Here is a 56,020-nt window from a genome sequence, read left to right as displayed (position 1 = left end):
GAATTTCCTTGCGAAGGAAGGCTTCGATCCGCAATACGGAGCGCGTCCGCTGCGTAGAGCGATTCAGAAGCATATCGAGGACCGGTTGTCCGAAGATCTGCTGATGGGTAAAATTAGCAAAGGCGACACGCTCGTCATTGACGAGAAGAATGGCGAATTGACCGTTACGCATAAGGAACCCTTGACGGGCGAAGTCGCCGAGGGAGAGCCTGCAACGAAATACCGAGCCTAATTTCCAGCATACAAGGTGCCCCCGATCGGGGGCACCTTGTTGTGTTGTTGCCAGGTTGACCGGCTCCTATTTGTTTCTGCTCCGAAGGATTGATAAACTAGAAGAGACAAGTTAAGCAGGGAGGGATATCTGTGATCATCGTTATGAATACGATTAAAGTGAAGAAGGGCCACGGGGAAGAGGTCGCGATGCGGTTTCAGCGTTCGAAGGGCGTGGATCAGCAGCCGGGTTTCGTGCGTATGGAGGTATTGTTTACGGAAGGCCTGGAAGAGTACGACGAGCTGAAGGTAAGCACGACTTGGGAGAACAAGGCCGCTTTCGAAGGCTGGGTGAACAGCGATAATTTCAAGCAGGCGCATGCATCCCGGTCAGGGGCTGGAGGTCAGTCAGGAGCGCCGCAGGGCGAAAGCGTGATGCTGGGTTCGAAGATGACGACGCACCGTGTGCTTGTATCCCGCCTTGCTGGAGCAGATGCATAACGACAAATTGTTCTCGTACATCCACTAAAGTTCCTTCTGCGTCTACGACGAAGAAGGGACTTTTTTGGCGTTTATCCCGGGTTACCGGTCTTGATTGTTAAAGATTATATTAAATTTTAGATGGATCATTCATTATCATGGCAAGAAACGAACGTTTATTCCTATTTTTCAAGCTAGAGGCTTTAACCGGACTTGAATAAATGGTAAACTTTGAAGGTAGCATTAATCGTAAAAGGAGCCGTCGATGGCAAAACTTAAAACAAAATTCGCGTGTACCGACTGCGGCACGGAGTCTCCGAAATGGCTGGGTAAATGCCCGGGCTGCGGTGCATGGAACACCATGGTGGAAGAGAAAGAAACGGTCGTTAAGACGCAGGGACAGGGCTCTTCGCTCATTCAGACGAAAGAAAAGCCGCTTTCCATCATACACATAGATAGTGGTCAGGAACCGCGTATTGAAACCGCCTTACAGGAATTGAACCGGGTGCTGGGCGGGGGTGTGGTTCCAGGGTCGCTTATACTGGTGGGCGGCGACCCCGGGATCGGCAAATCGACGCTCCTCTTGCAGACATCGCATGCGCTGGCTGTAAAAGGTTTAACCGTCTTATATATTTCCGGCGAGGAATCGGTCAAGCAGACAAGGCTCCGGGCGGACCGGCTCGGTGCATTGACCGATACGCTGTATGTATTATGTGAGACGAATATGGAGCAAATTAATGAGGCCATTGAATCGGTCCAGCCTGATTTTCTCGTTATCGATTCCATACAGACGGTGTATGAGCCCAGCGTATCGTCCGCACCCGGAAGCGTCTCTCAAGTAAGGGAATGCACGGCTCACTTCATGCGGGTCGCCAAAGTACGGGGCATTGCGACGGTGCTGGTCGGGCACGTGACGAAGGAAGGGGCGATCGCAGGCCCGCGGCTGCTCGAGCATATGGTGGATTGCGTGCTCTACTTCGAGGGAGAACGGCATCACTCCTACCGGCTGCTTCGTGCCGTGAAGAATCGTTTCGGCTCCACGAACGAAATCGGGATCTTCGAGATGGGGGAGGCAGGTCTCCGGGAAGTAAGCAACCCGTCCGAGCTGTTCCTGTCCGAGAGGCCGCTCGGCGTGTCGGGGTCAACCGTCGTGGCAAGCATGGAAGGGACACGTCCCGTGCTCGTGGAGCTGCAGGCGCTTGTCGCTACAACGAATTTCCCGTCACCGCGCCGGATGTCGACGGGCATCGATCATAACCGGCTGTCGCTTATTATTGCGGTACTGGAGAAACGGATGGGGATGTTTCTTCAGACGCAGGACGCTTACTTGAACGTAGCCGGCGGTGTCAAACTGGATGAACCGGCCGTCGATTTGGCGGTGGCGGTCTGTATCGCTTCGAGCTTTCGGGACGCGCCGACCAGACCGTTCGACGTTGTATTCGGCGAGATCGGCTTGACTGGCGAAGTGCGTGCCGTGTCGCGTGCGGAGCAGCGGGTGAAGGAAGCCCAGAAGCTTGGTTTCAAGCGTATCATTATGCCAGAGAAGAGCTTGAAGGGCTGGAGTCCGCCCACCGGCATTGAAATTATAGGCGTAGAGACGGTTGCGCAGGCGCTTGCGGCAGCACTCGGATAAGGGGGCAGATGATGAAAGAGCCTAATCAACTAGAAATTATGAACCAGCTATTACAGATGGTCGCGCCCGGAACCGCGTTTCGAGACGGACTTGAGAACGTCCTGCGGGCAAAGACAGGTGCGCTGATCGTGGTGGGATACAGCCCGGAAGTGATGGAAGTTGTCGATGGCGGCTTTTCCATCAATTGCGACTTTTCCCCCAACTATCTATACGAGCTTGCAAAAATGGACGGCGCCATCATTCTGAGCGAAGATCGCAGGCGCATTCTGTATGCGAATACCCAGCTGATCCCGGACAGCTCCATCGCATCCAGCGAGACGGGGATCCGTCACCGGACAGCGGAGCGGGTAGCCAAACAGACAGGGAAGCTGGTCGTGTCCATTTCCCAGCGGCGCAATATTATTACCTTATACCAGGGGCAGCTGCGGTACTCTCTGAAGGATATGGCCGTCATTCTGACCAAGGCGAATCAAGCGATTCAAACGCTGGAGAAATATAAAGCGGTGCTGGGCCAGTCGTTCACCAATCTATCCGCGTCGGAATTTGAAGAGCTTGTAACGCTTCAAGAGGTTGTACATGTCATTAAACGGGTAGAAATGGTTATACGGGTGAAGATGGAAATCAAACGCTACGTCAACGAGCTGGGCACGGAAGGCCGCCTCATCAGCATGCAAATGGAAGAGCTGGTCGGAGGCGTGGAGGAAGAGCTGTGGTTCCTTCTCAAGGATTACGCCAAGGATGCGAGCGAGGAGCGCATCCGGGAAATCCGGGCCGCCATACGGAAATTAACGTCTGATGAGCTGCTCGATTCGCCGCCGATTATCAAGCTGCTCGGTTACGCCGGTGTCGGCTCCGCGGCAGAAGAGACGGTTGCTCCCCGGGGATATAGACTCCTTAGCAAGATCCCGCGTCTGCCGGCAACGATCATGCATAATCTGGTGGAACAGTTCGATCACCTGCCGCATATTCTTATGGCTACGATCGAAGAACTGGATGCGGTGGACGGAATTGGGGAAGTCAGGGCCCGTGCGATCAAGGATGGGCTTAAGCGGATTCAAGAACAGATGTTCATTGACAGACAAATCTAAATCCCATACAATGTTAGAATGCGGACAGGTGCTGGTTGCAATTGACAATTACTTTCCGCTTCTGAAAATGCTTTTGGGGTATAGTAAAGATGAGGTGGAGCATAATGTTTACGAAATCGATACCGAGTCTTTTCACAGTGGCGAACTTATTTTTGGGTATCGTCGCCATCATTCTCGTTTTCCCGGAAAATGCGAAGCCCGAAATAGCGGCCATGATGGTGATCATTGCCATGCTGATGGACGGCGTAGACGGCCGGGTAGCCCGCGCGCTGAATGCGCAAAGCGAATTTGGGAAAGAGCTTGATTCACTATCTGATGTCATTTCGTTCGGCGTAGCGCCGGCTTTTATTATGTATAGCGTTGCATTCCAGCAATTAAATCCGGCACCGGCTTGGATTATTACGGCGCTGTTTCCGATATGCGGCGCGCTCCGTCTAGCCCGGTTCAACGTGGTGTCGGGCATGCCCGGATATTTTATCGGCCTGCCGATCCCGGCGGCCGGCGGCGTACTCGCTACGCTTGCCCTGTTCCATAAGGAAATTCCAATCTCCGTGCTGCTTACAAGCACGCTTGTGCTATCGCTGCTTATGGTTAGTACCATTAAATATCCCAACTTCAAAAAAATCGGAATTCCGAAGAATGCGATCTGGGTCGTACCGATCATCGTTGTCATTTCCGTCGTGCTCGGCATTGTATTCCCGAATCACTTATCCAAAATTCTGTTCATTCCGCTCGTTCTATACGCGCTGTATGGCTTAAAAAAAAACGTTGAACGCCGTCTCCCCGGCAGGAAGAAGCGGAAGCGGCGTAAAGAGCTTCAAGAAGAAGGCGTCCATTCGGAGCATAGCGCTTAGCGCATGAAGGATGCCAAAACAAAGAACCGCCTTACTCATCACTTGGATGGGTAAGGCGGTTTTTTTATTGGGATATGGAATGGTTCCGGTATGCGAATCTCTACGTAAGGTTGAATAAACCGAGCGTCGAGCATTTGCCCGATTCTTGAGCGACGACATCGTTCAATTGAATATCGAGTAAATTGCACATCGCGGAAATATAGAACAAATTGCGGCCGAGCTCATTCTTAATGGCATCCCGGCAATGCTCGCATAATTCGCCGTTAATGTGATGGTGAAGTTTCGTCTTGGCCTGCTCCAGGTTAGCGTCGTCCGGATATTCCTGCTTGCGCGCATTCAGTTCAATACATCCGCATTCCGTTACGGACTTGGCAACGGCACGGTTAACGGACGCGCCGGACTGGCTGTATTTCGATAAAACATCCAGCAAGCTGCGGTGTCTTAGCAGCAGTTCCGATACTTGCTGCTGAAATTGCTCCAGTGTCGGGGTGCTCATCAATTCCACCTCATTTCAGGATTAGCAGTGCTACCTTCTATTATAAGCGCCCTTGCCGGCCATTACAAAATACTTTTCTGATGCATTCCTCATGAAAATTGGTTTCCCCTACGGTTAACTGTGACGAGATTGGCACATAATTGTAATGGAGGTGGATTTATGTGATGAAACGAATCATTCAAACCGTCGGATTATTGTTTGGAGCCACGGCGGGCGCACAGTTGTACGACTGGATGAACGTCGGTGCGCTCTGGACGGATTCGACTTACAGAACGTTGCAGCTATCAAGCGGATATTACATGAATGTTGGTATTGGTGCGCTATCCGGCGTGGTGCTGGCTTCAGTGCTGGCGGGCCCCATTATGCGCGGACTGGAACAAGGAGCGCAGCGCGTATCGGCGCTTCCGACGAGTGAAATGCTGTCAGGTTTGGGGGGACTGCTCGGAGGCCTTGCGCTTTCGGCCCTGCTTTATCCGGCTGTATCGGGCTTGACCGGTGCGGGTCTTTTTATACCGGTATGCATGACGCTATTTTTCGGGTATTTCGGACTTAGAATCGGGCTTAGCAAACGGGAAGAGCTTACAGAACAGTTCGCCAGCCTGATGCAGCAGCGGACAAGACCGGTTGCAGTGGAGGAAGGGAGCAGCTACGAGGAGCATAAGATTCTCGATACGAGCGTTATTATCGACGGACGGATCGCCGACATTTGCAAAACGGGGTTTATCGAAGGCACGCTGGTTATCCCTGAGTTCGTTCTGGAGGAGCTGCAGCATATCGCGGACTCGTCGGATCTGCTCAAGCGCAACCGCGGCCGGCGCGGACTGGATATTCTGAACAAGATCCAGAAAGAGCTCGACGTGAAGGTGCTTATTTACGAGGGAGACATGGAGGACGGCGAAGTCGACAGCAAGCTCGTTAAGCTGGCCAAGGTGCTCAAGGGAAAAGTGGTTACGAATGATTTCAACCTGAATAAGGTTTGTGAGCTGCAGGGCGTCTCGGTGCTGAACATTAATGATCTGGCCAATGCCGTAAAGCCGGTCGTGCTCCCGGGTGAAGAAATCGTCGTACAGGTGATCAAGGACGGCAAGGAGCATGGGCAAGGCGTTGCTTACTTGGACGATGGCACGATGATCGTCGTTGAAGGCGGCCGGGATTATATCGGCACGACCATGGAAGTGCTCGTAACGAGCGTTCTGCAAACTTCTGCGGGACGAATGATTTTTGCCAAGCCGAAGCTGTTGGAAAAAGCGCTGTAACACGGTATGATAGTAATCGTGTGATATCTCCTGGCGGGATGTCGAGTTTACGGCGAGGCGGTTGAAGGGCAATGGCAGGGATGAAGGCTGAATGGGGCGTCGTCGTCGTGGCGGCTGGGCGCGGAACGCGAATGGGCAGTGCAGAGAGCAAACAATACTTGCTGCTTCGGGACAAGCCCATCGTGGTTCACACGCTTGAGCGCTTTGAGTCGATGGACGAGGTCGCCGAAATCGTGGTTGTTGTCGGTGCGCATGATGTCGAGCGCGTCGACGCGCTTGTGAACGAATACGGACTAAGCAAGGTTAAGGCGGTCGTATCCGGCGGCAGCGAAAGGCAGCATTCCGTAAGCCGGGGCCTTCTGGCGATGAATAGCGAATGGGTGATGGTCCATGACGGCGTTCGTCCGCTCGTAACGGGCGATGCGGTGCGCGCTTGCATGACGGAAGCGAAGCGTTCGCAAGCCGCGGTATTGGCGGTGCCTGTGAAAGATACGATCAAACAAGTAGATGAGAACGGCGTCATCGTGGCAACACCGGACCGGCGAAGCTTGTGGGCGATACAAACGCCGCAGGCTTTTCGTCGTTCCCTGCTGCTTGAGGCGCATGAACGGGCCGAGGCGGAAGGCTTCCTGGGGACGGATGACGCCGTCGTCGTCGAACGCTTCGGCGGCGTGCCGGTGACCGTCGCGGAGGGCGAGTATACGAATATAAAAATTACAACGCCGGATGATCTGCCTTATGCGGAATTTTTACTTGCACAGCGGGAGGAGTAATCCGGGTTGCGCTTTAATCTCACTTGCGTAGAGGTGACGACAGACGGGTAATCATGAAGGGAGAGTGCGAGAATGATTCGCGTAGGACAAGGATTTGATGTGCACCAGTTAGTAGAAGGACGGCCATGTATTATCGGCGGGGTCACGATCCCGTATGAGAAAGGGCTGCTCGGACACTCCGATGCGGACGTCCTGCTTCATGCGGTGACCGATGCGATATTGGGGGCGCTGGGACTTGGGGATATCGGCAAGCATTTTCCCGATACGGACCCTCAGCATAAGGATGCGGACAGCTTGAAGCTGCTTCTTCAAGTATGGGAGTTGGCCAAGGAGCGGGGCTACAAGCTCGGCAACATCGATTCGACCATTATCGCGCAGCGTCCGAAGATGGCTCCGTATATTCCGCAGATGGCGGAAGTAATTGCGCGTGCGCTGGAGGCGGATGAGCTGTCCCAGGTGAATGTAAAAGCGACGACGACGGAGCAGCTCGGATTTACCGGCCGGGGCGAAGGAATTGCGGCACAATCGGTTGTCTGTCTCGTAAAAGCTGTGCTATGATCGTTGGATAAATGAAGGAACACAGAGGAGCTTGAGGAATATGTCAGATCAAATTCGGGTCCGGTATGCCCCTTCCCCAACGGGTCATCTACATATCGGCAATGCAAGGACGGCGTTATTCAATTATTTGTTTGCCCGCAGCCGCGGCGGCAAATTTATTATACGGATTGAAGATACCGATGTGAAGCGGAACATCGCAGGCGGCGAAGAAAGCCAGCTTACTTACTTGAAATGGCTGGGCATCGATTGGGATGAAAGTGTCGATATCGGCGGGGGATACGGTCCATACCGCCAAATGGAGCGGCTTGATCTGTACCGCAGCTATTGGCAGGATCTGCTCGACCGCGGACTGGCCTATAAGTGCTATTGTACGGAGCAGGAGCTCGAGCAGGAGCGGGAGGAGCAAACGGCGCGCGGCGAGATGCCGCAGTATTCCGGTAAGCACCGCAATCTGACGATCGAACAGCAGCAAGCGTTCGAGGCCGAAGGACGCATACCGAGCATACGCTTCCGCGTTCCGGACGGTAAGACCTATACGTTCAATGATATGGTGAAAGGGTCGATCAGCTTCGAGTCCGAAGGCTTCGGCGACTTTGTCATCGTGAAGAAGGACGGCATTCCAACATATAATTTTGCCGTGGCGGTAGACGATCATTTGATGGCGATCAGCCACGTGCTGCGCGGCGAGGATCATATTTCGAACACGCCTCGCCAGCTTATGATCTATGAAGCGTTCGGATGGGAGCCGCCTCAGTTCGGCCATATGACGCTGATCGTGAATGAGAACCGCAAGAAGCTCAGCAAACGGGACGAATCGATCATTCAATTTATCGAACAATACGATGCGCTAGGGTACTTGCCTGAGGCGATGTTTAATTTCATTACGCTGCTCGGCTGGTCGCCTGAGGGCGAACAGGAAATCTTCACGCGCGAAGAGCTGATTCAAGTATTCGATCCGGGACGCTTGAGCAAGAGCCCGGCCGTCTTCGATGCGAGCAAGCTAAGTTGGATGAACAACGAGTATATGAAGAAGCTGGAGCTGCCGCGCTTGCTCGATCTTTGTTTGCCGCATCTGCAGAAGGCCGGCCGGCTGCCTGAGGAGTTGGATGAGAGCGGCCGTGCATGGGCAGGCGCACTCGCAGCGTTGTACCAGGACAAGCTGCGCGCTGCCTCGGACATCGTGCCGTTGACGGAGCTCTTCTTCCAAGCTGAAGTAACCGAGGTGGAGGAGGAAGCGAAGCTTGTGCTTGCGGAGGAGCAGGTACCGGCTGTTCTCGGCGCCTTCGCGGATCTTGTGAAAGCGATGGAGAGCTTCGAGGTTGAAGGCATCAAGTCGGCAGTCAAGGCCGTTCAACAGGCTACGGGCTGCAAAGGGAAACAGCTGTTCATGCCCATTCGGGCGGCTCTGACCGGGCAAACGCACGGTCCGGATCTTAACCAGACGATCGCGCTTCTGGGCAAGGAGAAAGTTCTTGAGCGTCTGCAGGCGTTAATAGGCTAAAGGTAACGACGGCAGCCGATTCGCAAGACTGTTAACGCCTGCGCGGCGAATCTGCGTGTTATTGCGTAATCTTGGGCTTCTGAGGCACTTGTCAGTAATGCGGGCGTCCGCTATACTTGATGTACGTTACATGAATCGGTCTAAAGGCTTAGAACAGGAACGTTCATTTCAACACGGGAATTGACAGAGAGGGCGACCTTTCGAAGCGGAGCCGCTGCAAACCACGCATGAGGGAGTTGCTGCGATTTCGTATTCGGATGGGTGGGAGTCGCCTATTCCTTGAGATGCAACATTGCGCCTGGGAGCCGCGCTTTCCGATCCGACCGAGCAGCAGTATCTATCCCGGCGGGATAGAGGATATGCTGCAAAGGGCGGGGTAGGGGGTGCCGATCGTCCGCGTTAAGGACACGTTGAGAAGGGCGGATGCCAGGCATTCGATTCCCGAACAAGCAGAGTGGAACCGCGTACCAACGCCTCTGCAGCCATAGGGCTGTAGAGGCGTTTTTTTTTTATAAATTGAAGCAGTATCGGCTGTCGCGGTTATTGCTTATATCTGGCCTCCACTCCACAGAACAGTGTCTGCCGTTTCTTCTTGATTCGAATGCTATCTTGAATTGTTCACCGCCAATCAGCCGATGCTGAACCTATTGGCAGTCCCAACGTTGGAAGGAGTCTTGACCATGTTTGGCCATATGAAGTCCGATATCGAGACCGTGTTCGACAATGATCCCGCGGCCAGAAGCAAATTTGAAGTTGTATTTACTTACTCGGGTCTTCATGCGATCTGGGCTCATCGCGTCGCACATGGGTTCTACAAGCGGCGATGGTTCACGGTCGCACGAGTGATCTCCCAGATCAGCCGGTTTTTCACGGGCATTGAAATTCATCCCGGCGCCAGGATCGGCCAGCGGCTGTTCATCGATCACGGGATGGGGGTCGTCATCGGCGAAACATGCGAAATCGGCAATAATGTTGTCATTTATCAAGGGGTAACGCTGGGCGGAACGGGTAAAGAAAAGGGTAAGCGCCATCCGACGATCGGCGATAATGTGGTCATCGGCTCAGGCTCCAAGGTGCTTGGATCCTTCACGGTGGGGGATAATGTAAATATTGGCTCGAACGCGGTTGTCCTTCGCGAAGTGCCTTCGAACAGCACGGTTGTCGGCAACCCCGGACGGGTGGTCAAACGGAACGGCGAGCGCGTGAACGACCGGCTGGACCATACGCAGCTGCCTGACCCCGTTATCGACCTGCTGCGGGATATGCAGCAGCAGCTCGACGATCTGAAGAAGGAATTGAAAAGAGAACGTAACAAAGAACCTATTGCTGGGGGAGAACCGAGAATATGACCTTGCACATTTATAATACGATGTCCCGGGAGAAGGAAGCGTTTGTCCCGCTTGAGCCGGGGAAAGTCAAGATGTATGTCTGCGGACCGACGGTTTACGACTATATTCATATCGGGAATGCGCGGCCGGTCATCTTCTTCGATGTCGTTCGCCGTTATCTGGAATCGACAGGCTACGACGTGAATTATATTGTCAATTTCACGGATGTCGACGATAAGCTGATTCGCAAGGCGGAGCAGCTCGGTACGACCGTCCCTGAGGTTGCGGATCGATTCATTACGGCGTTTAACGAGAATATCGAAGGGCTTGGCGTGCGTAAGGCGACATTGAATCCGCGGGTAACCGACCATATACCGGAGATTATTGCGTTTATCGAAGCGCTGGTGGCGAAGGATTATGCCTACGCCAGCGGCGGCGACGTCTACTTCCGTACCAACAAGTTCGAAGATTACGGCAAGCTGTCCCATCAGAACATGGATGAGCTGCAGCTTGGGATCCGGATTGAAGTGGATGAACGCAAGGAGAATGGCCAGGATTTCGTCCTATGGAAGGCGGCGAAGCCAGGCGAGATTTATTGGGATAGCCCATGGGGAGCGGGACGCCCGGGCTGGCATATCGAGTGCTCGGCAATGGCGCGCAAATATTTGGGCAATACGCTGGATATCCATGGCGGGGGCCATGACCTTCAATTTCCGCATCATGAGTGCGAAGTGGCGCAATCCGAATCGCTGAGCGGCGAGCCGCTTGCGCGTTATTGGATGCATAATGGGTATATTCATATTAACAATGAAAAAATGTCCAAATCGCTCGGCAATGGAATTACCGTTAACGAGCTGTTGAAACGCGCAAAGCCGGCTGCAATCCGCTATTTCATGCTGTCGTCGCATTATCGCAGTCCTCTGAATTTCAATGAAGATACCATTGCGCAGTCGGAAAGCAGCGTAATGCGAATGGCGAACTGCCTGGGCAATCTGAAGCATCGCCTATCATCGGCCGGTAACGCGGCTGACGAGGACTTACAGGCTATGCAGAAGCGTATGGACGAAATCAAGGCGCAATTCAATGCCAAGATGGATGACGACTTCAATACGCCGGATGCGATTACCGCGCTATTCGAGCTGATTAGCGAAGCGAATCAATATTTGCAGAAGCCCGTCGTTACGAAGCAGGGGCTTCAAAGCTTTATCGATGCGCTGGAATCGATCGATGCCGTCCTTGGCCTGCTGCCGGTGCACGCGTCGCAAGAAGCGGGGCTGCCGGACGCGGAGATCGAGGCGCTCATTGTCGAGAGAGTTGAAGCGCGCAAAGCGAAAAATTGGGCGAGGGCGGATGAAATCCGGGATCTCCTCTCCGAGCAAGGAATCGTGCTTGAGGATACGCCTCAAGGGCTTCGTTGGAAACGCAAATGATGATAAAGCCAACCGATCAGACGAAGCAAATCAACGGTGGTGGAGAAACGATTCAAGGCGATATGGACGGATCTGTGGAAGAAATGGCTGCCGGCCTCTTGTTTCATGCGCCGGCAAAGCCGCCGAATTTATTAAATCCGGTCGTCCTTGCTTATATCGGCGATGCGGTATTCGAGCTGATGGTGAGACAGTATTTGGTCTCGCTGCCGAATCATAAATCCCACCATCTGCATAAAGAAGCGACGTTATTCGTATCCGCCAAAGCCCAGAAGAGCCTGCTCGATAAATGGCAGCCGCTGCTCTCTGAGGAAGAGGCGGATATCGTAAGGCGGGGGCGAAATACGAAGTCGGGGACCCCGCCGAAGAATGCCGATCCCGGGGATTATCGCCATGCTACGGCACTGGAATGCCTGGTCGGCTATTTGTACTATACGAAACAGAACGCGAGGCTGCGGCAATTAATGGCGGTTGCCTTCGAGAATCGGATCTAACCCAGGACATAGCGGCAGCAATGAGGAGGACAAGGGAATGACTGAGCGGGACGAGCAAGAATGGATTGCGGGCAAACACCCTGTCATGGAAGCACTTCGCTCCGGACGGGAAATCAACAAAATATGGATCGCCGAGCAGGCACAGAAAGGTCTGGTGCCCATCCTTGCGGAAGCCAAGAAAGCCGGCATTATCGTGCAGGTTGTCGATAAACGGAAGCTCGACCAGATGGTCGACGGCGGGGCGGCTCACCAGGGGATCGTGGCGCAAGCGGCGGCATACCGGTATTTTGAGGTGGACGAGCTGTTGGACCGGGCGCGTGAAAGCGGAGAAATGCCGTTCCTGATTCTGCTGGACGAAATCGAAGATCCGCATAACTTGGGGTCGATTCTTCGTACGGCCGAGTGTACGGGGGTGCACGGAGTGATCATTCCGAAGCGCAGGTCTGCTTCTCTGACGGCAACCGTATCGAAGACATCGGCTGGCGCGGTGGAATATGTGCCGGTGGCGCGCGTCACGAATTTGGCGCAGACGATAGACCGGCTGAAGGAAGAAGGCATCTGGATCGCGGGTGCCGATGTCGGAGCGAAGCAGGACGTCTATGAATCGTCGACCAACCTGGATATGCCGCTGGCGGTTGTGATCGGGAACGAGAGCAAGGGAATAGGCCGGCTTATTCGCGAGAAGTGCGATTTCTTGGTGAAGCTGCCTATGCACGGCCAATTGAATTCGCTCAATGCGTCTGTCGCGGCAGGCGTCTTAATGTACGAAGTGGTGCGGCAGCGGCGGAGTCGTTAAAGATGCGCCGTCGTGAAGACGCGCTGCTGGTAGACGGATACAACATGATCGGTGCTTGGCCAGAATTAGCGCGGCTAAAAGAGAAGAGTCTGGAGGAGGCGCGGGACAGGCTGCTTGAGATGTTGGCCGATTATCAAGGCTTCTCCGGCATGCAAATCGTCGTGGTCTTCGATGCTCACCAAGTGCCGGGAGTGGGGTCCAGCTTCAAACAGTACCGGGTCAGCGTCGTGTTTACGAAGGAGAAGGAGACGGCGGATGCCTGCATCGAACGGCTGGCGTCCGAAATGGCCATGAGGAGCCGCAATTTGTACGTGGCTACCTCCGACCAGGTCGAGCAGCGGGTAGCGTTCGGCAAGGGAGCGCTCCGGATATCAGCCCGCGAGCTGCTCATAGACATCGGCCAGAATCGGAAGGAAATCGAGAAGGTGCTGGAGCGTCCGAAGAACAAACGCAATGAGCTCGATAACAATTTGAGTTTGGATGTGAGAATGAAGCTGGAGCGGTGGCGAAGGGGCCAAAATTAAAGCGATATGACGCAAATGAGTTAGCTATTCTGACAAAATGGCGCATATTAATCCCTGCAGGCTTCCAATTTTTCTAGATTATAAGGAACATTCGACATGATCGTCGTTGACGATGGGAGGTTACATAATGTATACTGGGTCTATGTCTTTATGGACAGGAACCAGGGAGCGGTGCGCTCCGCCTCAAAATACAAAAGCGATTAAACGGCTGCACTCACTTGGTGTGATGGAGAACGTTTGCGCTCGGAAACACTTTAGAAGTGCACGCCTTTCGAGCCGGAGGGATTGTTCGTGAGCATCGACCTCAAAGAATGGAAAATGCTGGACTATGACTGCAGAACGGACGAAGACATAGTTGAAGCGGTTCGCGAGGGTGACGGCGAAGCGCTGGAGTATTTAATTAATAAGTATAAGAACTTTGTCCGTGCTAAAGCTCGTTCCTATTTCCTGATCGGGGCCGATCGCGAAGATATTGTGCAGGAAGGCATGATAGGCCTGTACAAGTCGATACGGGATTTTAAAGGAGACAAGCTTGCTTCGTTCAAAGCATTCGCTGAGCTGTGCATAACCCGTCAGATCATAACGGCCATCAAGACGGCGACGCGGCAGAAGCACATTCCCCTGAATTCATACGTATCTTTGGACAAGCCCATTTACGATGAGGATTCCGATCGCACCCTGTTGGACGTTATTTGCGGTACGCGGGTATCGGACCCCGAAGAATTGATTATTAATCAAGAAGAATTTGTCGGTCTGGAAGACAAGATGTCGGAGATATTGAGCGACTTGGAACGCAAGGTGCTCATGCTCTATTTGGACGGCCGTTCTTATCAAGAGATCGCTGTTGATCTGGATCGTCATGTGAAATCGATTGATAACGCACTGCAGCGGGTGAAGCGTAAGCTGGAACGTTATTTGGAAGTGCGCAATATAACCGGCTGACCGATATTGGGTTGCCGTCAAGTAAGGGAATGAAAGACTGAGAGCCTCGCAGATGCGGCTCTTTTTTTGTGAAGGTGCTTAGATGACGCGGGGTTTGTAATGGTAGAATTTGGTCGATACTGTTTGATGCCAAGATGGAGAACCTTGATTGTACAAGAAACGCCAGGGGTGGCGGGGGATTGCGGGAAGTGACGGGTACGCATTTGGAGGTAAGGCTGCAAAGCGTGACGGCTAGTTTTTCGTTGACACTGGACTATTGCGTGTGATAAAGTGTTTTGGTAGCCCTAAATAGGTTTTTTTTATTGTGGGTACTGAATCACGCTGCTTAAACATACAACGGTTCACGCTTTTTTTATTTGTTAGCCCGGGAGGTGTACGGCAATGCGGGTTATTATTACGTTGGCTTGCACGAATTGCAAACAAAGAAACTACGCAAGCAGCAAGAACAAACGCAATCACCCCGACCGCATCGAGATGAAGAAGTTTTGCAAGTTTTGTAACGAGCATACTCCTCATCGCGAGACGAGATAGGACTTGGAGGTGTGGACGTGGCATTTCTAGCTAAGGTGAAGCAAAGCTTCGGATCGACGTTTTCCTTTTTCTCCGAGAGCTTCGCGGAATTGAAGAAAGTCCGCTGGCCAAGCCGTAAAGAGTTGACAAGCTACACGCTCGTCGTTCTGTTCACGATCGTGCTTGTGACTGTTTACTTTTGGGTTCTTGACATCGGGATCTCCAGTTTGGTCGAACTGATCGTTTAAGAAGGGTCCAAGGGTGGCTTGTTATGGAAAAAAGATGGTACGTTGTGCATACTTACTCTGGCTATGAGAACAAGGTGAAAGCCAACCTCGAGAAGCGGGTTGAATCCATGGGCATGGAAGATAAGATCTTTCGCGTTCTCGTTCCGATGGAAGAAGAAGTGGTAAACAAAGACGGCAAGAAAAAAACCGTCATGCGTAAAGTTTACCCCGGCTACGTCCTGGTGGAGATGGTTCAAACCGATGATTCCTGGTATGTCGTTCGTAATACGCCAGGCGTGACTGGATTCGTAGGATCGACCGGATCCGGCTCGAAACCGACTGCGCTATTGCCCGATGAAGTGGAGCAAATCCTCAAGCATATGGGTATGGAGGAACCGAAGCCGAAGATCGAGTTCGATCTGAAAGAAACCGTCCGCGTAAAAGTAGGTCCATTCGCTAACTTTGTCGGCACGGTAGAAGAAATTCTGCTAGACAAGAGCAAACTGAAGGTACATGTTAATATGTTTGGCAGGGAAACCCCGCTTGAGCTGGATTATACTCAGGTGGAGAAGATATAAATCCGGTTTCCGGGCAGCCCCTCAGGGGTAGGTGGTCGGGATAGATCCGTCTATTTCTGATCATTGGATTACTACGGCAAGGAGGTGTGCAACATGGCAAAAAAGGTCATCAAGTTAGTTAAACTGCAAGTTCCTGCAGGCAAAGCGAATCCGGCTCCGCCGATCGGTCCTGCTCTGGGTCAAGCGGGTGTAAACATCATGGCGTTCTGTAAAGAGTTTAACGCTCGTACAGCCGACCAAGCCGGATTGATTATTCCGGTTGTGATCACCGTGTTTGAAGACCGTTCCTTCACGTTCGAAACAAAAACGCCACCGGCTGCTGTTCTCCTTCGCGTTGCTGCGAAGATTGACAAAGGGTCAGGCGAACCGAACAAGAAGAAGGTCGCTACTGTGAAACGTGACAAAGTTCGCGAAATCGCAGAAACCAAAATGCCTGACCTGAACGCTGCATCCGTGGAAGCGGCAATGCGTATGGTCGAAGGTACTGCTCGCAGCATGGGCGTTGTCATCGAAGACTAATCGGGCGGCAATCGTCACATGCTAGAGACACGCTAGAAGGCGTTGCTTTAACGGACGGAACGATTCGCGTTCCGTGCCGGTGGGAGGATCTCCGATAGGGGAATTTCCGTTAAAACCACATAAGGAGGAGACTATCAATGGCTAAACACGGCAAGAAGTATCAAGAAGCCGCGAAGCTGATCAACCCTGAAGCGACTTACGAAGCTGCAGAAGCGATCGAGCTCGTGAAGAAAGCCGCATCGGCGAAATTCGACGAAACAGTTGAAGCGGCTGTGCGTCTCGGCGTAGATCCGAAGAAGCAAGACCAAGCGGTGCGTGGGGTTGTCGTACTTCCGCACGGCACAGGCAAAACTCAACGCGTACTCGTTTTTGCAAAAGGCGAGAAAGCGAAAGAGGCAGAAGCAGCTGGCGCTGACTTTGTCGGCGATGCTGATGTGATCAACAAAATCCAACAAGGCTGGTTCGAGTTCGACGTTTGCGTCGCTACGCCGGACATGATGGCTGAAGTTGGTAAGCTCGGACGTATTCTCGGCGGTAAAGGTCTTATGCCGAACCCTAAAGCGGGTACCGTAACGTTCGACGTTTCCAAAGCGGTTAAAGAAATCAAGGCCGGTAAGATTGAGTACCGTCTTGACAGAGCAGGACAAATTCACGCGCCAATTGGTAAAGTATCCTTCACTGCCGAGCAGTTGAACGAAAACCTTCGTTCCCTGATCGAAGCGCTGAACCGTGCTAAACCAGCTGCTGCTAAAGGAATTTACCTGAAGAACATCGCCGTATCCTCCACGATGGGCCCAAGCGCTCGCGTGAACGCAGTTGTATTCCGCTAAGAGAGATACGATCGATTGACATTCGAATACGCATACCGTAGACAGTAGGTGCCATCAAGGCTTAATTTCCTACCGAGGTGTTATGATAAAGTGTTTGTGACGCTGCCTTCGGCAGACGAACAACGAACCATCATGGCCTTCGCTACATCCGCGAAGGCCTTTCTCATGCATCGCGGATGAAGGAATTCATTGCTTGAAACGGGATGTCGAGTAAATAACGGGAGGTGTACAAATTGGCAAACGCAAAGATTATTCAAGGCAAGCAAGAAGCCGTTGAAACAATCATTACAAAATTCCGCGAAAGCTCCTGCACGGTTGTTGCAGACTACCGTGGTTTGAACGTTGCGCAAGTGACGGAACTTCGTAAACAGCTGCGCGAAGCGGGAGTAGAGTTTCAAGTACTGAAAAACTCGCTCGTACGCCGTGCGACTGACAGTGCTGAACTGAAACAATTGCATGAAGTGCTGACAGGACCGACTGCAGTTGCATTCTGCAACACGGACGCAGTTGCTCCGGCTAAGATCCTCAACGATTATGCCAAGAAGAACGAAGCACTGAAACTTAAAGGCGGCGTTGTTGAAGGTAACGTTTATAATGCAAGTGAGATCAAAGCATTGGCTGAGCTGCCATCGCGCGATGGTTTGCTTTCCATGCTCCTCAGCGTCCTGCAAGCGCCTATGCGCAACTTCGCCCTTGCTGTTAAAGCAGTGGCTGAGCAGAAGGAAGCTTAAGACGTATTTTATCCGAAGCATAAACCGCTTCATGAACCAATTAAATCAAACAAATTTACTGGAGGTTTAACCATGAGCAAAGAGCAAATCTTGGAAGCCATCAAAGGCATGAACGTTCTTGAACTGAACGATCTCGTTAAAGCAATCGAAGAAGAATTCGGCGTAACAGCAGCAGCACCAGTTGCAGTAGCAGCTGGCGGCGCAGCAGTTGCTGAAGAGCAATCTGAATTCGACGTAATTCTGAACAGCGCTGGCGCTTCGAAAATCAACGTTATTAAAGTTGTTCGCGAAATCACAGGTCTTGGCCTGAAAGAAGCAAAAGACCTTGTTGACAACGCACCGAAGGCAATCAAAGAAAAAGTAAGCAAAGAAGATGCAGAAGGAATCAAAGCTAAACTTGAAGAAGCAGGCGCTTCCGTAGAAGTAAAGTAATTCTCTTCTGAGTATCATGCAACGAACCCCTTGAAGCGTCTGCTTCAAGGGGTTCGCTTTATTGAAATATGCGCCAAGATAAAGGCGGTAGTATCATTCGTAGCTGAAAACGTACGCCGTATAGTGCCTATAAGCTGTCAAATACGACGCGGGTTTATTGTTGCGAGATGGAGGATAAAACGATGGCGGATCATTATTATTCGAAATCACCGGTTGTCAAGTCGGATCGTCAAATTCACGAGACTGTGCTTCGAAGCATCAAGCTGCGGTTCATTACCGACAAAGGGGTTTTCTCAAAGTCCGGCGTTGATTACGGAAGCCGCGTATTGGTCGAAGCGCTCGAGCTTGCTCCGGGAGCGCAGGTTCTCGATGTAGGGTGCGGGTATGGCGCAATTGGGATTACGGCGGCCAAGATGAATCCTGCAGGTCATATCACGATGATCGATATTAATGAACGGGCTGTGCAGCTGGCGCAAGAAAATGCGGTGCTGAATGCGGTGACGAATATAACGGTACTGCAGAGCGATCTGTATGAACGGGTAAAGGATCAACGCTTTGATGTCATTGTAACGAACCCTCCGATTAGGGCCGGCAAAGCCGTCGTGCATCAAATTTTTGAAGAAGGCGCGGAATTACTGCGGCCAGGCGGCTATATGTGGATCGTCATTCAGAAGAAGCAAGGCGCTCCATCAGCGGAAGCGAAGCTGAGCACGTTGTTCGACCGGGTGGATGAAATGACGAAAGACAAGGGGTATCGTATCTTCCGCGCACAAAAGAAAGCTTAAGAAATCGAAAACGATTGGTTGACTTGACATTTCGAATATGATATCATTATAAAATGTCAGTATTAGAATGGGATCAATCTCTTTAGCCAACTAAAATGTCAAGCGTTATTTTTCGCGAATAAGAAATGCGGATTTGACGTATAATGTTTAGTTTTTGGGCAAAAGTACTTAATATGGGATTTTGGTCTATTGACGCGAAGCGACAGACAGAAACATGCTCTTTTTTCGAATCTTCGATAAGGGCTTTTCTTTATTGAATCAGACTTTGCATGCTCTACACTCGATCCGTTTACGTGCGCAAAGGCTTGCGGTTCCTTAACTGCAGGTGGTTTGCGCCTGCCGGAAAGCATGCATTGTTCATTTTTCTGTGAAGCAGACATGAGGGGTGAGGTTAAGTTGGCAGGACAACTTGTTCAGTATGGTCGGCGCACGCGCAGGAGCTATGCTCGTATCGAGGAGGTGCTCGAAGTTCCGAACCTGATTGAAATCCAACAAAAATCGTATGAGAAGTTTTTGGAGAAGGATTTGCTTGAGCTTTTCCAGGACATCTCGCCGATTCAGGATTTTACAGGTAATTTGATGCTCGAGTTTATCGACTACTCGCTTGGCGAGCCGAAATATTCGGTTGATGATTCGAAAGAGCGTGACGTAACTTATGCGGCACCGCTGCGGGTTAAGGTTCGGCTTATCAACAAAGAAACCGGCGAAGTGAAAGAGCAAGAAGTGTTCATGGGCGATTTTCCGCTGATGACCGAGACCGGCACCTTTATTATTAATGGTGCGGAACGGGTTATTGTCAGCCAATTGGTTCGCTCACCTAGCGTGTACTTCAGTACGAAAGTGGATAAGAACGGCAAGAAAAATTACACGGCTACGGTCATTCCGAACCGCGGCGCATGGTTGGAGCTTGAAACCGATGCGAAGGACATTATCTATGTCCGTATTGACCGCACGCGGAAGATACCTGTAACGGTTCTGCTTCGCGCACTCGGTTTTGGCACCGATGCGGAGATTCTGGACCTGCTTGGCCACGATGAATATATCCGCAACACGTTAGATAAGGACAACACCGATTCGACGGAGAAGGCGTTGATTGAGATCTACGAACGGCTGCGTCCGGGCGAGCCGCCGACGTTAGATAACGCGAAGAGCTTGCTGGTTGCCCGTTTCTTCGATCCAAAACGTTATGACCTGGCGAATGTCGGTCGATATAAAATAAACAAAAAGCTTCACATTAAGAACAGATTGTTCAATCAGAAATTGGCGGAAACGCTTGTTGATCCGGCAACCGGGGAAATTATTGCCGAAGCTGGGCAAATGATCGACCGCCGCCTGTTGGATGAAATTTTGCCGCATCTTGAGAAGAATGTCGGTTTCAAGACGTATCACGTTGCGAACGGCGTTCTTGATGCCGATAGTATTCCACTTCAGGCAATCAGTGTATTCTCGCCGACAGAAGATGGAAAAGTAATCAAGGTGATTGCGAACGGCGTGATTGATAAAGGCGTGAAGCATATTACGCCGGCTGACATCATTTCGTCGATCAATTACTTCATCGACTTGCTGCATGGTGTCGGAAGCACGGACGACATCGACCACTTGGGCAACCGCCGTCTGCGTTCCGTAGGCGAGCTGCTGCAGAATCAGTTCCGCATCGGTTTGTCCCGTATGGAGCGCGTCGTGCGCGAGCGGATGTCGATTCAGGATGCGAATGCCATTACACCGCAGGCGTTGATCAACATTCGTCCGGTTATCGCATCGATTAAAGAGTTCTTCGGTTCCTCGCAGCTCTCGCAGTTTATGGACCAAACGAATCCGTTGGCTGAATTGACGCATAAACGCCGTTTATCCGCTCTCGGACCCGGCGGTTTGACGCGGGAGCGCGCAGGCTTCGAAGTTCGTGACGTTCACCACTCTCACTATGGCCGTATGTGTCCGATTGAGACGCCGGAGGGTCCGAACATTGGTCTGATCAACTCGTTGTCGACCTTTGCGCGAATTAACGAATATGGCTTCATCGAAGCGCCATATCGTTGGGTTGATCCGAAGACCGGAATCGTAAGTGAGCAGATTGCTTATCTGACGGCAGATGAAGAGGATAACTACGTTATTGCGCAAGCGAACGTGGAACTGACCGAGGAAGGCAAATTTGCCGAGGATGCCGTAATCGTCCGTTACAACAAACAGGCGGATAACATCCTGACCATGCCTAGCGACCGCGTCGACTATATGGACGTATCGCCGAAGCAGGTCGTATCGGTTGCGACGGCGCTCATTCCGTTCCTCGAGAACGATGACTCCAACCGCGCGCTGATGGGATCGAACATGCAGCGGCAGGCGGTTCCTCTTCTTATACCGAAGGCTCCGCTTGTCGGCACCGGGATGGAGCATAAGTCAGCGAAAGATTCTGGCGTATGTATCGTCGCTAAATATGATGGTGTGATTGAACGCGTATCCGCTAATGAAATTTGGCTGCGTCGTATAGAGATTATAGACGGAAAGCCGGTTACCGGCGATCTGATCAAGCAAAAGCTTCATAAGTTTATGCGTTCCAACCAAGGTACGTGCATCAACCAACGGCCGCTTTGCCGTAAAGGGGATGTAGTCAAGAAGGGCGATATTCTCGCGGACGGTCCTTCCACCGAGATGGGCGAATTAGCCCTTGGCCGCAACGTCGTCGTTGCGTTCATGACGTGGGAAGGCTACAACTACGAGGATGCTATTCTGCTAAGCGAGAAGCTCGTCAAAGAAGATGTGTACACTTCCATTCACATCGAGGAATACGAGTCCGAAGCCCGGGATACGAAGCTCGGTCCCGAAGAAATTACACGCGATATCCCGAACGTCGGGGAAGAAGCGCTCCGCAATCTAGACGAGCGCGGCATTATCCGCGTAGGCGCTGAAATTGGCGCCGGAGATATTCTGGTCGGTAAAGTAACGCCTAAGGGCGTGACGGAGCTGACGGCTGAAGAACGCTTGCTGCACGCCATCTTCGGCGAGAAAGCGCGCGAAGTACGGGATACCTCGTTGCGGGTGCCTCACGGTACGGATGGCATCGTCGTGGATGTGAAGGTGTTCACACGCGAGAACGGCGATGAATTGCCTCCTGGCGTTAACCAGCTCGTACGTGCTTACATTGCTCAGAAACGTAAGATTTCCGAAGGCGACAAAATGGCGGGACGTCACGGTAACAAAGGGGTTATCGCCAGAATTTTGCCGGAAGAGGATATGCCGTTCCTGCCGGATGGCACGCCTGTTGAAGTTGTCCTAAACCCATTGGGCGTACCGTCGCGTATGAACATCGGTCAGGTTCTCGAGGTTCACTTGGGTATGGCGTGTAAGCATCTGGGTATCCACTCATCAACGCCTGTATTCGACGGCGCTCGTGAGTACGACGTATTTGATACGATGGAAGAAGCCGGTATGCAGCGTAACGGTAAGACCGTCCTGTACGACGGCCGGACCGGTGAAGAGTTTGAGCGCGAAGTTACCGTAGGCGTCATGTACATGATCAAACTGGCGCATATGGTCGACGACAAAATCCATGCCCGTTCCACAGGTCCTTACTCGCTTGTTACCCAGCAGCCGCTGGGCGGTAAAGCGCAGTTCGGCGGACAGCGCTTCGGGGAGATGGAAGTTTGGGCTCTGGAGGCATATGGCGCAGCCTATACGCTCCAAGAAATTCTTACCGTTAAATCCGATGACGTCGTCGGCCGCGTGAAGACGTACGAGTCGATCGTCAAGGGCGAGAACGTGCCGGAGCCGGGCGTTCCTGAGTCGTTCAAGGTTTTGATCAAGGAGCTTCAGAGCTTGGGTATGGACGTCAAGATCCTGACCGAGAACGAGGAAGAGATCGAAATGAAGGAAATGGACGACGAAGACGATGGTCAGAGCGATAAGCTGAATCTGAACCTTGAAGGATCAGAGGTTGGCGTCGAGTAACATACATGTACGGATGCAGCATAGCAGTTGATGTTTCGAATCAGGCTTGACACAAGTGAACCATAAGCGAAGGAGGGTTGCTCCTTGTTGGACGTGAACAACTTCGAGTACATGAAGATTGGATTAGCATCGCCAGATAAAATCCGTTCTTGGTCGCGCGGTGAGGTTAAGAAACCGGAAACGATCAACTACAGGACGCTAAAGCCTGAGAAGGAAGGATTATTCTGCGAAAAAATCTTCGGGCCGACGAAGGACTGGGAGTGCCATTGCGGCAAATATAAACGCGTACGTTACAAAGGCGTCGTTTGCGACCGCTGCGGCGTGGAAGTAACACGGGCGAAGGTTCGCCGCGAACGGATGGGGCATATCGAGCTTGCCGCGCCAGTATCGCATATCTGGTATTTCAAAGGAATTCCAAGCCGGATGGGGCTAGCACTCGATATGTCGCCCCGTTCGCTGGAAGAGATTATCTATTTTGCATCTTATGTCGTAACGGATCCAGGGGATACGCCGCTCGAGAAGAAGCAGCTATTGTCCGAGAAGGAATACCGCAGCTACCGCGAGAAGTACGGCTACGGTTTCCAAGCGGGGATGGGTGCGGAAGCCGTCAAGAAGCTTCTGCAGGACATCGACGTCGAGCGTGAGCTCGAAACGCTTAGAGAAGAGCTGAGAACCGCTCAAGGACAGCGTCGTAACCGTGCTATCAAGCGTTTGGAAGTTATCGAAGCGTTCCGTAATTCCGGCAACCTGCCGGGCTGGATGATTCTGGATGTCCTGCCGGTTATTCCGCCGGAGCTTCGTCCGATGGTCCAGCTGGACGGCGGACGCTTTGCAACCTCCGACTTGAACGATCTGTATCGTCGGGTCATTAACCGGAACAATCGTCTGAAGCGTCTGCTCGATCTGGGCGCTCCAGACATTATCGTGCAGAACGAGAAGCGGATGCTGCAAGAGGCCGTCGATGCTCTGATCGACAACGGCCGCCGCGGCCGTCCGGTAACGGGCCCGGGCAACCGTCCGCTCAAATCGCTTAGCCATATGCTGAAAGGGAAGCAAGGTCGCTTCCGTCAGAACCTGTTGGGTAAACGGGTTGACTACTCCGGCCGTTCCGTTATCGTCGTCGGTCCGAGCCTCAAGATGTATCAGTGCGGGCTGCCGAAAGAAATGGCGCTCGAGCTGTTCAAACCTTTCGTCATGAAAGAGCTCGTCAACAAGGGCTTGGCTCATAACATCAAGAGCGCGAAGCGCAAGGTCGAGCGCGTTAGCCCTGAAGTATGGGATGTCCTCGAAGAAGTCATCAAAGAGCATCCGGTACTGCTAAACCGCGCCCCTACGCTTCACCGTCTCGGTATTCAAGCGTTTGAACCGATTCTGGTTGAAGGGCGCGCTATCAAGCTTCATCCGCTTGTTTGTACCGCGTACAACGCGGATTTCGACGGCGACCAGATGGCTGTTCACGTTCCGCTGTCGGCTGAAGCGCAAGCAGAAGCGCGTCTGCTGATGCTCGCTTCCGGGAACATCTTGAACCCGAAAGACGGCAAGCCGGTCGTTACGCCTTCTCAGGATATGGTTCTGGGAAGCTACTATTTGACGATGGATAACAAAGAAGCGAAGGGCAGCGGCTCCGTATTCGCAAATATAAACGAAGCGATTTCTGCTTACCAACGCGGAATTGTATCCCTGCATGCTCGCGTATTTATTCCGGTCAAAGTGCTGAAGAAAGTCACCTTTACCGAGGAGCAGCAGCAATCGTTACTGTTGACGACAGTCGGCAAAATCATTTTCAATGAAATTTTCCCGGAAACGTTCCCTTATATCAATGAGCCGAGCAAAGCCAATCTGCTCTATGGAACGCCGTCCAAATACTTCGTCACGAAAAAGGGTGCGGATCTGCAAAGCTTTATGCAGGAAATCCCTATTGTTGGCGGTGTCGGTAAGGAATACCTGGGCTATATTATTGCAGAGGTTTTCCGTATCTACGAAACGACTCAAACGTCGATTACGCTCGACCGCATCAAGCAGCTCGGATTTACGTACTCGACACGTGCAGGCATTACGATTGCCGTCTCGGACGTTATCGTACCGCAGGAGAAGCAGGAAATTCTTAAAGAGTCTGAAGACAAAGTCAAGGTGGTCACCAACCAATATCGTCGTGGTCTTATCACCAACGAAGAACGGTATGACCGCGTCATTGATATTTGGGGCCAGACGAAAGATAAAATTACCGATGTCCTCATGAAATCGATGGATCGCTATAACTCCATCATGCTCATGGTGGATTCCAAGGCGCGGGGTAACAAATCGCAGATTACACAGCTTGGCGGTATGCGGGGGCTGATGGCCAACCCGTCCGGACGTATTATCGAGTTGCCGATCAAATCGAACTTCCGTGAAGGACTAACCGTTCTCGAGTACTTCATCTCGACGCACGGTGCCCGTAAAGGTCTTGCCGATACGGCGCTGCGTACAGCGGATTCCGGTTACCTGACACGGCGTCTGGTAGACGTAGCTCAAGACGTGATCGTTCGTGAGGACGATTGCGGTACGGATAAAGGCTTCATGGTCAGCAAAATCCAAGATGGCAAAGAGGTTATCGAGGATCTGTATGACCGTATCGAAGGCCGCTACTCGTTCGAGACGATCCGTCATCCGGAATCGGGCGAAGTTATCGTTCACCGCAGCGAGTTGATCGATTCGAGCAGGGCGGAAGCGATCATCGAAGCCGGAGTGGAGAAGCTACAAATCCGTTCCGTACTGAGCTGCCGCGCGAGACATGGCGTATGTAAAATTTGTTACGGACGTAACCTTGCTACCGGCAAGCATGTTGAGATCGGGGAAGCTGTCGGCATTATTGCCGCTCAATCGATCGGTGAGCCGGGAACACAGCTTACGATGCGTACATTCCATACCGGCGGTGTCGCCGGAGACGATATTACGCAAGGTTTGCCGCGTATTCAAGAGCTCTTCGAAGCGCGTAATCCGAAAGGTCAAGCGATCATTACCGAGCTTGACGGCGTAATTAAAGATATTCGCGAGGCGAAAGACCGCCGCGAAATTGAAGTTCAAGGCGAAGCGGAGAGCAAGGTGTATCCGGTTAGCTACGGCTCCAGAATTCGCGTCATTAAAGGTCAACATATTGAAGCAGGCGATGAGCTTACCGACGGATCGATCGATCCGAAGGATATGCTGCGCATCAAAGGGATCCGTGGCGTTCAGAACTATATTCTGCAAGAAGTTCAACGCGTTTACCGGAACCAGGGCGTTGAAATTAACGATAAGCACGTTGAAGTCATGATCAAGCAAATGCTTCGTAAAATCCGCATCGTGGACGCGGGAGATACGACTCTGCTCCCTGGAGCATTCGTGGATATTCATGAATACGAGGCAGCTAACCGTGAAGCGATCCTGTCAGGTCTTGAGCCTGCTGTTGCCAAACCGGTATTGCTGGGGATTACGAAAGCGTCGCTGGAAACAGACTCCTTCTTGTCGGCAGCTTCTTTCCAAGAGACGACTCGCGTCCTTACGGATGCAGCGATCAAAGGGAAAGTGGACCAATTGCTCGGCCTGAAAGAGAATGTTATTATCGGCAAGCTCATCCCGGCAGGAACAGGGATGAACCGTTACCGCAGTATTCGTCTAGCTGGCATGGAAGAAGAGTTGGAAACTATGCAGGAAGCTGAGACGGTACCGGTAGAATCATAAGTCATCGGAAATGGCATCTCATCCTAGGATAGAAGCCTGGAGCTAGTAGTGACGCGGCCCTCATTGAGGGCCGTTGTCCTGCTCTTCCGTATTAAACATCTGGTCTAAGTTATGATTTACAAATTCAGATATAAAACTTGCTTGACATGTTGTTGGGCGAAGTGCTACTATATCGAAGTGTGCCTATTGGCATGACCCCTGAGCTTGTACAAATCAGAACAGAAAGCACGTTAGCAGCAGCGTTCTTGACTTGGGAGGAAGGGATATCATGCACTTTATGATTGGTAGTAAACAGACGGCTAAGATGGTGGAGCAGAAGAAAGCCATTGAAGTCTACGTTGCACAAGATGCAGATCCGCGTATGAAGGACAATATTGTCCAGCTTTGCGAACAGGCGGGCGTACCGATCACCTGGATTGATACGATGAAGAACCTTGGGGAAACCTGCGGTATCGAAGTCGGAGCTGCCATGGCCGCGGTCATACCGGAAATCAAATAAAGAGCTGTCGTTTTTACCGGGGAAGAAGCGGTGAAAACATTCGTTTGTTTCTTTATGAACCGCCTGGATCTGTGGGCTTATAAACAGCCTCATGATGTAACAAGCGCTTTTCATTACAGGAAGGAGGTGGCAGTATGCCAACAATTAATCAGCTAGTACGCAAAGGCCGTGAAGCGAAAGTCGTTAAATCGAAATCGCCGGCATTGCAAAGAGGGTTCAACGCACTGAAACGCGAAGCAACTGACATTAGCGCTCCACAGAAGCGCGGTGTATGCACGCGTGTAGGTACGATGACGCCGAAGAAACCAAACTCCGCATTGCGTAAATACGCAAGGGTTCGTCTGACGAACAAAGTTGAGGTCACAGCCTACATTCCAGGTATCGGACACAACTTGCAGGAGCACAGTGTCGTCTTGATTCGTGGCGGCCGGGTTAAAGACCTTCCGGGTGTTCGTTACCATATCGTTCGCGGTGCGCTCGATACGGCTGGCGTAAACAACCGTAAGCAATCCCGTTCGAAATACGGTACGAAACGCGCTAAAGTTAAGAAATAAGACATAGCAGTCCTCAACTAGAGTATTGCCATGAACATCAAAGTGAATAATTGAGAAAGGGGGACACCCTCATGCCACGCAAAGGTCCAGTACCAAAACGCGATGTGCTGCCGGATCCGCTGTATAACAGCAAGCTTGTAACACGTTTGATTAACCGCATCATGATCGACGGTAAACGCGGCGTTGCCCAAACTATTTTGTACGATGCGTTCACGCTTATCAATGAACGTTCGGGCAAAGATCCAATGGAAGTGTTTGAAGCAGCCATCAAGAACATCATGCCTGTACTTGAGGTTAAAGCTCGCCGTGTAGGCGGTTCTAACTACCAAGTACCAATCGAAGTTAAGCCTGAGCGCCGTACGGCACTAGGTCTTCGTTGGCTCGTGAACTACTCGCGTAACCGCGGGGAGAAAACGATGGAAGAGCGTCTAGCAGCAGAAATTCTAGATGCATCCAACAACACAGGCGCTTCTGTTAAGAAACGCGAAGATACACACAAGATGGCGGAAGCTAACAAAGCATTCGCACACTACCGTTGGTAGGATTCGCATAGACGAAAGGAGACATAATCATGGCAAGAGAGTTCTCCTTGAAAAATACGCGTAATATCGGGATTATGGCGCATATTGACGCGGGTAAAACGACCACTACCGAACGGATTCTGTTCTATACAGGCCGTACCCACAAAATCGGCGAGGTGCACGAAGGTGCAGCTACGATGGACTGGATGGAGCAGGAGCAGGAGCGCGGCATTACGATTACGTCGGCCGCGACGACTGCACAGTGGAATGGTCACCGCATCAACATTATCGACACCCCGGGGCACGTTGACTTCACAGTAGAAGTTGAACGTTCCCTGCGTGTATTGGACGGGGCCGTTGGGGTTTTCAGTGCGAAAGAAGGCGTAGAGCCGCAATCCGAGACGGTATGGCGTCAAGCTGACCGTTACGGCGTTCCGCGGATCGCATACGTCAACAAGATGGACATCATCGGTGCAGACTACCTGAATGTTATTAAAGACATGCGCGAGCGTCTGCAAGCGAATGCCGTTGCAATCCAACTTCCGATCGGAGCCGAGAGCGACTTCGTAGGTATGATCGACATCGTTGAACGTGTCGCTTATAAGTACAAAGACGATCTGGGCAAAGCTCCGGAAAAAATCGAAATTCCTGACGAGTACAAAGATAAAGTTGAAGAGCTTCGTCTTGAACTCGTTGAGAAAGTCGCTGAGCTCGATGAAGAGCTCACGATGAAATACCTTGAAGGTGAAGAAATCACGATCCCTGAGCTGAAAGCAGCAATGCGTAAAGGCGTATGCGAAGTGAAAATCTTCCCGGTTGTCTGCGGATCTTCTTACCGCAACAAAGGTGTTCAGTCTATGCTTGACGCCGTTGTTGATTATCTGCCAGCTCCTATTGATGTTCCAGACATCAAAGGTACGCTGGAAGACGGAACAGAGGCCGTACGTAAATCTTCTGACGATGAGCCGTTCTCGGCACTTGCATTCAAAATCATGACAGATCCTTACGTTGGTAAGTTGACGTTCTTCCGCGTATACTCCGGTATTCTTAACTCCGGTTCGTACGTTGTGAACTCGACGAAAGGCAAACGTGAGCGTATCGGCCGGATTCTCCAGATGCATGCAAACAGCCGTCAAGAGATCACAGAAGTATATTCAGGCGATATTGCAGCAGCAGTCGGTCTGAAGGATACGACAACGGGCGACACCTTGTGCGATGAGAAAAACCCGGTTATTCTTGAATCGATGAACTTCCCTGAGCCGGTTATCCAGCTTGCGGTTGAGCCTAAAACAAAAGCCGACCAAGACAAGATGGGTATCGCTCTTCAGAAGCTGGCGGAGGAAGATCCAACTTTCCGTGCGCACACCGATGAAGAAACCGGTCAAACCATCATCGCAGGTATGGGTGAGCTTCACCTTGAGATTCTAGTAGACCGTATGCTTCGCGAATTCAAAGTCGAAACGAACGTTGGTAAACCGCAGGTTGCTTACCGTGAGACGTTCCGTACGGCTGCGAAGGTCGAAGGCAAGTTCGTTCGCCAATCCGGCGGTCGCGGACAATACGGACACTGTTGGATCGAGTTTGAACCGCAAGAGCCAGGCACTGGTTTCCTCTTTGAAAACAAAGTTGTCGGCGGATCGGTTCCACGTGAGTACATTGCTCCGGTTCAAGCAGGTATCGAAGAGTCGATGAAGAATGGTGTTCTTGCTGGCTTCCCTCTGGTTGACATCAAAGCAACAATCTTCGACGGTTCCTATCATGACGTTGACTCCAACGAGATGGCGTTCAAAATTGCTGGTTCTATGGCCCTTAAAGCGGCTAAAGATAAGTGTAACCCAGTATTGCTTGAGCCAATCATGAAAGTTGAAGTCAGCGTGCCTGAAGAGTACATGGGCGACGTAATGGGTATGCTGAGTTCCCGTCGCGGTCGCATCGAAGGTTCGGATTCGCGCCATGGTGCGCTTATTATCCGTGCTAAGGTGCCTCTGGCCGAGATGTTTGGTTACTCGACGACGTTGCGTTCCGGTACACAAGGCCGCGGTGTATTCTCCATGGAGCTTTCGCACTATGAAGAAGTACCGAAGTCGATTTCCGAGGACATCATTTCCAAATCTAAAGGTGCTTAATTAAGCATTCTTTCGATCGGAAATCTATTATAAGTTGTATATTGGGCGGATTTCGGCTACCTTTTAGAAGTGAGCCGCATCCGGCCGATCACATAAACATTTCTTTATATTAAGGAGGAAGAAGTTCAATGGCTAAGGCTAAATTTGAACGTAATAAACCGCACGTTAATATCGGTACAATCGGTCACGTTGACCATGGTAAAACAACGCTGACGGCTGCCATCACAACTGTTCTTTCCAAAAGATACGGTGGAGCAGCTATCGCATTCGACCAAATCGACAAAGCGCCAGAAGAGCGCGAGCGCGGTATCACGATCTCGACATCCCACGTAGAGTATGAGACGCCTAACCGTCACTATGCTCACGTTGACTGCCCAGGTCACGCCGACTACGTTAAAAACATGATTACGGGTGCAGCTCAAATGGACGGCGCTATCCTCGTCGTATCCGCAGCTGACGGCCCAATGCCACAAACGCGCGAGCACATCCTGCTCTCCCGCCAAGTAGGCGTTCCTTACATCGTCGTATTCCTGAACAAATGCGACATGGTTGAAGACGAAGAGTTGCTTGAACTGGTTGAAATGGAAGTTCGCGACCTTCTCAGCGAATATGAATTCCCAGGCGATGACACGCCAATCATCCGTGGTGCAGCTCGTGAAGCTCTTGCTAACCCAGATGGCGAGTGGGCTGACAAAGTTGTTGAATTGTTCGAGCAAATCGACACTTACATCCCAACTCCAGAGCGCGACGTTGCAAAACCGTTCCTTATGCCAGTTGAGGACGTGTTCACAATCACAGGCCGTGGTACAGTTGCGACTGGCCGTGTTGAGCGTGGCGTAGTTAAAGTATCGGACGAGATCGAAATTATCGGTCTTGTTGAAGAAAGCCGCAAATCTGTTGTTACGGGCGTTGAAATGTTCCGTAAGCTGCTTGACTCCGCTCAAGCTGGCGACAACATCGGCGCATTGCTTCGTGGTGTAGATCGTAAAGACATCGAGCGCGGACAAGTTCTTGCGAAGCCAGGTTCGGTTAAGCCTCACACGAACTTCACTGCTCAAATCTACGTTCTGACTAAAGAAGAAGGTGGCCGTCACAAGCCTTTCTTCACAGGCTACCGTCCACAGTTCTACTTCCGTACGACGGACGTTACGGGCATCATCAACCTGCCAGAAGGCACTGAGATGGTTATGCCAGGCGACAACATCACAGTAACGGTTGAACTGATCGCTCCAATCGCACTGGAAGATGGCACGCGCTTCTCTATCCGCGAAGGCGGACGTACAGTAGGCGCTGGCGCAGTTGCTTCCATCCAAAAATAATGAATTGCGGCTTTAGCCGCATTCAAAGCCCTCACCTTACGGTGGGGGCTTTCTTTATAACTCAAGAAGATACCGGAATCTTACTCGATATTTCTGTGGGATGAAAACAGTCCAATGCCAATGAAGGCGTCAGCGGATCTTCTTGCTAGGATACAATTTCTATTATTTGAGGTTTGCCCGGAATGTGTTTCTTCTATAATAATAGAAGGAACGCATTTGACCCGGTATGAAGGAGAAAGCTGATAAGGTGATAAAGACCTGTTAGCTGACAGCTTATTCGCGGCATTGATCATTAATCCGATTACATGAGCGGGTCCGTACATGGCTGTGGACGAAGATCTGCTTGGGAGCTGTGCGTCCTGACGTGAACAATCAAGATGTTTTTTGAAACAAGCCTAAATTACTTGTTGCATTCGCCTTCTGTTTTAGATATAATAGTGAACGTTGGTCTGTGACGTTGCGATGATGCGAGAGGTTGTCGACACACCCGGCTCCTTTGCCATGAGGGGCTGTGTCGGGTTTTCCCGCGGAGTATGTCCGATAAATAATTGGGCGTTAGAAGGAGGGACTTATATGGCAAAGCAAAAGATTCGTATACGCTTGAAAGCGTACGATCACAGAATTCTTGACCAGTCCGCAGAGAAAATTGTGGAAACTGCGAAACGATCCGGTGCAGGCGTGTCGGGACCGATTCCGCTTCCGACTGAAAAGCAAATCATCACCATTCTGCGCGCTGTACACAAGTACAAGGATTCTCGGGAGCAATTCGAAATGCGCACACACAAGCGCTTGATCGATATTGTGAACCCAACGCCGCAAACGGTAGATGCATTAATGCGACTCGATCTGCCATCCGGTGTAGATATCGAAATCAAACTGTAAGGCAAGCATAACGGAAACTGGAAAGGAAAAGAGGTGTCAACATGAAAGGTATCTTAGGAAAAAAACTAGGAATGACGCAAGTGTTCACGGCTGAAGGCAACGTGATCCCGGTTACGGTTATCGAAGCAGGCCCGAACGTCGTCCTTCAAAAGAAAGACCAAGAGAACGATGGCTACGAAGCTATTCAACTTGGTTTCTCCGATAAGAAAGAAAAGAACGCAACGAAGCCGGAAATCGGCCATGCGAAAAAAGCTGAAACAGCACCTAAGCGCTACGTTCGTGAGATTCGCGGTATCAACGCTGCTGAATTTGAGGTTGGCCAAGTAGTAAAAGCTGATCTGTTCGCAGCAGGCGAATTCGTTGACGTAACAGGTATTTCGAAGGGTAAAGGATTCCAAGGTAACATTAAACGTTGGAACCAAAGCCGCGGTCCAATGTCTCACGGTTCGCGCTACCATCGTGGTCCTGGCTCCATGGGCTCGATTCAAGCAAACCGCGTTCCAAAAGGCAAAAGACTTCCGGGTCACATGGGTAATGAGACGGTTACGATTCAAAACCTTGAAATCGTACGCGTCGATGCTGATCGCAACGTACTGCTCGTTAAAGGTGCGATCCCAGGTCCGAAAAACTCTTACGTTAAAGTGAGATTGACAGTTAAGAAATAATTGCTCTGAAGAAAGGAGGAACAAGCAATGCCGAAAGTAGCACTATTAAGCGTGAACGGTTCGCAAGTTGGCGAATTGGAATTGTCCGAGAACGTGTTTGGCATTCAGCCGAACGTTCATGTATTGCATAGCGCAGTACTGCTGCAGCAAGCTGCAGAGCGTCAAGGTACGCACAAGACTAAAGGTCGCTCTGAGGTTCGTGGCGGCGGCCGTAAGCCTTGGAAACAAAAAGGTACGGGTCGTGCTCGCCAAGGTAGCATCCGCTCCCCGCAATGGGTTGGCGGAGGTACGGTTTTTGGACCGGTACCACGCAGCTATGGCTTCAAGCTTCCTAAGAAAGTTCGCCGTCTGGCGATCAAATCCGCTCTCTCTTCCAAGGTAATCGATAATAACCTTATCGTACTTGACCAGTTGGCGTTGGCGGCACCGAAAACAAAAGAATTTGCAGCTATTTTGAACAACCTCAAAGTAGGAAGCAAAGCGCTTGTTGTTACGGCTAACTACGAAGATAACGTAGCTTTGTCCGCTCGCAACATCCCAGGAGTTAAGTTCGTCGCAGCTGATGGCATTAATGTTCTGGATGTCATGGTACATGACAAACTTATTATTACCAAGGATGCAGTAGAGAAAGTACAGGAGGTGCTTGCGTAATGAAGAACCCACGCGATCTTATCAAGCGCCCGATTATTACGGAACAAACGAGCGATTTCATGGCGAACAAGCGTTATGTGTTCGAAGTGGACATTCGCGCGAACAAAACCGAAATCAAAGACGCGATCCAACAGATCTTTAAAGTTAAAGTGACGAAAGTCAACACAATGCTTATGCCGGCTAAGCCAAAGCGCTATGGCCGCTATAACGGATATACAACCGAATGGAAAAAAGCGATCGTTCAACTGAGCGAGGACAGCAACGAGCTGGAATTTTTCGAGACGGTTTAATAACGGTTGAAGCTCTGACCGAGAACTACCGTTAGATAACGGTTAAGGAGGGAATCGAAGTGCCAATCAAGAAGTATAAACCGACTTCCCCGGCCCGCCGTGCAATGTCCGTCTCGACATTCGAGGAAATTACGACAAGCACACCGGAGAAATCGCTTCTGGCGCCGCTTTTCAAAAAAGCTGGCCGCAACAACCAAGGTAAAATTACGGTTCGCCATCATGGTGGCGGCCATAAACGTAAGTACCGGATTATCGACTTCAAACGGAACAAGGACGGCATCGTTGGTCAAGTAGCAACGATTGAGTATGATCCGAACCGTACGTCGAACATCGCGCTTATCAACTATGTGGATGGCGAAAAACGGTACATCATCGCACCAAAAGGCTTGAAAGTGGGCGACAAAATCGTATCCGGCGTTGGTTCCGACATCAAAATCGGCAACGCGATGCCTCTGGAGAACATTCCAGTCGGTACGGTTATCCACAACATTGAGATGAAGCCGGGCAAAGGCGGACAATTGGTTCGTGCTGCCGGTACGGAAGCTCAACTTCTAGGTAAAGAGGACGACTACGCAGTTATTCGCCTTTCTTCCGGCGAAGTTCGTCGCATCCTGAAGAAATGCCGTGCAACAATCGGTTCTGTAGGCAACGAAGATCACGAACTCGTGAAAATCGGTAAAGCCGGCCGTAACCGTTGGATGGGCAAGCGTCCTGAAGTTCGCGGCGTCGTCATGAACCCGAACGATCACCCACATGGTGGTGGTGAAGGCCGTGCGCCAATCGGTCGCAAATCGCCTATGTCTCCATGGGGCAAACCAACGCTTGGTTACAAAACGCGCAAGAAGAAAAAAGCATCGAGCCAATACATTGTTCGTCGTCGTACGAAGTAATAGGCGCATAGACGCCGCCGCGTGACGCCTGTCGCGCGATGTTTCGTGAAGGGAGGATCATCTATGGGTCGCAGTTTGAAGAAAGGTCCGTTTATTGACGGATACTTGCTGAAAAAAGTTGAGGATCTGAACGAGTCGAATAAAAAGGTTGTCGTTAAAACCTGGTCCCGCCGTTCGACTATTTTCCCACAATTCATCGGTCACACATTCGCGGTATATGATGGACGCAAGCATGTGCCGGTTTATGTAACGGAAGATATGGTTGGACACAAGCTTGGCGAATTCGCACCAACTCGCTCTTATAAAGGCCATGGTGACGATGACAAGAAAACGGGCCGTCGTTAATCGGCTATTTGATAAGTTCTCATGAACGAAAGGAGGTACATCCATGCAACAAGCAAAAGCGAGTGTTAATCACGTGCGCATTGCACCCCGCAAAGCCCAGCTCGTTGTGGACTTGATCCGCGGCAAGCAAGTAGGCGAAGCGATCGCGATCTTGCGCCATACGCCAAAGTCGGCATCTCCAATCGTAGAGAAATTGCTGAACTCGGCCATAGCGAATGCGGAGCATAACTACCAGCTGGACGTGAATAAGCTGGTTATCTCTCAGGTTTACGTAAACCAAGGTCCTACAATGAAACGTTTCCGTCCTCGTGCGATGGGTCGTGCTAGCCGGATCAACAAAAGAACCAGCCACATCACATTGGTGGTATCCGAAAAATAAGGAGGGAAAACGTGTGGGTCAAAAGGTAAATCCAGTCGGTCTTCGTATCGGTATTATCCGTGATTGGGAATCCAAATGGTACGCAGGCAAAGACTTTGGCGATCTGCTTATGGAAGACGTGAAAATCCGCGAGTACTTGAAAAACAAGTTGAAAGATGCGGCTGTTTCGCGTTTCGAAATCGAGCGTGCCGCTAATCGCGTGAACGTTACGATTTATACAGCTAAACCGGGGATGGTAATCGGTAAAGGCGGTTCCGAGGTTGAGAACCTGCGTACGGAACTCGCAAAAATCTCCAAAGGCAAAAAGATTCACATCAACATTTCCGAGATCAAAAATCCGGAATTGGACGCAATTCTTGTTGCGGAAAGCATTGCGCAACAACTTGAGCGCCGCGTATCGTTCCGTCGTGCGATGAAACAATCGATTCAACGGACAATTCGTTCAGGTGCTAAAGGGATCAAAACATCGGTCAGCGGACGTCTGGGCGGTGCGGAGATCGCACGTACGGAAGGCTACAGCGAAGGTACGGTTCCGCTTCATACGCTGCGCGCTGATATCGACTACGGCACAGCTGAAGCTCATACGACTTACGGCCGCATTGGCGTAAAAGTATGGATCTATCGCGGTGAAATCCTTCCGTCGAAGAAGAAAGCAGCAGCTCCCCAGGAAGGAGGCAACTAATCATGTTGGTACCAAAACGCGTCAAACACCGCAAACAACAACGCGGTAGCATGAGAGGTCGCGCTAAAGGCGGCACGGAAGTAGCCTTCGGCGAATACGGCTTGCAAGCAATGGAACCGGGTTGGATCACGAACCGCCAGATCGAATCTGCGCGTATCGCAATGACCCGTTATATCAAACGTGGCGGTAAAGTATGGATCAAAATCTTCCCTCACAAGCCAATTACTCAAAAGCCGCTTGAAGTGCGGATGGGTAGCGGTAAAGGTAACGTTGAGAAATGGGTTTCCGTTGTGAAGCCTGGCAAGATCATGTTTGAACTTGCTGGCGTTTCGGAAGAGACGGCACGTGAAGCAATGCGTCTTGCTGCTCACAAGCTCCCAATCAAAACGAAATTCGTGAAACGCGAAGAAGTGGGTGGTGAAGCAAATGAAAGCTAGTGAATTTCGCAACCTGACTTCAGCCGAAATCGAACAAAAAGTCGCCGGGTTTAAAGAAGAGTTGTTCAACCTTCGTTTTCAATTGGCTACCGGTCAATTGGATAACCCGACTCGAATCCGTGATGTGCGTAAAGAAATAGCTCGTGCCAAAACCGTTCTGCGTGAAAGAGAATTGGGAATAAGCGGCTAACACGGTATATCAGTTAACGATATCTTAGGGTTATCGTTGGAAGGAGGAAGAACATGAGCGATCGCAACGCCCGTAAAGTTGAAATCGGTAAAGTCGTTAGCGACAAAATGGATAAAACAATTGTTGTTGCTGTAGAAACCTACAAAAAACACAATTTGTACCATAAACGCATCAAGTACACCAAGAAATACAAGGCGCATGACGAGAACAATGAAGCGAAAATTGGCGATACCGTCAAAATCATGGAGACTCGTCCGCTTTCGAAGGACAAACGGTTCCGCCTGGTCGAAATCGTAGAAGTAGCAGTCGTATTGTAAAGGATGCTTTCCTTGAGCATTTTTCCGAAAGGAGGACGTTAAAATGATTCAACCATTTACGCGTTTAACTGTCGCTGACAACTCTGGCGCTAAAGAACTGATGTGCATTCGTGTACTCGGTGGTACGGGACGTCGTGTTGGCCATATTGGCGATTTGATCGTCTGCTCCGTTAAACAAGCAACACCAGGTGGCGTTGTCAAAAAAGGTGATGTTGTTAAAGCGGTAATCGTTCGTACGAAGCGTTCCGTACGCCGTAAAGACGGTTCCTACATCACATTCGACGAGAATGCAGCTGTTATTGTAAAAGAAGACAAGAGCCCGCGCGGCACACGTATTTTCGGACCAGTTGCTCGTGAACTTCGTGATCGCGACTTCATGAAAATCGTATCGCTCGCTCCAGAAGTTATCTAACGAACGTTGATTAAATAGCTCGCGCTTGGCGCAAGCATGCAGGAGGTGTAACTCATGCCACGGTTGAAAAAAGTGTTAGAATCCCATAACAACAAGCTGCACGTGAAGAAAGACGATAACGTGATCGTGATCAGCGGTAAAGATAAAGGCAAGAAAGGCCGTATCATTGCTGCTTATCCACGTGAGAACCGCGTGCTCGTCGAAGGCGTCAATATGGTGAAGAAGCATTCACGTCCTTCTCAAACGAATCCACAAGGTGGAATCATTGAACAGGAAGCGCCGATTCACGTATCGAACGTTATGCATATTGATCCGAAGAGCGGACAAGTAACTCGTATCGGATACAAAGTGCTCGATAACGGCAAAAAAGTCCGGATCGCTAAAAAATCCGGTGAAGTGATCGACTAATTCACCGTTCTAAGAAAGGAGGACCATGAAACATGGCAGCAAGAATGAAGGATCGTTTCCTGAATGATATTACACCTGCTTTGATGCAGAAGTTTAACTATACAACGGTCATGCAAGTGCCGAAGATTGAGAAGATTGTTATCAACATGGGCGTTGGCGAAGCAGTTGCGAACTCCAAAGTGCTTGATACGGCTGTTGAAGATCTTCGTCTGATTTCCGGCCAAAAACCGGTTGTTACTCGCGCTAAGAAATCGATCGCTGGTTTCAAGCTTCGTGAGAACATGCCGATCGGGGTTAAAGTAACGCTGCGCGGCGAGCGCATGTACTACTTCCTTGACAAACTGTTCAATGTTTCGCTTCCGCGTGTCCGCGACTTCCGCGGTGTATCGACGAAAGCATTCGACGGCCGCGGCAACTACACGCTTGGCCTGAAAGAGCAATTGATCTTCCCGGAGATCGAGTATGATAAAGTAGAAAAAGTTCGCGGTATGGACGTCGTCATCGTCACGACGGCAAAAACGGACGAAGAAGCTCGTGAGCTGCTGACCCAAATGGGCATGCCGTTTGCGAAGTAATCCACAGGAGGTGTAGAACCAAGTGGCAAAAACTTCGATGAAGATTAAGCAGCAACGCGATCCTAAATTCAAAGTGCGTGCTTACACGCGCTGCGAGCGTTGCGGCCGTCCACATTCCGTTTTGCAAAAGTTTAAAATTTGCCGGATTTGTTTCCGTGAGTTAGCATACAAAGGCCAGATTCCTGGCGTTAAAAAAGCAAGCTGGTAATCAGCCGAGTTCGGGAAGGAGGTTCACACAATGGTTATGTCTGATCCTATCGCAGATATGCTGACGCGTATTCGCAACGCGAATGTTGTGCGTCACGAGAAAGTGGAAATGCCTGCTTCGAAAGTCAAGAAGCAAATCGCTGAGATTTTGAAACGCGAGGGCTTTATCCGCGATGCCGAGTATATCGAAGATAACAAACAAGGGATTATCCGTATTTTCCTAAAATATGGCCCTAACCAAGAGCGTGTCATCACTGGTTTGAAGCGTATTAGCAAGCCAGGCCTGCGCGTTTACACGAAAAGCAATGAAGTCCCTCGCGTACTTGGCGGTTTGGGAATGGCGATCATCTCCACGTCCCAAGGGATTATGACCGATAAAGAAGCCCGTCAAGTTAAATCCGGCGGCGAAGTACTCTGCTACGTTTGGTAATAAACGTCACAACGATTGGAGGTGTAACAGATGTCTCGTATTGGCCGCAAACCGATCCAAGTGCCTGGTGGCGTAAACATTAACTTGGACAACAGCTTAATTACAGTTAAAGGACCAAAGGGCACGCTTAGCCGTGAACTTCACAAAGACATGAAAGTCGTTCTCGAAGAGAACTCGCTTACTGTCGAGCGTCCTTCCGATAATAAATTGCATCGTTCCCTGCACGGTACGACCCGCAGCTTGATTGCGAACATGGTGAATGGCGTAACCGAAGGTTTCTCCAAAAACCTTGAGCTCGTAGGCGTAGGTTACCGTGCAAGCAAGAGCGGTGAGAAAGTCGTCTTGAACGTTGGTTACTCGCATCCGGTTGAAATTACACCGGAATCGGGCATCGAGTTCGAACTTCCTTCCAACACGAAAATCATCGTAAAAGGAATCGACAAAGAACTCGTTGGCGCAACTGCTGCGAAAATCCGTTCCGTTCGTGAGCCTGAGCCGTACAAAGGCAAAGGGATCAAGTACGAAGGCGAGCGTATCATCCGCAAAGAAGGTAAAGCCGGTAAGAAGAAGTAAGCGTCCTTGCATGGCCGCTTAATCGGATAGCTTCATAAGGACCGAAAGAAAGGAGTGTCTTTCGAATGATTACTAAAGGCGATAAAAACAAAGCCCGTTTGAAACGTCACCTGCGCGTTCGTAAGAAAATTAACGGTACGACACAACGTCCGCGTTTGTCTGTATTCCGTTCTTCCAAACACATCTACGCACAGCTGATCGACGACGTTCAAGGCATTACGATCGCAGCCGCATCCACGCTTGACAAAGAAGTCAGCGATATCGGAAACGGCGGTAACGTTGAAGCAGCCCGCAAAATTGGCGAACTCATCGCTAACCGTGCGAAGGCGAAAGGCGTAGAGCAAGTCGTATTCGACCGTGGCGGTTACTTGTATCATGGCAGAATTCAAGCACTGGCAGACGCAGCCCGCGAAGCCGGACTTCAATTCTAATCGACATTACTTAATAAGGAGGTAAAACGACTTGCGTATAGATCCGAATGCGTTAGAACTGACTGAAAAAGTAGTTCAAATCAACCGCGTTTCTAAAGTTGTTAAAGGCGGACGCCGCTTTAGCTTTAGTGCGCTTGTAGTTGTTGGCGATGGCAAAGGCAACGTCGGCGCTGGAATCGGTAAAGCGGGAGAAGTTCCCGATGCAATCCGTAAAGGCATTGAAGATGCGAAGAAAAACCTGATCCATGTGCCGCTTGTGAAAACAACGATTCCGCACCAAGTGCTTGGACATTTCGGCGCAGGACGCGTACTGCTCAAACCGGCATCGGAAGGTACCGGAGTGATCGCTGGCGGCCCTGTTCGTGCTGTTCTTGAGCTGGCTGGTGTAGGCGACATTCTCACAAAATCGCTTGGTTCTTCCAACTCGATGAACATGGTCAATGCAACGTTAGAAGGCCTTTCCCGTCTGAAGCGTGCAGAAGACGTGGCCAAACTACGTGGAAAAACCGTTAAAGAGCTCTTGGGTTAAGGAGGGGAATAAGATGGCAAAATTGCAAATCACCCTCGTCCGCAGCCTGATCGGCCGTAACGAGAAGCAACGTGCAACGGTTAATACGCTTGGATTGCGTAAAATTAACCAATCGGTTGTCCATGAAGACAGCCCGGCCATTCGCGGCATGGTGAACCATGTTAGCCACTTGGTTAAAGTAGAAGAAGTATAAGCATAAATAGCCGAATTCGGCAGAAGCGATGCAAAAACTTCGTTTAGGCTTTCGAAGCAAGTTTTTGCTCGCACTGAAGTTTAAACAAGTCGTATCGCAAAAACTAAGCCTATGCTTCCGAAGCAGTTTTTGCTCGCTGACGAAGTGTAAGATTCGCAAAAACTTTAAGGAGGTGCAACGAACGATGAAATTGCATGAGCTCAAACCAGCGGCGGGTTCCCGTCCGGACGGATTCCGTAAAGGTCGTGGTATCGGTAGCGGAAACGGCAAGACAGCTGGCCGTGGTCACAAAGGGCAAAACGCTCGCTCCGGCGGAGGTGTCCGTCCAGGCTTTGAAGGCGGTCAAAACCCGTTGTACCGTCGTGTTCCTAAGCGCGGATTCAACAACCCATTCCGTAAAGAGTATGCGATTGTTAACATCGATGAGCTGAACAGCTTCGCGGCAGGTACGGAAGTAACGCCTGAACTGCTGATGGAGCAAGGGATCGTCAAAAACCCACAAAGCGGAATTAAAGTTCTGGGTAACGGCGAAATCACAGTACAGCTGACGGTGAAAGCAAGCAAGTTCTCTCAATCTGCGGTAGAGAAAATCCAGGCTGCCGGCGGTAAAACCGAGGTGATCTAATTGTTCAAGACCGTGTCCAACATATGGAAAGTGGAAGACCTCCGCAGACGGATTTTGTTCACCCTGTTCATCTTGCTTATTTACCGTATTGGATCCTTCATTCCGGTTCCAGGGGTCAATAAAGATGTATTCAAACAGGTTGACCAAAGCGGCGCAGACCTCTTCGGTCTGCTTAATACGTTCTCCGGTGGCGCGCTGTTCCAATTCTCGATCTTCGCAATTGGGATCATGCCGTACATCACGTCGTCCATTATTGTTCAACTGCTTTCCATGGACGTCATCCCGAAATTCTCCGAATGGGCGAAAGAAGGAGAGAACGGCAAACGTAAGCTTGCGCAAATTACGCGTTATGGCACCGTTGTGTTGGGTCTGATTCAAGGTTTCGGCACAGCGATCGGCTTTAACCGTCAATATTCGTATGATATGATTCCAGGAGCAACGTTCACGGATTATCTGATGATTGCGATAATCTTAACGGCAGGCACATCCTTCCTTATGTGGCTCGGTGAGCAAATAACGGAGAAAGGCATCGGCAACGGGATCTCGATTCTGATCTTTGCCGGTATCGTGGCTGCTATTCCAGGTCATATGCGTACGATATACACCGATCTATTCGCTGATGCCGGAGACCAGATGTTCCTCAACATCGTGAAGGTAGTCGTTATGGTCATAGCGATCATCGCGATTATCGTAGGTGTTATCTTCGTACAACAAGGTATTCGTAAAATTCCGGTACAGTACGCGAAGCGTGTTGTGGGCCGGAAGATGTACGGTGGTCAATCGACACACATCCCATTAAAAGTAAACGGAGCAGGTGTAATACCGGTCATTTTCGCCGTATCGCTCTTGATGTTCCCGATTACGATCGCTCAGTTCTGGTCCACTCATGAATGGGCGAAATGGGTTCAGAACCACATGTATTACGATAAGCCGCTCGGTATGGTGCTCTACATCATACTGATTATCGGGTTCACTTTCTTCTATACCTTCGTGCAAATCAATCCTGTGCAAATGGCCGATCAAATGAAAAAGAATGGCGGTTATATTCCTGGCATTCGTCCGGGTAAGCCGACTTCCTCTTACATCACTCGTGTCATGTCGCGGATTACGTTAAGCGGAGCGCTCTTCCTGGCGATCATTTCGATTCTACCTGTTGCCTTTGGTTCATTGGCAGGCTTGGATCGTTCGGTACAGCTTGGAGGAACCTCATTGCTGATCGTCGTCGGTGTTGCGCTTGATACGATGAAGCAAATCGAGAGCCAATTGATTAAGCGCCATTACAAAGGGTTTATCAATAAATAACGATAGGTTCAAAATCGGGCTTCCGCACTTCATCTTCTCGTGCTGGAACCCGTTTAGGGCCTATTGTGCTTAAAGCGAGGAACACGCTAATGAACATTTTATTCATGGGTCCTCCCGGCGCTGGGAAAGGCACGCAAGCCGAGCGTATTGTCGAGACATTCGGCATACCGCATATATCGACTGGCGATGCATTCCGCTTGGCAATGAAAGAAGGCACGCCGCTTGGGCAAAAGGCGAAAGAGTATGTTGACCAGGGGCTTCTCGTACCAGACGAGATCACAAACGGGATCGTTCGTGAGCGTCTGCTGCTGGAAGACTGCAACAAGGGCTTTCTGCTCGACGGTTTCCCACGGACGCTTCAACAAGCAGAAGCGCTTGATGGGATGCTTTCCGACATGGGACGCAGTATTGATCATGTCGTGAACTTGAAGGTTGACCGCGGTTTGCTGCTTGCGCGGCTGACCGGTCGTCGCATTTGCAAATCATGTGGAGCAACGTATCACGTTATGTTCAACGCTCCGAAGCAAGAGGGCGTATGTGATAAATGCGGCGGCGAGCTGTATCAACGGTCAGACGATACGGAAGCGAAAGTTGGAACTCGTCTCGACGAATACATTTCGAAGACGGCGCCGCTGCTTGAGTACTACTCGAGCAAGGAGCTGCTCCGTGAAGTGGACGGCGAGAAGGAAATCGACGTCGTAACGGCAGAGATCGTATCCTGTTTGCGAGGTTCTGCAGAATGATTATATGCAAATCCGAAGCGGAATTGCGATATATGAGGGAAGCTGGCAGGATCGTAGCCGAGACTCATCGTTTGCTGAAGCAGGCGGTTCGTCCAGGCATTACGACCCGAGAGCTTGACGGCATTGCGGAGACCTTCATTCGAAGTCAAAAAGCCGTACCTTCTTTCAAAGGTTACAATCAATTTCCTGGCAGCATATGCGCTTCTGTAAACGAAGAGCTGGTGCACGGAATTCCGGGTTCGCGCAAGCTGAATAACGGTGATATCATCAGTATCGATATCGGCGCCCAATTCGAAGGCTTCCATGGCGATTCCGCCTGGACCTACGGAGTCGGGGAGATCAGTGAAGAAGCGCAGCGTCTGCTGGATGTGACCGAACAGTCACTCTATGCCGGACTTGCGTTAGTGAAACCGGATGTTCGGTTGTTTACGATCTCGCATGCAATTCAACAAGTGATCGAAGAAGCTAACTTCTCTGTCGTTCGCGAATATGTCGGTCATGGTATAGGTGCAGACCTTCATGAAGAACCGCAAATTCCGAACTACGGCATACCGGATCGCGGACCGCGTCTGAAACCGGGCATGGTACTCGCAATCGAACCGATGGTAATCATTGGGGAACGGTACGTTCGTACGCTGGAGGATAATTGGACGGTTGTTACACAGGACGGTACATGGTGTGCTCATTTTGAGCATACTGTAGCGGTAACTGCGGATGGCTATGAAATATTAACCCAAAGCGGAGAGCAGGCAGGTTGAGCGCATTGGAATTAATGCCTGAAATCGGCCGCATCGTCAAAGTGCTGCGAGGGAAGGACGAAGGAGACTATGCCATCATCATAGGCATTGTCGACGATCGTTTCGTACTCATTGCAGACGGTGACAAGCGGCGCTTCGATCAACCGAAGAAGAAGAACGCAGTGCATCTTCTGATGCAACCGGTCGTCAGTCATGAAGTGACGGACAGCATGCGGGAAACCGGCCGAGTAACCAACGCCAAGCTGCGTTTTGCGATTCAGAAGTATGTGCAAGCGAAAGGAGAATGACTGTGGCCAAAGAAGACGTCATTGAAGTCGAAGGTACGGTCGTCGAACCGCTGCCCAACGCTATGTTCAAGGTGGAGCTGGAAAACGGACATCAAATTCTCGCCCATGTATCGGGCAAGCTCAGAATGCACTTCATCCGTATTCTGACTGGAGATAAAGTCGTCATTCAGTTGTCGCCTTATGATCTGTCTAGAGGACGCATTACCTATCGGAAGTAGACTTTCTACACAGATGGTCTGCTGACGAAGAATTCGGGAGGTAATCACAATGAAGGTTAGACCTTCTGTAAAGCCGATTTGCGAGAAATGCAAAGTCATTCGTCGCAAAGGCAACGTTATGGTGATCTGTGAAAATCCGAAACACAAACAAAAACAAGGATAAGGAGGGATAACGTTACATGGCACGTATTGCTGGTGTAGACTTGCCGCGTGATAAACGCGTAGTTATCGCTTTGACGTACATTTTCGGAATCGGTAAAACGACTGCCGACAAAATCCTGAGCGCAACGGGTATCAGTGAACAAACCCGCGTTCGCGATTTGACGGAGGACGAAGTTAGCCGCTTGCGCGAAACGATCGACAAAACGGTAAAAGTTGAAGGCGACCTTCGTCGCGAGATTTCGCTTAACATTAAGCGTCTGATTGAGATCGGCTGCTATCGTGGCGTTCGCCACCGTCGTGGATTGCCTGTTCGCGGACAACGCACAAAAACAAATGCTCGTACGCGTAAAGGTCCTCGTCGGACTGTAGCGAACAAGAAGAAATAATAAGGGGGGATAACTAAAATGGCTAAACCGAAAAAAGTGGTTCGTACCAAACGTCGTGACCGCAAAAATATCGAGTCGGGCGTAGCGCACATCCGCTCTACGTTCAACAACACGATCGTCACGATTACCGACCCGCACGGCAATGCGATTTCCTGGGCGAGCTCAGGTAACCTCGGGTTCAAAGGTTCCCGCAAAAGCACGCCGTTCGCAGCACAAATGGCAGCAGAATCTGCAGCTAAAGCGGCTATGGAACACGGTATGAAAGCAGTTGAAGTGATGGTTAAAGGTCCAGGCGCAGGCCGTGAAGCGGCGATCCGCTCATTGCAGGCTGCCGGTCTTGAAGTTAACCTCATTAAGGACGTAACGCCTGTTCCGCATAACGGATGCCGTCCGCCGAAACGTCGTCGCGTGTAGTCATACACTTGTGGTATCAAATAACAACAACTTGTGAATAATGGTTGTGAAGGTTTGCCATACTACATGATTTGACTACATTGGCAATCATGGAAACGGAGCGACGTTTTGAAGGAGGGTACTATTAGTGATTGAGATCGAAAAGCCGAAAATCGAAACCGTAGAGCTGAACGAGGATGGCACTTACGGTCGTTTCGTAGTCGAACCGCTGGAACGCGGATACGGCACGACACTTGGAAATTCGCTTCGCCGAATTCTGTTGTCGTCGCTGCCGGGTGCAGCTGTCACCTCGGTTCAAATCGACGGTGTGCTGCACGAGTTTTCCACGGTTCCGGGAGTGATTGAGGACGTTACCGAAATCATTCTGAACCTGAAAAGTCTATCGCTCAAAATCCATTCCGACGAAGAGAAGGTATTGGAGATTGATGCGGAAGGCGATGGTAACGTAACGGCGGGCGATATTCGCGCGGACAGCGACGTCGAAATATTGAGCCCTGATCTTCATATCGCGACCCTGGCCTCCGGTGCGCGGCTCCATATGCGGGTATTTGCAAATCGCGGCCGCGGTTATGTTCAAGCGGATCGTAACAAGCGGGATGATCAACCGATTGGCGTTATACCGGTCGATTCGATCTATACCCCGATTACACGTGTGAACTACAGCGTCGAGAATACCCGTGTCGGTCAAGTGACCAACTACGACAAACTAACGCTTGAGGTTTGGACCGACGGCAGCATTCGCCCGGAAGAGGCAGTAAGTCTCGGAGCCAAAATTTTGACTGAGCATCTAGACCTGTTCGTCGGCTTGACCGATGAAGCGAAGGATGCCGAAATTATGGTGGAGAAAGAAGAAGACAAGAAAGAGAAAGTACTCGAGATGACGATCGAGGAACTGGATCTTTCCGTACGTTCGTACAATTGTCTGAAGCGTGCAGGCATCAATACCGTCCAAGAGCTGATCACGAAAACGGAAGAAGACATGATGAAAGTCCGGAACCTCGGCCGCAAGTCTTTGGAAGAAGTTCAAGAGAAGCTGGAGGAGCTCGGTCTTGGCCTTCGCATGGAGGAGTAACAGCTGGTTACACTAGTCTAAGTGAATGCTTTCAAGGATCAGATTTGCTGGCAACTGCGCCTCAAACATTCTTGGATATCTATCCCACAGCGTTGCTTAGCAAATCTTTTAAGGAGGGGAAAATCAATGGCATATTCTAAGTTGAGCCGTGACGCAAGCTCGCGTAAAGCACTATTCCGCGATCTGGTCACCGACTTGTTCCTGTACGAGCGCATTCAAACGACGGAAGCGAAAGCGAAAGAACTTCGTCCGATCGCTGAGAAGCTGATTACGCTTGCGAAACGTGGCGATCTTCACGCTCGTCGTCAAGTAGCTGCATTCGTTCGCCGCGAGTCTATCGATGGCGGACAGGACGCGATTCAAAAACTGTTCTCCGAATTGGCTACCCGTTACTCGGAACGTCCGGGCGGTTACACGCGGATTCTGAAACTGGGACCTCGCCGTGGCGATTCAGCGCCTATGGTATATTTGGAACTGGTAGATCGCGCGTAAATAAGAAAGGGTGGACCTTGCGGCCACCTTTTTTTGTTTGAATACTTCTGATCTGATCCTCGGTGAAGATCTGAGACAGCAGGACAAGGACAGTCATTACGGGATTATGCGTTGATCGATATCCCCATGCTGATGTCTGTAACGACGCCTATGGCGGCGGGGAAGGAGGCGCATAGTGAAGAACATCCGAATGATTGTCAGCTATGACGGAACAAGTTATAACGGCTTTCAGACGCAGCCAAGCGGCAACACGATCCAAGATGTTCTTGAATCGGCCATAAGGGCGCTGTCGAATGAAGATATTCGGATTATTGGTTCGGGCCGAACGGATGCTGGCGTTCATGCGCGTGGCCAGGTGATTAACTTTCAGACGAATTCCCGAATTCCTGCCGAACGTTGGACCTATGCCATCAACGCGCGAATGCCGGAAGACATCGTTGTCATTCATTCCGATGAAGTACCGCCGGAGTTTCATTCCCGTCATTCCGCGAAGCGCAAGACGTATCAGTACACGATCGATACGAATCAATATCCGGATGTATTTCATCGGCGTTATCGGGTTCATCATTATGCGCCGCTTCATGTACCTGCGATGAGAGAAGCGCTGAACGCGCTGGTCGGTGAACATGATTACACGTCCTTTGCCTCACCGCAATCAACACAGCCGAGTCATGTCAGAACCATCTATGAAGCAAGACTTGCTGATGGAGATGGCCGGCTGGATATATTCGTGACAGGCAATGGGTTCTTATACAACATGGTGCGAATCATAGCCGGCACAGCGATCTGGGTCGGAGAAGGCAAAATGAAAGCACAGGATATCCCTTCTATTCTGGTGCAGAAAGACCGCACGAAAGCAGGTCCGACAGCACCGCCCCAGGGGCTAACCTTGCTGCAGGTGGAATACCCGGAGTAGTTGGCTTATACTTCGAATAATCTGCTTGCACATAGGCCCTATATATAGTAGAATATAACTTGTGCTTTCTAAGTGGCTCTCCCACAGCCCCGACTTAGTCAGCCAATAGCAACATCCCAACAATAAACGATTAAACCGATGAAACGGCAACGTTTCTTCATACATGAGAACGTGTATACATGAACGGTTGTTACATGAATAAGGAGGATCATCCATGCGCACCACCTATATGGCTAAGCCAAATGAAGTTGAACGCAAATGGTACGTCATCGATGCGGAAGGCAAAACGCTTGGCCGTCTGGCTAGCGAAGCAGCCAGCTTGATTCGCGGTAAACACAAGCCAGAGTTTACACCGCACGTGGACACAGGCGACTTTGTTGTCGTTATCAATGCAGAGAAAATCGTTCTTACAGGCAAGAAAATGCAAAACAAAATGTACTACCGTCACTCCCACTACCAAGGTGGTTTGAAAGTGACTCCTGCACATGAAATGATCAAAAAGACACCAGAAAGAGTTCTGGAACAAGCAATTCATGGCATGCTTCCAAAAAATCGCCTAGGCGACAAAATGAAGCTTAAACTGAAAGTATATGCCGGTTCGGTACATCCACATCAAGCTCAAAACCCAGAAGTTTATGAACTTCGCGGTTAATTGAAAGGGAGGACAGTTTCATGGCTCAAGTTCAATACTATGGAACCGGTCGTCGTAAACACTCTGTAGCACGTGTACGCCTCGTGCCAGGTGAAGGACGAATCATTATTAATAAACGTGACCTTAACGACTACTTCGGTCTCGAAACACTCAAACTGATTGTGAAACAACCACTAGCGTTGACTGAAACGGGAAGCAAGTATGACATTCTCGTTATCGCACACGGTGGAGGCATCTCCGGTCAAGCCGGTGCAATCCGTCACGGTATTTCCCGTGCATTGCTCAAAGCCGACCCGGAATTCCGTCCAGCTCTGAAACGCGCTGGATTCTTGACTCGTGACCCACGTATGAAAGAACGTAAGAAATACGGCCTGAAAGCGGCCCGCCGCGCGCCACAGTTCTCGAAACGTTAATTTTATCATCTACAAACCCTTTTCTGCCATGCAGAGAAGGGTTTTTTTGTCATTATAATAATTAGGTGATTGAACAAAACGAATATCCGACGTATAATATAAAGCAGATCAACTTACTTGGAATTAACTTATTAACGGAGGTATTCGTGATGAATCTTTTTGAGAAGGAAGCTCTTGTGAAACAAAAAGCGGAGGAGCTTGAGGGCGCAACGCCTGAAGCAATCATACAATATGCAGTGGAAACCTTCCCTAATATTACATTCGCATGCAGCTTCGGAGCGGAAGATGTCGTAATCGTCGATATGCTGCAGAAGATTAGTCCGAAGACAGATGTCTTCTACCTGGACACGGACTTTCACTTTAAAGAAACCTACGAAACACGGGATAAAATGATGGAACGCTACGGGATGAAGTTCGTAGAAGTGAAACCGGCATTGACGCCGGAAGAACAAAGTGAACAGTTTGGGCCGGAGTTGTGGAAAAGTGATGCTAATCAATGCTGCAACATTCGGAAGGTAGAGCCGCTCACCCAAATTTTATCGAAATATGATGCCTGGATTACCGGAATTCGCCGAGATCAAGCACCAACGCGCGCGAATGCCAAAAAAATTGAGTATGACACGAAATTCGGTCTCATCAAATTTAATCCCATTGCGAGCTGGAGCAATGAAAATGTTTGGAGCTATATTCGGGCAAACAAGGTATACTATAATCCGTTACATGATAATAACTACCCGAGCATAGGGTGTGAGCATTGTACGCGTCAGGTTATGCCTGGGGAAGATCCGCGTGCAGGTCGATGGGCAGGGCAAGTAAAAACGGAGTGTGGTTTACACAAATAGGAGGCTAAAGACGAACATGAGCAGCATACTGCCGCATGGCGGCGTATTAATCAACCGAATTGAAACTGGAACACAACGCGAGACGCTTCTGGCTGAGGCCGCATCATTACCTTCCATTCTTGTTAACACATGGACCATATCGGACTTGGATCTGATCGGGGTCGGTGCTTTTTCGCCATTAACCGGATTCTTGAATGAAGCGGATTACCATTCCGTAGTCGAGCGCATGCGCTTAGCAGACGGAACCGTGTGGAGCATTCCGATTACATTGGCTGTGGAGGATCATGAAGCATCGGTGCTTTCGACGGGAAAGCGTGCATCCCTGATTGGCGAAGACGGAATTATTTATGCCATTATCGATATTGAAAGTATATATAAGGTGGACCAGCAGCGTGAAGCTGTCCATATTTTTAAGACGGATGACGAAGAGCATCCCGGCGTTGCCAAGCTGTTTGCACGCCCATCTACTTATGTTGGCGGCCCTATTACCGTATTGAACCGTCCCGTACCGGAGAAATTCAATGAGTTTTATTTTGACCCGGCTGAAACGCGGCGCATCTTTGCGGAGAAGGGCTGGAAGACGATTGTCGGCTTCCAGACACGGAACCCGGTTCACCGGGCTCACGAATATATTCAGAAGTGTGCAATGGAAATCGTCGACGCTTTATTCTTGAATCCGCTTGTTGGCGAAACCAAATCGGATGATGTCCCAGCCAATGTCAGAATGAAAAGCTATATCGCGCTGCTTGAGAACTACTATCCGGCTGACCGCGTATTTCTCGGCGTATTCCCTGCAGCTATGCGTTATGCGGGACCCCGTGAAGCGATATTCCATGCGATGGTTCGCAAAAACTACGGCTGCACGCATTTCATCGTCGGACGCGACCATGCGGGGGTAGGCGACTATTACGGGACTTACGAAGCGCAAGATCTATTGAAGACGTTCCCAATCGAAGAGTTGGGTATTACTCCGCTATACTTTGAACACAGCTTCTTCTGTACGAAATGCGGCAATATGGCTTCCAGCAAAACATGCCCGCATGACAAAGCGGATCATCTGACATTGTCGGGTACGAAGGTTCGCGCCTTGCTGCGTGACGGTATCTGCCCGCCGCCGGAGTTCTCCCGTCCGGAAGTGGCTAAGATTTTGATCGAAGGAATGGCAGAGCAGCCTGTAAGCTAATAATCAAGCATGCCCTTATTCGCATAACATACCACCTCGTCCCATATGATGATAGAGAGCGCAATGCCCTGTGGCATGCACCTATTTATCGCTGTGGAATTGGGGTGGTTTTTTTGAGGAAACGGGTTATTGTCTGGATTACATACCGGGGAATGCTTCGGGTTGGCTTGGGAATGGCCGCGGTGCTGCTAACGGTTGTTCTGCTGTCGCAGGACGTACCGTCCACGCGGACATGGACGTATTGGACGCTTCCGTTATCAGGTAAGACAATCGCACTTGATGCGGGGCATGGCGGCGCAGACGGCGGGGCGGTGAGCAAGCAAGGCGCGATCGAGAAGGATCTGAATTTGGCGATTGCGCTGCAATTGCGCGACTATTTGCAGCAAGCAGGCGCTATCGTCGTCATGACTCGTGAAGGCGATTATGATCTGGCTCAAGAAGGCACCCGAAAGCCAAGCAGGAGAAAGACGGAAGATTTAGTACAGCGGGTTCAGTATGTGAAGGATCAGAATGCCAGCATGTTTATAAGCATTCATATGAATAGTATACCTTCACCGCGATGGTCCGGCGCCCAGACCTTCTTTTATCCGAATCATCCGGATAATTCGCTGCTCGCTTCCTTTATCCAAGACGAGATTCGCCGAAATCTGGAGAACACGGAGCGGCTTCCGGCGAAGAAAAACGATGTATATGTGTTGAAAGCGATGGAGAATATTCCGACAACGTTGGTGGAAGTCGGATTCTTATCCAATCCGAGCGAAGCCGGGCGGCTGGTGGATGCCGATTATCAGAAGAAGGTAGCGGCCTCCATCTATCAAGGAATTTTGCGTTACAGCGCAGGGGAAAAGTGGGGGGCGAAGCAGGGGAAATCCGGAAGCTGACGCGAACGAATAAGGAAAAGGATACGTGTCCTATCCCTTGGATATGGGACAATCTATGGTATACTAAATGCAGTACACGGTGCGGCATGACAGGTGAAACTGCTTTGCTGCCTGCGATCGATAGAGGAGATGAACGACAATGTTGACCCGTGAGGACGTATTAGCGGCCGCCGAAGCGATAGCGGCCGAATATAATAGCGCGGATTCGACTGCGGCCTTCCGTGATATAGTCGTGAAGGAAGGGCAAGTGGCCATGACCGTTGTGGGAATCAGCGAGGCGGCGCAGCCTTCATTCGAGGCTGCGCTTCGTCAAGCGCTGGCAGAGCGTGGCGTGGAGAAGGTGCATTGCAGATTCAGGACTTCTGAGGGGCAAACGCCTGCCGCGGGAAGCACGCAGCAGTCACAAGGAGGAGCAGCCTCAGGAAACCCGGTGCAGGGTCACGGGGCAGGTCTTGAAGAGCATCCGCTTCTGAGGGCCGGGAGCGGGGTACAATTCATTGCAATCGCCAGCGGCAAGGGCGGAGTAGGCAAATCTACGGTAACGGTTAATCTGGCGGTAGCCCTGGCACGCAAAGGCAAGCGTGTCGGCATAATCGATGCGGACATCTACGGCTTCAGCGTGCCGGATATGATGGGCATCGATGAACGGCCGGAGGTTGTAAACGAGCGGGTCATACCGATTAAGAAATTCGGCGTAAGCGTCATGTCGATGGGCTTCTTCGTGGAAGATAACGCTCCAATCGTATGGCGCGGACCTATGCTCGGCAAGATGCTGCGGAATTTCTTTGCCGAAATCGAATGGGGCGAGCTCGACTACCTGCTGCTTGATCTTCCGCCTGGAACAGGGGATGTCGCGATGGACGTTCATCAGATCATCCCGCAGAGCAAAGAAATTATCGTAACGACGCCGCATGCGACTGCGGCCTTCGTAGCCGCCCGTGCAGGTGCGATGGCCATCAAGACGGAGCATGAAATTATAGGCGTCATCGAGAATATGTCCTATTATGTTTGCAGCAAGTGCGGCGAACCGGAATATATCTTCGGCCGGGGAGGCGGCGGGAAATTAGCCGAGTCGTTAAACACCGAGATGCTGGCGCAAATCCCGCTTGGACAACCGGACAACCATCCGTCGGAACCGGATTTCTCGCCATCGGTATATAAAGCCCAACACCCGATAGGTCAGATTTATTTAGAAGTGGCTGATAAAGTTATCGCAAGCTGCGGAGTGTAAACAACCCAAAATAATGCCCGCTAGACAATGGCTTCCAACGACGCCAGGCTCTAGCGGGCATTTAGTTCATTAAGATCCACTGCTCATTCCTTCGGATTCCTCGCCGCCGCCTTCTCCACCACCGCCACCTTCGCCGCCGCCGCCGCCTTTCTTTTCACCGGATTTCTTCTGTTCCTTCGGCTTCAGCTCTTCCGAAACGGCTTTCTTTAGCAGCTCCAGCATTTCCATACGGTAAATAGGGCTTTGCATGGATTCCTGCATAATGGTAGAAATTTGCTTGCGGTATTGAGCGCTGTCGAGCACCTCAAGGATCATCTTTTCCATTTCTGGATTTTTCAGAACTTTTATGAGATCGCTTTGATAAGTAGGATCCTTCATTAAGTCTTTATGGAGCTGTTTATTCTCCTTGCTGATCGATTTGGCGAATTCCCCGGCAAACTTGGGATCGGTCATCAGCTTCTCGATCACTTTGTGGTATTCCGGAGAGACTAGCGTCTCCTTCACCGTCATGCGAAGCTGTTCTTGATCTTGAAGGGACATTGTTTTTATGCCCGTTCCGCTGCTTCCGCTCATGGATGATTCCTGCAGCGCCTTTTGTGCATCTTCCGTCTTCAGTATGTCAATGACCATTGTTTTGATGTCCTTGTAGCCGAGCGCTTCACTTTGTCCGCCTGAAGGTTCCGAGCCACAGCTCGTAAGCACGACAGCCAACATCAGGGAAGCGGCCGCCAGAACAATGCGTTTAAACATAATCCATGCCTCTCCTCTCAATATGGTGCGACGTTTGTTTATTCTGTAGTATGCGACAATGTTCATCGGATTATCATGGACCAATCGTGGCTTTTTGTTGTGAACGTGGTAAAATAAAGGCTGATTATGCACATGTTCATGCGATAAACCTATAGGAGTGGACCTTACGTGAATTTACGCAAATGGTTTTTCTTGTTTTGGAGTACCGCGGCCGTAGGTGCGGTAGTAACCATCATCATTGGGACGATCATGCAATGGACAGATGCTTCTTTCGGCTTTATGGGACTAGAAGCAGCTGGCTTTAACGCACTCATGATGGCGCTTGTGGGGTTGATGTTCGGGGTGTTTAGCCAGATGGGGTTCTTTGCGTATTTAACCCTTAACTACATTGCCTTGAGTGTTCTCCGCAAAAAATACCTTTGGAATGCATTACAAGCCTACACGACGTTATTTGCTATCGGCGGTATGGGTTATATCCTGTACCAGAATCGGGAGGCTTTCCAGAATAATTGGCTGTTCTGGGTTCTGCCGCTTGCACTTGCCGCAGCCTCATGGATGGTTTCTTATTTCAAAGTAAAACAAACGAACAATGGGGCGTTCATCCCGACCTTGTTCCTGCTCTTTGTCGTAACGATGCTGGAAGCATGGCCGACGCTGTCCGGCGAGAGCAATCCGACCGCCATTGTCTTTATGATGGTTCCTTTGTTCGCATGCAATGCCTACCAAATCATGTGGCTTCATCGTCTGCTTCGGAAAGATACAACGGAAACGACCGACCCCGCAGCGAATGCGAAGCCGGCCGTGTAGCCTTTACTATGTCACATTAAAAGCCTGCAGAAGCATCCAGCTGCTGGTACATGGCTGTTTTATCCTGAACCGTCTTGCCTTGAACCTCCGTTTGGGCGATTAGTTCAGACACGGATACGAATTCATAGCCCTTGGCCCGGAGCTGATCGATAATAACCGGGAGCGCCTCGTGGGTTTGTTTGCTGGAATCGCTGGCATGGAGAAGGACGATATCGCCGGGGTGCGCTTTCTCCACGACGCGGTTTATTATTTTGTCCGTGCCGATGTTCATCCAATCCATGGAATCGGTATCCCACTGAATGACCTTGTAGTTAAGCTCTTCCGCGATGCGGAGCACCCTCTTGTCAAAATCCCCGTTTGGAAGCCGAATCAAGTTCGGCGCTTTACCCGTCACCTGGGATAGAATCGTATGGGCAGTTGTAATTTGCTGACGGATCTCTTCGTCGCTGAACGTACTGTAATTATCGTGTTTATGTCCATGGCTGCCGACCTCATAGCCGTCATCGACGATCTTCTTCACAATATCGGGATGGGTTTGACTCCAGGGTGCGGACAAGAAGAAGGTCGCTTTGTTGACTTGCTTTTCTTTTAGTACATTAAGTATGGGCAACGCCCGTTTTTCCCCCCAGCTAATGTCGAACGTCAGAGCGATAATTTTCTTATCGGTAGGGATACTGTAGATCGCAGCAGGCTGTTGAGGCGCAAAAACCGTGATGTTGTCTTTCTCGGCATAAATAACCCCGGCTGCGAACACGATTCCGACAC

At 50.6% G+C, this 56,020-nt stretch carries 72 protein-coding genes and 1 other annotated feature (2 of these 73 running past the window's edge); of the genes, 69 read left to right on the top strand and 3 right to left on the bottom strand.

From position 1 onward, the window contains the following. The 5 genes from clpC to pssA form a co-directional block, all read left to right on the top strand. Positions 1-232, top strand: the final stretch of a protein-coding gene (gene clpC / locus L1F29_RS31510; protein WP_258385918.1) for an ATP-dependent protease ATP-binding subunit ClpC. The gene continues 2,246 nt to the left of window position 1, outside the view; 232 of the gene's 2,478 nt are visible here — the last part of the coding sequence; its start codon lies beyond the left edge, outside the window; the stop codon is at positions 230-232. Between the two features lie 131 nt (positions 233-363). Beyond that, positions 364-711, top strand: coding sequence for an antibiotic biosynthesis monooxygenase (locus tag L1F29_RS31505; protein WP_258385917.1), 348 nt, complete (start codon positions 364-366; stop codon positions 709-711). 244 nt (positions 712-955) lie between these two features. Continuing rightward, complete coding sequence (radA, locus tag L1F29_RS31500) at positions 956-2,323, top strand: DNA repair protein RadA (protein WP_258385916.1); 1,368 nt, start codon at positions 956-958, stop codon at positions 2,321-2,323. Positions 2,324-2,334: 11 nt separating this feature from the next. Beyond that, positions 2,335-3,411 (top strand): DNA integrity scanning diadenylate cyclase DisA, encoded by a 1,077-nt coding sequence (disA, locus tag L1F29_RS31495; protein ID WP_258385915.1) that lies wholly within the window; start codon positions 2,335-2,337, stop codon positions 3,409-3,411. A 104-nt stretch (positions 3,412-3,515) separates the two neighbouring features. Further along, positions 3,516-4,265, top strand: coding sequence for a CDP-diacylglycerol--serine O-phosphatidyltransferase (pssA, locus tag L1F29_RS31490; RefSeq protein ID WP_258385914.1), 750 nt, complete (start codon positions 3,516-3,518; stop codon positions 4,263-4,265). A 100-nt stretch (positions 4,266-4,365) separates the two neighbouring features. Here the strand turns inward: pssA and L1F29_RS31485 are convergent, their stop codons facing one another. Beyond that, positions 4,366-4,761 (bottom strand): nucleoside triphosphate pyrophosphohydrolase family protein, encoded by a 396-nt coding sequence (locus L1F29_RS31485; protein ID WP_258385913.1) that lies wholly within the window; start codon positions 4,759-4,761, stop codon positions 4,366-4,368. A gap of 164 nt (positions 4,762-4,925) precedes the next feature. On the opposite strand from L1F29_RS31485, the gene L1F29_RS31480 reads away from it, so the two are divergent. The 63 genes from L1F29_RS31480 (at position 4,926) to salA (ending at position 53,698) form a co-directional block, all read left to right on the top strand. Beyond that, entirely contained in the window at positions 4,926-6,017 is a 1,092-nt protein-coding gene (locus L1F29_RS31480; RefSeq protein WP_258385912.1) for a PIN/TRAM domain-containing protein, read from the top strand. 80 nt (positions 6,018-6,097) lie between these two features. Then, positions 6,098-6,790, top strand: a complete 693-nt coding sequence (gene ispD / locus L1F29_RS31475) for a 2-C-methyl-D-erythritol 4-phosphate cytidylyltransferase (protein WP_258389869.1) — start codon at positions 6,098-6,100, stop codon at positions 6,788-6,790. A gap of 72 nt (positions 6,791-6,862) precedes the next feature. After that, positions 6,863-7,348 (top strand): 2-C-methyl-D-erythritol 2,4-cyclodiphosphate synthase, encoded by a 486-nt coding sequence (ispF, locus tag L1F29_RS31470; RefSeq protein ID WP_258385911.1) that lies wholly within the window; start codon positions 6,863-6,865, stop codon positions 7,346-7,348. A 40-nt stretch (positions 7,349-7,388) separates the two neighbouring features. Then, a complete protein-coding gene (gene gltX / locus L1F29_RS31465) occupies positions 7,389-8,849 on the top strand; it encodes a glutamate--tRNA ligase (protein ID WP_258385910.1) in 1,461 nt (486 codons plus the stop codon). A gap of 680 nt (positions 8,850-9,529) precedes the next feature. Continuing rightward, positions 9,530-10,198: a serine O-acetyltransferase gene (gene cysE, locus L1F29_RS31460; protein ID WP_258385909.1), complete on the top strand. Its 669-nt coding sequence runs from the start codon at positions 9,530-9,532 to the stop codon at positions 10,196-10,198. Then, positions 10,195-11,607 carry a cysteine--tRNA ligase gene (gene cysS / locus L1F29_RS31455; RefSeq protein WP_258385908.1) on the top strand — a complete coding sequence of 471 codons (1,413 nt, stop codon included), beginning with the start codon at positions 10,195-10,197 and terminating at the stop codon, positions 11,605-11,607. Before cysE ends, cysS begins: the two co-directional genes overlap by 4 nt. A 62-nt stretch (positions 11,608-11,669) precedes the next feature. Next, complete coding sequence (locus L1F29_RS31450) at positions 11,670-12,098, top strand: Mini-ribonuclease 3 (RefSeq protein WP_373876576.1); 429 nt, start codon at positions 11,670-11,672, stop codon at positions 12,096-12,098. 37 nt (positions 12,099-12,135) lie between these two features. Then, positions 12,136-12,894 (top strand): 23S rRNA (guanosine(2251)-2'-O)-methyltransferase RlmB, encoded by a 759-nt coding sequence (gene rlmB, locus L1F29_RS31445; RefSeq protein WP_258385907.1) that lies wholly within the window; start codon positions 12,136-12,138, stop codon positions 12,892-12,894. 2 nt (positions 12,895-12,896) lie between these two features. Beyond that, the gene (locus L1F29_RS31440; protein WP_258385906.1) at positions 12,897-13,418 is read left to right on the top strand and encodes an NYN domain-containing protein; all 522 of its coding nucleotides are present in this window, start codon (positions 12,897-12,899) and stop codon (positions 13,416-13,418) included. A gap of 291 nt (positions 13,419-13,709) precedes the next feature. Continuing rightward, entirely contained in the window at positions 13,710-14,360 is a 651-nt protein-coding gene (gene sigH, locus L1F29_RS31435) for an RNA polymerase sporulation sigma factor SigH (protein WP_204822517.1), read from the top strand. 381 nt (positions 14,361-14,741) lie between these two features. Next, a complete protein-coding gene (rpmG, locus tag L1F29_RS31430) occupies positions 14,742-14,891 on the top strand; it encodes a 50S ribosomal protein L33 (protein WP_183604319.1) in 150 nt (49 codons plus the stop codon). A 17-nt stretch (positions 14,892-14,908) separates the two neighbouring features. Then, positions 14,909-15,118 (top strand): preprotein translocase subunit SecE, encoded by a 210-nt coding sequence (gene secE / locus L1F29_RS31425; RefSeq protein ID WP_258385905.1) that lies wholly within the window; start codon positions 14,909-14,911, stop codon positions 15,116-15,118. 23 nt (positions 15,119-15,141) lie between these two features. Beyond that, on the top strand, positions 15,142-15,675 hold the full coding sequence (gene nusG / locus L1F29_RS31420; RefSeq protein ID WP_020620124.1) for a transcription termination/antitermination protein NusG: 534 nt from the start codon (positions 15,142-15,144) through the stop codon (positions 15,673-15,675). A gap of 93 nt (positions 15,676-15,768) precedes the next feature. Beyond that, entirely contained in the window at positions 15,769-16,194 is a 426-nt protein-coding gene (gene rplK / locus L1F29_RS31415) for a 50S ribosomal protein L11 (protein ID WP_204822519.1), read from the top strand. Positions 16,195-16,331: 137 nt separating this feature from the next. Further along, a complete protein-coding gene (gene rplA, locus L1F29_RS31410) occupies positions 16,332-17,024 on the top strand; it encodes a 50S ribosomal protein L1 (protein ID WP_258385904.1) in 693 nt (230 codons plus the stop codon). A 17-nt stretch (positions 17,025-17,041) separates the two neighbouring features. Then, positions 17,042-17,198: a sequence feature (ribosomal protein L10 leader region), on the top strand. 59 nt (positions 17,199-17,257) lie between these two features. Beyond that, positions 17,258-17,755: a 50S ribosomal protein L10 gene (rplJ, locus tag L1F29_RS31405; protein WP_258385903.1), complete on the top strand. Its 498-nt coding sequence runs from the start codon at positions 17,258-17,260 to the stop codon at positions 17,753-17,755. A 72-nt stretch (positions 17,756-17,827) separates the two neighbouring features. Next, positions 17,828-18,187 (top strand): 50S ribosomal protein L7/L12, encoded by a 360-nt coding sequence (gene rplL / locus L1F29_RS31400; protein ID WP_258385902.1) that lies wholly within the window; start codon positions 17,828-17,830, stop codon positions 18,185-18,187. 182 nt (positions 18,188-18,369) lie between these two features. Next, positions 18,370-18,972: a class I SAM-dependent methyltransferase gene (locus tag L1F29_RS31395; protein WP_258385901.1), complete on the top strand. Its 603-nt coding sequence runs from the start codon at positions 18,370-18,372 to the stop codon at positions 18,970-18,972. A gap of 378 nt (positions 18,973-19,350) precedes the next feature. Next, positions 19,351-22,914, top strand: a complete 3,564-nt coding sequence (gene rpoB, locus L1F29_RS31390; RefSeq protein WP_258385900.1) for a DNA-directed RNA polymerase subunit beta — start codon at positions 19,351-19,353, stop codon at positions 22,912-22,914. Positions 22,915-22,998: 84 nt separating this feature from the next. Continuing rightward, positions 22,999-26,616 (top strand): DNA-directed RNA polymerase subunit beta', encoded by a 3,618-nt coding sequence (gene rpoC, locus L1F29_RS31385; RefSeq protein WP_258385899.1) that lies wholly within the window; start codon positions 22,999-23,001, stop codon positions 26,614-26,616. A gap of 268 nt (positions 26,617-26,884) precedes the next feature. Next, positions 26,885-27,115 carry a ribosomal L7Ae/L30e/S12e/Gadd45 family protein gene (locus L1F29_RS31380; protein WP_258385898.1) on the top strand — a complete coding sequence of 77 codons (231 nt, stop codon included), beginning with the start codon at positions 26,885-26,887 and terminating at the stop codon, positions 27,113-27,115. Positions 27,116-27,249: 134 nt separating this feature from the next. Continuing rightward, on the top strand, positions 27,250-27,669 hold the full coding sequence (gene rpsL / locus L1F29_RS31375) for a 30S ribosomal protein S12 (RefSeq protein ID WP_204822526.1): 420 nt from the start codon (positions 27,250-27,252) through the stop codon (positions 27,667-27,669). A gap of 71 nt (positions 27,670-27,740) precedes the next feature. Continuing rightward, the gene (gene rpsG / locus L1F29_RS31370) at positions 27,741-28,211 is read left to right on the top strand and encodes a 30S ribosomal protein S7 (RefSeq protein ID WP_204822527.1); all 471 of its coding nucleotides are present in this window, start codon (positions 27,741-27,743) and stop codon (positions 28,209-28,211) included. Between the two features lie 29 nt (positions 28,212-28,240). Then, positions 28,241-30,316 (top strand): elongation factor G, encoded by a 2,076-nt coding sequence (gene fusA, locus L1F29_RS31365; protein ID WP_258385897.1) that lies wholly within the window; start codon positions 28,241-28,243, stop codon positions 30,314-30,316. A 128-nt stretch (positions 30,317-30,444) separates the two neighbouring features. Then, the gene (gene tuf, locus L1F29_RS31360; protein WP_258385896.1) at positions 30,445-31,635 is read left to right on the top strand and encodes an elongation factor Tu; all 1,191 of its coding nucleotides are present in this window, start codon (positions 30,445-30,447) and stop codon (positions 31,633-31,635) included. A gap of 573 nt (positions 31,636-32,208) precedes the next feature. Then, entirely contained in the window at positions 32,209-32,517 is a 309-nt protein-coding gene (gene rpsJ, locus L1F29_RS31355; protein ID WP_005544556.1) for a 30S ribosomal protein S10, read from the top strand. A gap of 41 nt (positions 32,518-32,558) precedes the next feature. Further along, positions 32,559-33,182 carry a 50S ribosomal protein L3 gene (rplC, locus tag L1F29_RS31350; RefSeq protein WP_258385895.1) on the top strand — a complete coding sequence of 208 codons (624 nt, stop codon included), beginning with the start codon at positions 32,559-32,561 and terminating at the stop codon, positions 33,180-33,182. Between the two features lie 27 nt (positions 33,183-33,209). Continuing rightward, positions 33,210-33,833 (top strand): 50S ribosomal protein L4, encoded by a 624-nt coding sequence (gene rplD / locus L1F29_RS31345; RefSeq protein ID WP_258385894.1) that lies wholly within the window; start codon positions 33,210-33,212, stop codon positions 33,831-33,833. After that, entirely contained in the window at positions 33,833-34,123 is a 291-nt protein-coding gene (gene rplW, locus L1F29_RS31340; RefSeq protein WP_258385893.1) for a 50S ribosomal protein L23, read from the top strand. The genes rplD and rplW overlap by 1 nt, the downstream gene beginning before the upstream one ends. Before the next feature lie 59 nt (positions 34,124-34,182). Next, the gene (gene rplB, locus L1F29_RS31335) at positions 34,183-35,013 is read left to right on the top strand and encodes a 50S ribosomal protein L2 (RefSeq protein ID WP_258385892.1); all 831 of its coding nucleotides are present in this window, start codon (positions 34,183-34,185) and stop codon (positions 35,011-35,013) included. A gap of 63 nt (positions 35,014-35,076) precedes the next feature. Then, a complete protein-coding gene (rpsS, locus tag L1F29_RS31330; protein ID WP_258385891.1) occupies positions 35,077-35,358 on the top strand; it encodes a 30S ribosomal protein S19 in 282 nt (93 codons plus the stop codon). Positions 35,359-35,401: 43 nt separating this feature from the next. Continuing rightward, positions 35,402-35,737, top strand: a complete 336-nt coding sequence (gene rplV / locus L1F29_RS31325; protein ID WP_258385890.1) for a 50S ribosomal protein L22 — start codon at positions 35,402-35,404, stop codon at positions 35,735-35,737. 13 nt (positions 35,738-35,750) lie between these two features. Continuing rightward, entirely contained in the window at positions 35,751-36,419 is a 669-nt protein-coding gene (gene rpsC / locus L1F29_RS31320) for a 30S ribosomal protein S3 (protein WP_258385889.1), read from the top strand. A 2-nt stretch (positions 36,420-36,421) separates the two neighbouring features. Further along, positions 36,422-36,856, top strand: coding sequence for a 50S ribosomal protein L16 (rplP, locus tag L1F29_RS31315; RefSeq protein ID WP_204822537.1), 435 nt, complete (start codon positions 36,422-36,424; stop codon positions 36,854-36,856). Further along, a complete protein-coding gene (gene rpmC, locus L1F29_RS31310) occupies positions 36,846-37,046 on the top strand; it encodes a 50S ribosomal protein L29 (RefSeq protein WP_127571886.1) in 201 nt (66 codons plus the stop codon). Before rplP ends, rpmC begins: the two co-directional genes overlap by 11 nt. A gap of 53 nt (positions 37,047-37,099) precedes the next feature. Beyond that, positions 37,100-37,363: a 30S ribosomal protein S17 gene (gene rpsQ / locus L1F29_RS31305; protein WP_258385888.1), complete on the top strand. Its 264-nt coding sequence runs from the start codon at positions 37,100-37,102 to the stop codon at positions 37,361-37,363. A gap of 43 nt (positions 37,364-37,406) precedes the next feature. Next, positions 37,407-37,775, top strand: a complete 369-nt coding sequence (gene rplN / locus L1F29_RS31300; RefSeq protein WP_258385887.1) for a 50S ribosomal protein L14 — start codon at positions 37,407-37,409, stop codon at positions 37,773-37,775. Between the two features lie 54 nt (positions 37,776-37,829). After that, on the top strand, positions 37,830-38,183 hold the full coding sequence (gene rplX / locus L1F29_RS31295; RefSeq protein WP_258385886.1) for a 50S ribosomal protein L24: 354 nt from the start codon (positions 37,830-37,832) through the stop codon (positions 38,181-38,183). Between the two features lie 32 nt (positions 38,184-38,215). Further along, positions 38,216-38,758 (top strand): 50S ribosomal protein L5, encoded by a 543-nt coding sequence (gene rplE / locus L1F29_RS31290; RefSeq protein ID WP_258385885.1) that lies wholly within the window; start codon positions 38,216-38,218, stop codon positions 38,756-38,758. Positions 38,759-38,780: 22 nt separating this feature from the next. Then, positions 38,781-38,966 carry a type Z 30S ribosomal protein S14 gene (locus L1F29_RS31285; RefSeq protein ID WP_204822542.1) on the top strand — a complete coding sequence of 62 codons (186 nt, stop codon included), beginning with the start codon at positions 38,781-38,783 and terminating at the stop codon, positions 38,964-38,966. A gap of 30 nt (positions 38,967-38,996) precedes the next feature. Then, on the top strand, positions 38,997-39,395 hold the full coding sequence (gene rpsH, locus L1F29_RS31280) for a 30S ribosomal protein S8 (RefSeq protein ID WP_258385884.1): 399 nt from the start codon (positions 38,997-38,999) through the stop codon (positions 39,393-39,395). Between the two features lie 30 nt (positions 39,396-39,425). Continuing rightward, positions 39,426-39,968 (top strand): 50S ribosomal protein L6, encoded by a 543-nt coding sequence (rplF, locus tag L1F29_RS31275; protein WP_258385883.1) that lies wholly within the window; start codon positions 39,426-39,428, stop codon positions 39,966-39,968. 65 nt (positions 39,969-40,033) lie between these two features. Next, entirely contained in the window at positions 40,034-40,399 is a 366-nt protein-coding gene (gene rplR / locus L1F29_RS31270; protein ID WP_258385882.1) for a 50S ribosomal protein L18, read from the top strand. A 31-nt stretch (positions 40,400-40,430) separates the two neighbouring features. Continuing rightward, a complete protein-coding gene (gene rpsE / locus L1F29_RS31265) occupies positions 40,431-40,928 on the top strand; it encodes a 30S ribosomal protein S5 (RefSeq protein ID WP_258385881.1) in 498 nt (165 codons plus the stop codon). A gap of 13 nt (positions 40,929-40,941) precedes the next feature. Beyond that, entirely contained in the window at positions 40,942-41,121 is a 180-nt protein-coding gene (gene rpmD, locus L1F29_RS31260; RefSeq protein WP_258385880.1) for a 50S ribosomal protein L30, read from the top strand. 184 nt (positions 41,122-41,305) lie between these two features. Next, positions 41,306-41,746, top strand: coding sequence for a 50S ribosomal protein L15 (gene rplO / locus L1F29_RS31255; protein ID WP_258385879.1), 441 nt, complete (start codon positions 41,306-41,308; stop codon positions 41,744-41,746). Then, complete coding sequence (secY, locus tag L1F29_RS31250) at positions 41,747-43,048, top strand: preprotein translocase subunit SecY (RefSeq protein ID WP_258385878.1); 1,302 nt, start codon at positions 41,747-41,749, stop codon at positions 43,046-43,048. A gap of 89 nt (positions 43,049-43,137) precedes the next feature. After that, positions 43,138-43,791 carry an adenylate kinase gene (locus tag L1F29_RS31245; RefSeq protein WP_258385877.1) on the top strand — a complete coding sequence of 218 codons (654 nt, stop codon included), beginning with the start codon at positions 43,138-43,140 and terminating at the stop codon, positions 43,789-43,791. After that, positions 43,788-44,549, top strand: a complete 762-nt coding sequence (gene map / locus L1F29_RS31240; RefSeq protein WP_258385876.1) for a type I methionyl aminopeptidase — start codon at positions 43,788-43,790, stop codon at positions 44,547-44,549. The genes L1F29_RS31245 and map overlap by 4 nt, the downstream gene beginning before the upstream one ends. Before the next feature lie 14 nt (positions 44,550-44,563). Next, on the top strand, positions 44,564-44,836 hold the full coding sequence (locus L1F29_RS31235) for a KOW domain-containing RNA-binding protein (RefSeq protein ID WP_258389867.1): 273 nt from the start codon (positions 44,564-44,566) through the stop codon (positions 44,834-44,836). 2 nt (positions 44,837-44,838) lie between these two features. Next, complete coding sequence (gene infA / locus L1F29_RS31230; protein WP_006037922.1) at positions 44,839-45,054, top strand: translation initiation factor IF-1; 216 nt, start codon at positions 44,839-44,841, stop codon at positions 45,052-45,054. Positions 45,055-45,103: 49 nt separating this feature from the next. After that, the gene (gene rpmJ / locus L1F29_RS31225; RefSeq protein ID WP_003333770.1) at positions 45,104-45,217 is read left to right on the top strand and encodes a 50S ribosomal protein L36; all 114 of its coding nucleotides are present in this window, start codon (positions 45,104-45,106) and stop codon (positions 45,215-45,217) included. A 16-nt stretch (positions 45,218-45,233) separates the two neighbouring features. Then, complete coding sequence (gene rpsM, locus L1F29_RS31220) at positions 45,234-45,602, top strand: 30S ribosomal protein S13 (protein WP_258385875.1); 369 nt, start codon at positions 45,234-45,236, stop codon at positions 45,600-45,602. A gap of 18 nt (positions 45,603-45,620) precedes the next feature. Next, on the top strand, positions 45,621-46,016 hold the full coding sequence (rpsK, locus tag L1F29_RS31215) for a 30S ribosomal protein S11 (protein WP_148933645.1): 396 nt from the start codon (positions 45,621-45,623) through the stop codon (positions 46,014-46,016). Between the two features lie 127 nt (positions 46,017-46,143). Next, entirely contained in the window at positions 46,144-47,088 is a 945-nt protein-coding gene (locus L1F29_RS31210; RefSeq protein ID WP_204822553.1) for a DNA-directed RNA polymerase subunit alpha, read from the top strand. A 126-nt stretch (positions 47,089-47,214) separates the two neighbouring features. After that, positions 47,215-47,580: a 50S ribosomal protein L17 gene (gene rplQ, locus L1F29_RS31205; protein WP_204822554.1), complete on the top strand. Its 366-nt coding sequence runs from the start codon at positions 47,215-47,217 to the stop codon at positions 47,578-47,580. A 175-nt stretch (positions 47,581-47,755) separates the two neighbouring features. After that, entirely contained in the window at positions 47,756-48,496 is a 741-nt protein-coding gene (truA, locus tag L1F29_RS31200; protein ID WP_258385874.1) for a tRNA pseudouridine(38-40) synthase TruA, read from the top strand. A gap of 214 nt (positions 48,497-48,710) precedes the next feature. Continuing rightward, positions 48,711-49,148: a 50S ribosomal protein L13 gene (rplM, locus tag L1F29_RS31195; RefSeq protein ID WP_258385873.1), complete on the top strand. Its 438-nt coding sequence runs from the start codon at positions 48,711-48,713 to the stop codon at positions 49,146-49,148. 20 nt (positions 49,149-49,168) lie between these two features. Continuing rightward, the gene (rpsI, locus tag L1F29_RS31190) at positions 49,169-49,561 is read left to right on the top strand and encodes a 30S ribosomal protein S9 (RefSeq protein ID WP_258385872.1); all 393 of its coding nucleotides are present in this window, start codon (positions 49,169-49,171) and stop codon (positions 49,559-49,561) included. Between the two features lie 149 nt (positions 49,562-49,710). Continuing rightward, positions 49,711-50,403, top strand: coding sequence for a phosphoadenylyl-sulfate reductase (locus L1F29_RS31185; protein ID WP_258385871.1), 693 nt, complete (start codon positions 49,711-49,713; stop codon positions 50,401-50,403). Positions 50,404-50,419: 16 nt separating this feature from the next. Then, positions 50,420-51,586, top strand: a complete 1,167-nt coding sequence (gene sat, locus L1F29_RS31180) for a sulfate adenylyltransferase (protein WP_258385870.1) — start codon at positions 50,420-50,422, stop codon at positions 51,584-51,586. Between the two features lie 173 nt (positions 51,587-51,759). Further along, on the top strand, positions 51,760-52,467 hold the full coding sequence (cwlD, locus tag L1F29_RS31175) for an N-acetylmuramoyl-L-alanine amidase CwlD (protein WP_373876575.1): 708 nt from the start codon (positions 51,760-51,762) through the stop codon (positions 52,465-52,467). Positions 52,468-52,606: 139 nt separating this feature from the next. After that, a complete protein-coding gene (gene salA, locus L1F29_RS31170; protein WP_258385869.1) occupies positions 52,607-53,698 on the top strand; it encodes an iron-sulfur carrier protein/transcriptional regulator SalA in 1,092 nt (363 codons plus the stop codon). Between the two features lie 69 nt (positions 53,699-53,767). Here the strand turns inward: salA and gerD are convergent, their stop codons facing one another. After that, positions 53,768-54,448, bottom strand: a complete 681-nt coding sequence (gene gerD / locus L1F29_RS31165; RefSeq protein WP_258385868.1) for a spore germination lipoprotein GerD — start codon at positions 54,446-54,448, stop codon at positions 53,768-53,770. A 168-nt stretch (positions 54,449-54,616) separates the two neighbouring features. Here gerD and L1F29_RS31160 point away from each other — a divergent pair, with 168 nt between their 5' ends. Beyond that, positions 54,617-55,255, top strand: coding sequence for a KinB-signaling pathway activation protein (locus L1F29_RS31160; RefSeq protein ID WP_258385867.1), 639 nt, complete (start codon positions 54,617-54,619; stop codon positions 55,253-55,255). A gap of 16 nt (positions 55,256-55,271) precedes the next feature. On the opposite strand, the gene pdaB is transcribed toward L1F29_RS31160, so the two are convergent. Continuing rightward, a protein-coding gene (gene pdaB / locus L1F29_RS31155) for a polysaccharide deacetylase family sporulation protein PdaB (RefSeq protein WP_258385866.1) crosses the window boundary here: on the bottom strand, positions 55,272-56,020 show its 3' portion. It continues 55 nt past the right edge of the window; the window shows 749 of its 804 coding nt (coding positions 56-804); its start codon lies off the right edge, out of view — the gene reads right to left on this strand; it ends in the stop codon at positions 55,272-55,274.

It is taken from the genome of Paenibacillus spongiae, from assembly GCF_024734895.1.
Taxonomy (GTDB): domain Bacteria; phylum Bacillota; class Bacilli; order Paenibacillales; family Paenibacillaceae; genus Paenibacillus_Z; species Paenibacillus_Z spongiae.
The sequence above is the reverse complement of the archived record's forward strand: the minus strand, read 5'-3'. Positions and strand labels throughout refer to the sequence as shown.

Coding starts and splice junctions, on each gene's coding strand:
- radA (WP_258385916.1), top strand. CDS start 956: ATGGCAAAACTTAAAACAAAATTCGCGTGTACCGACTGCGGCACGGAG.
- disA (WP_258385915.1), top strand. CDS start 2,335: ATGAAAGAGCCTAATCAACTAGAAATTATGAACCAGCTATTACAGATG.
- pssA (WP_258385914.1), top strand. CDS start 3,516: ATGTTTACGAAATCGATACCGAGTCTTTTCACAGTGGCGAACTTATTT.
- L1F29_RS31485 (WP_258385913.1), bottom strand. CDS start 4,761: ATGAGCACCCCGACACTGGAGCAATTTCAGCAGCAAGTATCGGAACTG.
- L1F29_RS31480 (WP_258385912.1), top strand. CDS start 4,926: ATGAAACGAATCATTCAAACCGTCGGATTATTGTTTGGAGCCACGGCG.
- ispD (WP_258389869.1), top strand. CDS start 6,098: ATGAAGGCTGAATGGGGCGTCGTCGTCGTGGCGGCTGGGCGCGGAACG.
- ispF (WP_258385911.1), top strand. CDS start 6,863: ATGATTCGCGTAGGACAAGGATTTGATGTGCACCAGTTAGTAGAAGGA.
- gltX (WP_258385910.1), top strand. CDS start 7,389: ATGTCAGATCAAATTCGGGTCCGGTATGCCCCTTCCCCAACGGGTCAT.
- cysE (WP_258385909.1), top strand. CDS start 9,530: ATGTTTGGCCATATGAAGTCCGATATCGAGACCGTGTTCGACAATGAT.
- cysS (WP_258385908.1), top strand. CDS start 10,195: ATGACCTTGCACATTTATAATACGATGTCCCGGGAGAAGGAAGCGTTT.
- L1F29_RS31450 (WP_373876576.1), top strand. CDS start 11,670: ATGGACGGATCTGTGGAAGAAATGGCTGCCGGCCTCTTGTTTCATGCG.
- rlmB (WP_258385907.1), top strand. CDS start 12,136: ATGACTGAGCGGGACGAGCAAGAATGGATTGCGGGCAAACACCCTGTC.
- L1F29_RS31440 (WP_258385906.1), top strand. CDS start 12,897: ATGCGCCGTCGTGAAGACGCGCTGCTGGTAGACGGATACAACATGATC.
- rpmG (WP_183604319.1), top strand. CDS start 14,742: ATGCGGGTTATTATTACGTTGGCTTGCACGAATTGCAAACAAAGAAAC.
- nusG (WP_020620124.1), top strand. CDS start 15,142: ATGGAAAAAAGATGGTACGTTGTGCATACTTACTCTGGCTATGAGAAC.
- rplK (WP_204822519.1), top strand. CDS start 15,769: ATGGCAAAAAAGGTCATCAAGTTAGTTAAACTGCAAGTTCCTGCAGGC.
- rplA (WP_258385904.1), top strand. CDS start 16,332: ATGGCTAAACACGGCAAGAAGTATCAAGAAGCCGCGAAGCTGATCAAC.
- rplL (WP_258385902.1), top strand. CDS start 17,828: ATGAGCAAAGAGCAAATCTTGGAAGCCATCAAAGGCATGAACGTTCTT.
- L1F29_RS31395 (WP_258385901.1), top strand. CDS start 18,370: ATGGCGGATCATTATTATTCGAAATCACCGGTTGTCAAGTCGGATCGT.
- rpoB (WP_258385900.1), top strand. CDS start 19,351: ATGAGGGGTGAGGTTAAGTTGGCAGGACAACTTGTTCAGTATGGTCGG.
- L1F29_RS31380 (WP_258385898.1), top strand. CDS start 26,885: ATGCACTTTATGATTGGTAGTAAACAGACGGCTAAGATGGTGGAGCAG.
- rpsL (WP_204822526.1), top strand. CDS start 27,250: ATGCCAACAATTAATCAGCTAGTACGCAAAGGCCGTGAAGCGAAAGTC.
- rpsG (WP_204822527.1), top strand. CDS start 27,741: ATGCCACGCAAAGGTCCAGTACCAAAACGCGATGTGCTGCCGGATCCG.
- fusA (WP_258385897.1), top strand. CDS start 28,241: ATGGCAAGAGAGTTCTCCTTGAAAAATACGCGTAATATCGGGATTATG.
- tuf (WP_258385896.1), top strand. CDS start 30,445: ATGGCTAAGGCTAAATTTGAACGTAATAAACCGCACGTTAATATCGGT.
- rpsJ (WP_005544556.1), top strand. CDS start 32,209: ATGGCAAAGCAAAAGATTCGTATACGCTTGAAAGCGTACGATCACAGA.
- rplC (WP_258385895.1), top strand. CDS start 32,559: ATGAAAGGTATCTTAGGAAAAAAACTAGGAATGACGCAAGTGTTCACG.
- rplD (WP_258385894.1), top strand. CDS start 33,210: ATGCCGAAAGTAGCACTATTAAGCGTGAACGGTTCGCAAGTTGGCGAA.
- rplW (WP_258385893.1), top strand. CDS start 33,833: ATGAAGAACCCACGCGATCTTATCAAGCGCCCGATTATTACGGAACAA.
- rpsS (WP_258385891.1), top strand. CDS start 35,077: ATGGGTCGCAGTTTGAAGAAAGGTCCGTTTATTGACGGATACTTGCTG.
- rplV (WP_258385890.1), top strand. CDS start 35,402: ATGCAACAAGCAAAAGCGAGTGTTAATCACGTGCGCATTGCACCCCGC.
- rplP (WP_204822537.1), top strand. CDS start 36,422: ATGTTGGTACCAAAACGCGTCAAACACCGCAAACAACAACGCGGTAGC.
- rpmC (WP_127571886.1), top strand. CDS start 36,846: ATGAAAGCTAGTGAATTTCGCAACCTGACTTCAGCCGAAATCGAACAA.
- rpsQ (WP_258385888.1), top strand. CDS start 37,100: ATGAGCGATCGCAACGCCCGTAAAGTTGAAATCGGTAAAGTCGTTAGC.
- rplN (WP_258385887.1), top strand. CDS start 37,407: ATGATTCAACCATTTACGCGTTTAACTGTCGCTGACAACTCTGGCGCT.
- rplX (WP_258385886.1), top strand. CDS start 37,830: ATGCCACGGTTGAAAAAAGTGTTAGAATCCCATAACAACAAGCTGCAC.
- rplE (WP_258385885.1), top strand. CDS start 38,216: ATGGCAGCAAGAATGAAGGATCGTTTCCTGAATGATATTACACCTGCT.
- rpsH (WP_258385884.1), top strand. CDS start 38,997: ATGGTTATGTCTGATCCTATCGCAGATATGCTGACGCGTATTCGCAAC.
- rplF (WP_258385883.1), top strand. CDS start 39,426: ATGTCTCGTATTGGCCGCAAACCGATCCAAGTGCCTGGTGGCGTAAAC.
- rplR (WP_258385882.1), top strand. CDS start 40,034: ATGATTACTAAAGGCGATAAAAACAAAGCCCGTTTGAAACGTCACCTG.
- rpmD (WP_258385880.1), top strand. CDS start 40,942: ATGGCAAAATTGCAAATCACCCTCGTCCGCAGCCTGATCGGCCGTAAC.
- rplO (WP_258385879.1), top strand. CDS start 41,306: ATGAAATTGCATGAGCTCAAACCAGCGGCGGGTTCCCGTCCGGACGGA.
- L1F29_RS31245 (WP_258385877.1), top strand. CDS start 43,138: ATGAACATTTTATTCATGGGTCCTCCCGGCGCTGGGAAAGGCACGCAA.
- map (WP_258385876.1), top strand. CDS start 43,788: ATGATTATATGCAAATCCGAAGCGGAATTGCGATATATGAGGGAAGCT.
- L1F29_RS31235 (WP_258389867.1), top strand. CDS start 44,564: ATGCCTGAAATCGGCCGCATCGTCAAAGTGCTGCGAGGGAAGGACGAA.
- rpmJ (WP_003333770.1), top strand. CDS start 45,104: ATGAAGGTTAGACCTTCTGTAAAGCCGATTTGCGAGAAATGCAAAGTC.
- rpsM (WP_258385875.1), top strand. CDS start 45,234: ATGGCACGTATTGCTGGTGTAGACTTGCCGCGTGATAAACGCGTAGTT.
- rpsK (WP_148933645.1), top strand. CDS start 45,621: ATGGCTAAACCGAAAAAAGTGGTTCGTACCAAACGTCGTGACCGCAAA.
- rplQ (WP_204822554.1), top strand. CDS start 47,215: ATGGCATATTCTAAGTTGAGCCGTGACGCAAGCTCGCGTAAAGCACTA.
- rplM (WP_258385873.1), top strand. CDS start 48,711: ATGCGCACCACCTATATGGCTAAGCCAAATGAAGTTGAACGCAAATGG.
- rpsI (WP_258385872.1), top strand. CDS start 49,169: ATGGCTCAAGTTCAATACTATGGAACCGGTCGTCGTAAACACTCTGTA.
- L1F29_RS31185 (WP_258385871.1), top strand. CDS start 49,711: ATGAATCTTTTTGAGAAGGAAGCTCTTGTGAAACAAAAAGCGGAGGAG.
- sat (WP_258385870.1), top strand. CDS start 50,420: ATGAGCAGCATACTGCCGCATGGCGGCGTATTAATCAACCGAATTGAA.
- cwlD (WP_373876575.1), top strand. CDS start 51,760: ATGGCCGCGGTGCTGCTAACGGTTGTTCTGCTGTCGCAGGACGTACCG.
- salA (WP_258385869.1), top strand. CDS start 52,607: ATGTTGACCCGTGAGGACGTATTAGCGGCCGCCGAAGCGATAGCGGCC.
- gerD (WP_258385868.1), bottom strand. CDS start 54,448: ATGTTTAAACGCATTGTTCTGGCGGCCGCTTCCCTGATGTTGGCTGTC.